Here is a 57,671-nt window from a genome sequence, read left to right as displayed (position 1 = left end):
TAAAACGCGGTTTGCAGCAATTACCCCAATCAAAATTGCCGGGAGTGCAGGCGTTAATTCAAATGTCTGGAGTGCAGGCGCGGCAAGGAGAAGGGGAGAGGAGGAGAGGGGGAGAGGGGGAGAGAGGAAGAAATTCCCAGTCCCCTGTACCCAATCCCCTGTACCCAGTCCCCAATTCAAAAACTTTGAAGCCGGAGGATATTGGCTTTCGCTTGGGACCACGCATTAATGCTATTGGTAGAATTGGCGATCCTCAAATTGTGATTGAACTACTAACTACGGATGATATGGGGATAGCGCTGGAAAGAGCTATGCGGTGCGAAGCAATTAATTTGCATCGTCAACAGATGTGCGAGCAAATTGAACAAGAAGCGATCGCATTAGTTGAAACAGAATATGTGGCATCTCTACATCAAAATCGTGTTTTGGTGGTAGTTCAACCCAACTGGCACCACGGCGTAATTGGTATTGTTGCTTCCCGGTTGGTAGAACGCTACGGTGTCCCCGTGTTTATTGGCACCTACGAAGATGACAATCATATTCGCGGTTCGGCGCGAGGCATACCAGAGTTTCATGTATTTGCAGCTTTGGAATATTGCCAAGACTTACTCGGTAAATTTGGCGGGCATAAAGCGGCTGGCGGATTTTCTTTACCAGCAGAAAATTTAGCAGCACTGCGATCACGTTTAGGAGAATTCGCCAACCAATGTCTGGAACTTCAGCATCTCAAACCACTACTCAAAATTGACGTTCAAGCCAACCTCAATCAAATTGATCAACAACTCTATCAACAACTGCACGCTCTAGAACCCTGCGGAATTGACAACCCAGATCCAGTTTTTTGGACTCCTAATGTCCAAGTTATCGAACAGCAAACCGTTGGTAAAGGACATCTCAAACTGACAGTTGCTCAAACTATCAATAATCTGCAATTTCAAATTAAAGCGATCGCTTGGCGATGGCGTGACTATTTTCCTCTGCCAAAAAGAGTAGATATTGCTTATAAATTGCGAGAAAACAACTTTAATGGCAATACAACTATTGAATTAGAATTACTTGGCGTTAGACTACCAGAGCGATCGCAGCTATTGTTTGCCTCTACTGCTACTCCCATCAAAACTAGTTTTGAACATAACCAGCGTCAATATACCTGTGGCATTTATCAAAATGGTTCTTTACCAGAATTAAGAATTAAAAATCCTGAAGGCAAAGTCTTAGCTGTTTCGCAAGGACATAATATTGGTTTATTGGGAACTAATCGTGAGAACGCACAAGAGATTGATGTTACTCAACCCCAGTATGACAGCATTATTCAGGCTGCTCTTGAGGCTTTAGGTAAGTTGGCAGAAAAGTTACGCGATTAGAAACTGGTATTTGAGTTTATTGAGAAAGAGGATATTAGCTCATCCAGTGCAGCGAGGTTATTATGCGGCGATCGCCTTGCTCACTAGCACTTAAGGTTTTCAATCGGGCGATCGCTTCCTAGACAGTTTTCCCTTACTCTTTGGGCAGAAGTTAGTATTTATATGTGAGCGATCGTGTATTGGGGTGATCGTAAACTGTAGCCTAGTTTTGGTAAACTTTCAGTAACGTTCCCGTTCACCCTTCGCAGACAACATCGAACAATCATAGACAACTTTTCCGCGTCGGGTACATTGGGGTTATTATGCCGCCTGCTGCACTGAGACAATTGAGCTAAACCATAAAATAAAGAACAGCCGAGTTGAGAGGTTAGCATGGTTCAAGCGACAGAATATCTTTATGTTGTTCGGGATGATGAGATTCTACATGGAGAACCCATTATCCGAGGAACTCGTACACCCGTCAGAGCAATTGTCGAAACTTGGCGAATGGGCATAGCACCAGAGGAAATTCCCAAAGGAATGCCACATCTGACTTTGGGGCAAGTCTTCGGAGCATTAACCTACTATAGCGACCACCAAGACGAAATTAATCAATATATTGAAAAAAATCGCATTTCTGACGAATTGATCGATCCATTGGTGAGAGATTTGTGAGTAGTATATTCATTTGTCTGTATTTGGATGAGGATGTCAATGTATTGGTAGCCGACTTGCTTGAAGCAAGAGGTTTTGATGTCATTACTGCACGAGATGCAGGGCAACTTCACGCAACTGATGTAGAACAACTTGCCTTTGCTGTAAGTCAAGCAAGAACTCTTGTTACTCACAACAGAAATGATTTTGAGGAACTTGTACAGAATTAATTTAATTGGGAACAGACGCACTACGGAGTAATTTTTGCTGTTCGTCGTTCTCCTCAAGGGATTGCACAAAGATTACTCGCTATTCTCAATCAAGTTACCTCAGACGAGATGCAAAATCAGGTTTGATACATCTAGTGGCGATCGCGCATCAGTCGGGTGCAGATCGCATTCTTCTCACTAGTGCTTGGGATTTTCAATCGGGCGATCGCTTCCTAGACAGTTTTCCCCTTGCTCTTGGAGCAGAAACTGGTATTGGTATGTGAGCGATCGCACTTCACTTGCTGCTATCTCTACGAGCATGACCTTCCAGTGTATCTCAGCACGTGATTCTAAATCATGGAGAGTCAATATCCAAATACAAGCCCAGAGTGTGTTTAACAGTTTATGTTTCCCTCAGGGGTGATCGCATCTACACAGTTTTATGCACTTCGACTTGGAAGTCACCGACATTTTGGTGGAGGCAAAGTACCTATAAATTGTCCCTCATCCCATAAGGACGCTCCAAGCCAACCAGCTTCTTCAGCATCCCCCCTAATAACTCTCCTGCGAATAAGAGTGTATTAATAAACCGCTCAACTGGGATACCCCATCTTAATCGAATTATCAGTGGAGAAATTCCCCCACGTCCATTGACTGAGGAGCAAGTAGAGAAGTTGCTGAATTTGACTGAGAAGGAAATAGAAGAAGGACAAAAGTCTGCTGAGTTATGGAAGAGGGAATAGAAGAATCGCTGAATTCTGATGTCTCTCCTCTAGATTAGGCGGTATAACGACCAAGATAAGCGGCGGCAGACAAGTTCGAACTCATTACCATCAGCTTTCAACCGTCCGCTGCATTTGAATTGTTGTGTTGCGTTTTTACCGATACCACAATGATCGCTCCCAGATTTTCTCAAGAACGATCGCTGCTTGTCTATTCAACCGTGCATCTTTTAGCAGCGAGTCCATTTATAGGCTGACAGAATCTTGCTAATGACATGGCAGCCGGAAAACTCATACCGTCACTACAATTTTGCCAGCCGCATGATTGGATGCCATCACACGCATTGCTTCAGGTAGCGATTCAATGCCTTGAAATTTGCGATCGATGACGACTGGCAGGGAGCCATCACTTAACCCACCAGCAATAAACTGTTTAGCGCGGGCAAGCGCTTCCTCATTTCCAAGCGACCCCAAGTTGCGATTTCCAGTAAAATCAAACACTTTGTAAACCCCGTGAAATTGAACGCTGCGGATTGCCATTGGCAACCACGGAAAAAGTCCCAAATTCTCAGTATCCAGTAGACCATAAACAATCCAGTGACCCCGAATTTTTGTTGCCTGTACTAATCTTTCACTCAGTCCACCTGCTACAGCATCATAAACAACATCTGCCCCCTGATTCTCCGTAATGTTCATCACACGGGCAACCAAATCTTCTTCTTCGGTAGCGATCGCATCATCAGCACCTGCCCTCAGCAATACATTACGTTTCTTGCTGGTTCGTGTTGTGGTAATCACCTTTGCACCCATTTTCTTAGCAATGGCGATCGCCGCCAAGCCAGTCGTACTGGTTCCTGCTGTAATTAACACCGTTTGGTAGGGTTGCAGATGTGCCAATTCGACCAGTGCAAAGTATCCGGTGAAGTAGGCAAACGCAAAACTAGCGCCTTGTACTGGCGTAAAGTTCTCCGGGGTTTTGATCAAACCGCGCACAGGTAGAATTGCCGTTTCACCAAAGTTGGCGTAGTCGCGGATGGAAAAGGTAGGAATGGAACTGACGCGATCGCCCACCTGAAATTCGGTCACATTTGCTCCGACGGCTTCTACGACACCTGCAATTTCATAACCGACACGCGCAGGTAATGTTGGTGCTTCAACATAGTTGTTTGCCATCCACAACAGATCGGCTCGATTCAAACTCATCGCTTGAACTCTGACCCGTACTTCACCTGCACTAGGCTCCAACAGAGGTAGACTCTCTAGTTGTAGAACGTCAGGATTACCATACTGATGGAAACGGTAAATTCGTGTTGTATTCATCATGAAGCTCCTTGTGAATAGATTTAACCAACTTGGAGGTAAAACTCGATAACGCTAGCGTTCAATCCCCTGCACGATCGGCTCAGGACGAATATTGTGTGCCATCGAATAGCCCCGCCCCCACAAGTAAATTGCGAGATCAAGGGTGTTATCAGCAACTCCGAAGCGAGTCACTTGACCGTTCTGGATAGTCAGAATAAACGTTTCAATTGATGTTCCTTCTCGACCTGTTGGTTTGAGATCGAAAAAGGGTTCAACGTGCTTCCAGTTTAGATTCACCGTCAAAAAGGCGCGATCGCCACCATCAAATTCATCAACTAAGTCAATCCGAGGTTTGAGCGCCTTTACAAACTCAGCACCAAAAGCTTTTAACGCATCCAGTCCTTGACCACCCCAGTAAGCAGGGCTATAAATTTCTACATCTTGAGCAATCACCGCATCCCAACGCTCGAACTCTCCTCTTTGGAATCCTTCATAGATTTCACGAATAATCGACATTTGCCAAACCTCTAGAGTTGTTGTGTGGTGTATCGTGCTGGCTCAAACTTCATACTTCTATGTTCAGGGATGCGATATGATTTGTCCAATCGATTAATAATATGAGTTTCATTCATCAGGTGAATCATGGAGTCGATTCAGCATTTCTCATTGGCAGGGATTGACCTCAACCTCTTGGTCGTATTCGATGCCTTGATGACTGAGCAGCACCTCACTCGTGCAGCAGAGAAAATTGGATTGAGCCAACCTGCAACCAGTAATGCCTTGGCTCGACTCCGCAAGCTATTCAAAGATGATCTGTTTATCAAAACTTCTAAAGGAATTACGCCCACACCGAGAGCGATTGCGCTGGCTGTTCCGATCCGTGAAGCGCTCACCCAAATCCAATCAGTGGTCAGTAGCCAGCCAGAGTTTGATCCAAAAACGAGCGATCGCGTTTTCCGAATCGGGATGGATGACTATACCGAAATTGTATTTTTATCTAAGCTTCTACAAGAACTTAGTCACATAGCTCCAAATGTGCGGGTTCAAGTCCGTTCTAGCACCTGGCAAAAAGCACCAAAATTACTGGATGCAGACGAAATTGATTTAGCATTAGGATATTTTCCAGAGTTTTCATCCTGGCATCAAAAGCAGACGCTTTACTTAGAAACATTCATTTGTGTTGCTAGTGCTGAACGTTTCAAAAAGCGTAAACGATTGACGATAGAGGAATACGCTAGTGCATCGCATTTACTGGTTTCACCTAAAGAAGACATGGTAGGGATGGTCGATGAATTGCTAGCACAGCAGGGTCTGAGCCGAATCGTTGCTGTATCTGTCCCCAACTTCTTGATTGTACCTTTTGTTCTCGTCAGTACAGAGCTAGTTGCTACTATACCGTCCCAGATTGTGGCAACCTTAACTCAAACTTGGAATCTCTATGCTTTCCCCTTGCCGTTTGAGATGCCAGGGTTTTCAGTCGATATGCTGTGGCATAGTAAGAGCGATCGCGATCCTGGACACACATGGTTACGCGAACTGATTACACGGTTATGCCCAGAGTAACTTATGCCTGCTACCAACAAGTAAGCTTCAGACTACTGACCTCACCATGACTTAAGCAGCCCAACGGTTGTGTTCAGCGGCGATGAGTAACCTTTGCATTACCACCGAGACTTCCAAATCGTCCGCTGCAACACGGTTGTTAGCCCGTGATAGTTATGGAGGACTGCTCACGTGCCAAGTCAAATAGCTGAAGATTACCATCTGTCCAAGAAACATGAATCTTACATCCATAGATTTTCCAGTTCTTCTGAATTTTCATAAGTTGGTAATCATACCGCCCTCCGACTGCCCATAAATTGCCGCCACGCTCATTTGGTAGAAAATGCTGGGCTGCAAAGTTGGCTGTACAAGTTGCTTTATCTCCGTCAACTGTAACAATGTGATTAGCCGTAAGGTGTTGAATGGCCCGAAACCCCGCATGGTTTTTGCGAACATTCTCAACCAATTCATCGGCAGATGAAGGCATAACCGCACCAAAAAGTGCTGAGTAATCAAAATTAATCTCATCGGTCAAGCAGTCTCGCATTGCTGCGTAGTCACGACTATCAATGCTTAATACAAAACGATTGAGAGTTTGGATAATATCTGCCTGATCAATAAGCTTTTGAATGACTGAATCTTTCACTGTATTGTTATCAACCATGCGATCTCCTAACAAATATAAGGTTAACGCTGAAAAACGGGTGACTGTGATAGACCAGTCTACCCGCGCTTAAATTTGTTCTACTTAGGACACTCCAGCACCCGCTGATTGAATCAAGACGTTGGGATAATATCCTTTTGGCTTCAAGCCGACAGGCTTACCTCCATGCAGCATTCCTTGAATTTCTGGCTCGAAGAAGCTGTAGGGGAATTGAGGTTCAGGGTGACTGATTGCTTCAAGGCGATCGTTCAATTCGGTGGGAATCTCAAAATCTAATGCTTTGAGATTGTCCTCTAATTGCGATAGCTTCGTCGCCCCTACAATTACTGAGCCAACACCTGGTCGATTCGCTGTCCAATTAACTGCAACTTGAGCCATACTTCGATCCAGTTCTTTTGCCACATTTTCCAGTTCCGCCACAATTTTCCAGTTTCGCTCTGTAAATTTTTGAAAGGCTGGATTTTGGCTGTCTTTGAGGGCTTCCAATCGCCCCTCTCCAGTGAATGAACCCTCACTTGGTTTATATTTGCCGCTTAAAAGCCCGCTCGCTAAAGGACTCCAGACCATTACTCCCATCCCAAGTTCCAACCCAAGTGGGACAAACTCGCGTTCAATGCTTCGTTCAACGAGAGAATATTCCAGTTGCAGAGTACTAAGCGGCTCGTAACCACGCCACTCGGTAAGCGTTTGCGCTCTTGCAGCATACCAAGCAGGTGTGTCACTCAATCCTATATGCCGCACTTTGCCAGATTGAACCAGATCATCAAGAGTTCGCATGACTTCAGCCGCAGGTGTGATTTGATCCCACGTGTGAAGAATGTAGAGGTCAATATAGTCGGTTCCTAGTCGTTTCAGTGAACCTTCCACAGCCCGCAGAATATTTTTGCGTCCATTTCCACCTGCATTTGGATTCCCCGGTTCAGCATTGTAGCTAAACTTGGTTGCAATGACGACGCGATCGCGTAATCCACGTTCTGCAACAAATTTGCCAATCCAAGACTCGCTTGTTCCGTTTGTGTACAAATCTGCTGTGTCAATGAAATTACCACCTGCATCAACATAGGTATTAAATAATTGACGCGCCATGTCTTCATCGGCTCCCCAACCCCATTCGGTTCCAAAGGTCATCGCACCTAATGCCAGCCGACTGACTCGTAACCCAGAACGTCCTAATGTGTAATATGCGTTGAGAGACATGAATGTTGCTCCGTTAACCTCGTTTTTGTAGAACCTGCATCAACGGTTCACATTCATCAGAATAAGTTGAGACAGTTATCGAAGACTTGAACGATCCGAGCAGGTTTTTGAACAAAATGACCATTGTTCAGCTTGCAAAAATTGTCTTCGGCGTAACTCCAAAAATTCGCTTGAAATGACGATGCAGATGGCTCTGATCAGCAAAACCGACTTCAGCCGCAACTTCATTGACAGAAAAGCCACCAGAGAGCAAAAGTTCTTTTGCCCGATTGATTCGTAAGTTGATCAAGTACTGATGAGGAGCCATTCCTGTTGCTTGCTTAAACAGGCGACGCAAATGGGATGGGCTAAGATTAACAGACTGAGCTAGCACCTCTAACGAAATGTCCTGGTCGAGGTGAGCGTGCATGTAATCGATCGTACGAGAAACTTGCTCCTGGGTTAGGCGCTTAGGCGATCGCGCTTCGCGAAACTGAGTCGTGTAGGTTCTCAGCAAGTGAACAGCTAATACATTAAGCAGCGAGTCAATGTAAAGCTGACCACCAGATCCACCATTCTTTTGTTCGTCTAGAAGCCATTGACTGATTTGAAGAATTTTCGCATCGTCAGTATGAGCGATATTGATCAATTCATGGGAGCAATGGGACTTTGTGTCTACCTGCTCTGCAACTTGTTCAATTAATTGAGGTGATATATCAAGTCGAATAAAGGAAATGGCTTCGCTCCATCGGCAAGAAGCCATGCTGCCTGCTGAGTGAATGTTAATACTGCCTGCTTGAGCAAGTCCTTTGAATCGAAGGCTGTCAGCCCGCTCCACTACTTCGACTGGCTGTGGAGTCGTGTGGATAACAATTAGGTGGTTAAACAATGATTCAACCACAAGTTCTTGGGGGGCAACGTTGTGAGCTTGAAAAATTGCTAAATCTTGCCGATGAGTCTGGGTAAGATTCAACACTGGTTTGTCATCGTTTGCCTGATCTGACTGCATCTCCCCTCCTAATGACCTGTGGTGTACAAGACCTAGAACTAAGATTGTACTAGGTCAACACTAAGGTTCTTAAAAGAGCAGTCTGCTTGTCAACACTCATAGAGATAGAGTCTGACAAATCGTTCTTTACCAGCACATTTGGTAGTTTGTCTGTCTCTTGAGCATATCGCTTCTTCAGGGTTTCTACTGAAGCAAGATAAGTGCGAAGGCTCTTTTCCCATTCGTTAGTAGCGTAGGTTCGTAATAGTTCGAGTGCGCTCTCCTCGATCTGGCACACTGTTTTAAGACTATTGATAGGACGGCTCGGATTATCTGGATTCGCAACTATTAAAGCTGCATCCAAAAATTGATCCACCGTCTGACGGCGAATTGTTTCTCGTGTGTTAGGCTTGTAAGTTTTGCCATAATGTTGAGCCATAAGGTCCATCATTGGTGTAATTCCCATTAAAGGGGAAGTAGCCGATCGCCAAGGTTCATTTGGCTTCAAGTCAAGTAGTGCAAGCAGCGTTAAGGCAGATCGTTCGTTCAACTGTGCTCGTGGAAAACCCAACTCCAATAAGATTTGTAGCGCTCTAGGAACATCTTTCGGAAGTTACGGAAATATGTTCCATTACAAAAAGTTCGCGGGGTAATTGCTACAAATTCCCCTCCTGATTTTAGGAGTTTTGCCGTAGCAGCCATAAAACCAGTATAAAGATTGCTAGTTTCCAAACCTATGGCACGCAACAATTTACGAACCTGAGAGTGAGCATTAATTTTTAAATAAGGTGGGTTGAGGATAGCATGGGTAAATTCTGCTTTGTTTGCTCCATTCAACAAACTAGGCTGAAGCAGACTGACTGCATCTGCAATAAAATCAGTCTCACGAATTTCATAGTTGAAGGAAATGCCGACATTTTGACATACCCTCTCACATAACTCTAAAGTCTGATGTAAATATCCGATTAGGAAGGGTCAATTTCGTAGGCGACAACACGTAACTTCGAGGTGTACTTTTGATGTTGGCATACCCTTGCCACAAAAGCGGCTGATAATGAACCAATTCCCGCTCCTGCATCAAGCAAGGTTATTTCAGAATCCAGTTTATCAAACATCCCAGCCATTAATTCCGCTACTGGAGCGGGAGTCAAAAATTGACCCATTGAACTCTTTTTGTCCTTTGTTAGCTTTAAATTTGCTACTGTTCGACGGAAATCGACTTCTGCAAGTAAGTTCTTACTCGATAGTTTCGCCAAGGTGTGGAACTCTAAACTACTGGCATGGCTGATGGGATGTTCACTGTTTGTCTTCACGAGCTTGAAATGAACGGATGTCTTGATAAAACTGCTTTAAGTAGTTTGCATCTACACCAATTCCCCACAAAATTCCGATATAAACGTAAATTGTGATCGCTTTTAGTGTACCCAGCATACCACGCGACGATCTGAACCATGAACGGAAACCACTACCCGCATTGATATCTAAAATTGCATGATGGCGCTGCACTTGCGCAAAAGTGAATATGTGATCGCGGATGCATCTGCGCTGCAAGTGGCGCTTCTGTTTCTGTTAGTTGAGTAAGACGTTGGTCGAATAAGTCCATACTTAATGAATAGCACTCAGTTCAGGTAAAACCCATACTATTTCATCACATCTTCCCTCCTGCCTCCTGCCATCTACCCTATCTTTTCTCCAAAGTTTCGATAGTCAACATTTGAGGAGGAGTAGCATCGGGTGGGTAAAGAAAATCCACTTTTACCAATCGTCGTTCGCCAGGAGCCATTTTTAATTGGGTAAGTGGCTCTCCCATCTGCCCTCGTTGCTGAACTAAATGCCAATATTTAGTTCTGGGTAAGCCTTTATCGTCATTGTAGCGAATACGTACAGTACCTCGAAAAAAGACTCGTGGTTCGGGTGGTGACAAGAAGCGCAGTCCTGGTTTGCTTAATTCGTCTTCTTTAAGAGGTGTTTGAAACAGCACATTTACTGTCTGAGTAGCATCCGTATTATTGATTAACGGTAAAGAGATATTGTATTCAATGCCGTAGTTGCCGTGAGCTTCGTAAGCAGTGCCGGGATAACGCACTAAAAGTTTGGCACTTTGGTTTTGTCCGGTACCCATTTTACCTGCAAGGAGGGTACTCAAACCGTAGGAAAAAGCTTGTCCGGCTTGGGGAATCGCTAAGTATAGGCTATTGGCATCGGTAACTTGTGATCGCCAGCGAGAACCAAGGGCGACGGCTGCTACCCGACCGTAGATTTCCGGCCCTGTTAGGTTATCGGGAGGGCTGGGGGCTGGTTCGCGCGGCCCGGCGAAATCCCCATTTTCCAATAGATTCTGCCATTCTTCTAAAGAAGGCGATCGCTCACTGCCATCTTGATTTTGTTTGGCAAACATGGCAAGATTAGCCATATATACTGGCCCGTTACTGCTTAAACGCAAGAGAGTAGAGCGTCCGTTTAATGGTGGCGTCAGAGGGCGTACTGGAATGGGATGATTCATCAGCATCCGGCTCTGTTTTGGCGGAATTACCAATTGATCTGCCCATCCTTGCTGGCGTCTTCCCCGCAGCACTTCATTCATGACGCGATCGCCCGGCCCGGCGTAAATATTTCCCAAGGTATTATCTAGCATGGGAGGAAGTTTGATAAAAGGCGCATCGGGCTGACTCACATAACTGGCTGCTTGTAATATGTTTACAGTTACAGGGCGATCGCTTGGATTATAAACAATCACCCCCAAGTGAAGAGTGCGCAAATCGTCGGGAGTTTCAATTGCTCTGGCAATATGGTGAGAAAATAAATCAAACCGTCCCTGAAATGGAAAGTTGAGGTGAGCGGCTGGCACTTTTTTGCCTTGTGGGGGAAATGTGGAGAGTAAAATGCCTTCAGTCTTAACCACTTCTGGGTTATTACTATTAAACACGGGTACTGAGTCGAGTTGACCGGGTAAAGGACGTGTTTGTTGGGGGTAAAAAATTTCCTGTTGTAGTATTGCGGAAGATGGAGCTGCTTGAGCTAAAGGCAAATAGGGAATAAAGTTGAACATTAATTTAGATACTTTACTTAGATGCTTTTACAATTTCTTGAACTAGTAAAACTGATTTTACAGGTCGCTTAATCGGATTGCCTTGCCGATCTACTTTTCCATAAAAAAACTTACCTTGATAATAAAGAGAAGAGGAACTTCCCCCATCTAAATTCATTGCTTTTTCAGCACCCAAACTTTTCATCAAATTAGCCACTGCTGGTAAAGACATCCCTGAGTTAGTGGGAGAATCTGACTTTTGGGCAACCATCACCAAAATAATAGTGCGATCGCTCTTAATCCCCACAGCCGTTCTAGCATTGGGTTGGTTGCTACCAATTGCATCTCTTTTGTTGATTGGATCTACAAAGCCTTCTGGCTCTAATGTTAATTGTGGCAATAACTGGGGGCCAGCACCCAAGGCATCTATTAATTGGCAACCGGGCAGTGATTTTTCACTACGCAATACGATATCATAGCGAATATTTTGTCCGCACTGATATCGGCGGAATTCTGTACGATTAAAAATTTTATCAAGGTAAGGTTTGAGATTAGGATTATTTATGAGGCGCTCATTATTTCTAGGATTGGCTACCAGTTGCTTTTGCAGTACAACAGTTGATGTAGTTTTTTGATTTACTGGATCGAAAAAACCACCGTTTAAGATAGCTAAAGCTTTATATTGTGTTGTAAATTCTTCTAAGTGAATTAGTTTTGTTGATAATGCAGGAACGATTAAATATTTGCTATTGGGAGGAATTAAGAGAATGTGAACAATACTTTGCGGTAATATGCGCTGCTCGTACCGGATATTTTTGAGTTGTGAAGAATTTTGTATTGGTACTACCTCACTTCTGAGTCCAAACTGTTGTGATGAATTCCATGCCAACAACAGCATCATCGAAGTAATTAATTTTCCTCCCAACAAGTAGATTTTTTTCACTTACCTAACCTAAAATTTTAATATTTTTATCAATAACACGAAAAGCCAGTATTTTTAGCCTGTATAGGCAGGCTTTGCTTGTATAGCCTCACCCTTATAGGGTGTAGGCGCAAGATATGATAAATGAAGAATTTATTCTGGCTTCTGAATTCTTATTGCGATCGCTGCCGAGAGTTAATGCTCCCACGGCTGAGGCACAAGGGTTTGCACAGATATGGCGATCGCTAACTGGTCAATCGTATAAATTGAAGATGGCAACGCGTGCGTTTCAACTAGAAAGCGATCGGTTATCAACCTGTAGGTGATTGGAATAATTACAGCTTTGTGGAAAAGGCGTAATGTGGCATGAACGCAATCAGCAAAATCCTGCCCATAACTGGTTGCGTTCACTGCTGATTGAGGTATGTGAAAGTGTTTAAAAACATGGGTGAAACAGCACCGTTGTTAGGAAAAAATTAGGCAGCTAGAGTTACCAATTTAGCAGTTCCATACTTCAAGTTATGCTTAACTTAGCGCCATTCGGTCTTAGTACTATGTTATTAATCTAACTCATCAGGATTAACACCCAACTGACGCAAGCGTTCAGCTAATTGTTCATTTGTAAGTATTTGTTGATATGTAAAAATAGGAGAACAATTGTTGTTAGAACAGCAACTGTATCACATAGCATCATTAATAATTTTGTAATAGTGATTGAGTGTGGTTTTTCTCTATGCAACTGGAAGATTATTTCACAGTACTTGCACCTTATGATATCCGGCTCAAAGGAACCCGCATTGGCATTGAGACTATTTTGTACGATTACATCTATCGCGCGCGCACGGCTGAAGAAATTGCTCAAACTTATTCTTCATTGACGTTGGAACAGATTTACGCCACGATTCTTTACTATTTGCATAATCGCAAAGCAGTAGATCAGTACATGACAGATTGGATTGAGCATGGAGAAAAGATGCGGACACAACAGCGTCAGAATCCATCGCCTGCCAGATTGAGATTGCAACAGTTGAAGGCACATCAATCAGCGGTTTCCTCCTTTAATGCCCCTTAAGTATCTATTCGATGAAAATGTTGATCCTGAGTATGTGCGCCAATTGAGGCGGCAAAACCCAAATTTGGTGGTGCGAATGGTAGGAGAACCTGCAACGCCAACCAAAGGAATCCTTGATCCAGAAATTTTGGTTTGGTGTGAAGCAACAGGGTTTGTTTTGGTAACGAATAATCGGCGATCAATGCCTGTCCATTTGATGGAACATATTGCTCAATGTCGGCACATACCAGGTATTTTTATTTTAAATCCGAATTTAAGCATGGGTGAGACTCTAGAAGACTTGATATTGGTAGCTGAGGCTGCATTAGATGATGAGTACCAAGATAGAATTGAGTATTTACCCCTGACCTGGTAGTTTTATGAAACTTATGTAGCGATGTAAAAGGCCTATGTTACTTCATCAGGATTCATGCCCAACTGACGCAAGCGTTCAGCTAATTGTTCTGCACGTCGTTTCGCTTGCTCAGTTTCTTGTTTTGCTTGCTCAACTTCTTGTCGTGCAGCCACTACTTCCTCTTCCGGGATAGGAATCAATTCCCCGTCTAAGGTACACCACCGCAACCACCACCGCTCAATGTTACGAAAAGAACCTTGCCATAATCTCAAACTCAAGCCTAATTCTGGCATTAGCAATCTCTCTTCGGTAATAGTCATGGGTTCATAGTGACCGCCAACTAAGTGAAATCCCTGAAGTTCATTCGTATAGCGACTAAAAACTACATAGTAGGGAACCCGGAGAATCTGCTCATACACTTCCCATTTTGTAGGAGGTTGCCCTACTTCAGTGTTTGTTTCGCCTAAATCTTCGGCTTCTGTACCTGGAGATAACAATTCAACGACAACAAAGGGATTTACACCTTCTTGCCAAGTTACATAGCTCAAACGTAAATCTGTCCCTGCATATAATTTTGGCACTCCCACTACACCAAACCAATCGGGACGTTTGTACCGCAAGGGATGGCGAACATCGTAGTAGAGATTGAGATCGGCGGCGCTGTAAACTAGTTCGGGATTCCAATTTACAGGTAAAAAGGTTAAAAACAGTAGTAACGGTTGTAAAAAGTGAAAATCGTCTGGCAAGCCGGGTTCCTCAGGGTTCTCGCTTGGTAAATCATACATTGTCGGCAGAGTTTGCTGAGGAGGAAGCGGGGGAATAGATTGGGAAGTCATAGGCGTAAATCGGCATCTCACCCATGATGCTACATTCAATTCAGTTTAAACTGTTACTTCATCATAGTCAGATATAGTTTTTCCAAATTTCGGAGTGAAGATACACGAAACCCTATTAAACCAATCAAAAACATACATATTGCACAGATCACATATAACATTGCTATTCCCGCACCAGTGCCAGTCCCAAATATTCCTCCTAAAATACCAACAAGGCTACCTCCTTCACTAAATGCAGGTACAAACACATTATCTGCTAATGGCCCTGCAATCAAAACTGAGGCAGCTGAAGCTAATTGTAAAAGAAGCGATCGCGCTGCAAAAACCCGTCTTTGCACATTAGGAGCAACTTTTGCTAACCAAATCGCATTATCCGAACTACCACTGAGGGTAAAATCGGTTAGTTAATGCTTATATGGCACTGTTAGTGGTAATCGAGTGATGCACAGAGTGTTTAATTGATTAAGTAAATTTTCAGGAAAATAGAAATTTCATACACTTTCTAGCAAATATTTAGGAAGCTCATCTAATAATTTATTTACTCCCAAAGGGCCATATACCCACCATAAATATGGATCTACTATGTACGCTCGCTTATTTTTAACTGCGTTTAGTGAAGATAAAATACCATTAAAATGAGATGATAACTTTTCTTTGTTGCCATTTACACTCACAAAAAATAGAATGTCAGCATCATATTTATCAATAACTTCTATATTAAATAAGACAGAATCATCAGGATTTATAGGTCTATGTGGCATATCTAAACCAATGTCACTGAAAATCTGAAAGTATATGATGTCGCTTCTTTGCAATTCAAAAGTATTACCTCCCAAATATTCAATAATAGAAACTTTCGATTGAGCTAGATTATTATTCACTAATATTTTCTGTAATTCTTTAATTCGCTCTTGATATTGAAGGAGAATTTTTTCTGCTTTTTCTTCTCGACCTACTAGTTGAGCAATGAATCGAAGGTTATCCTTAAAAGAATGTCTGACTCTGTTAAATTCTATTGGTACTGTAGGGGCAATTTGTGATAACAGTGTGTAATTGTTACTATCAAAGGGGTCGTTGAATGATAAAATTAAATCCGGTTTGAGCTTAAGAATTTTCTCTAGAGAAGGTTGACCTCCATTTCCAACTATCTCAATTCCTGCAAGCTCATCAGCAGACAACCCACGAAAATTTACATTTACTTGTTTGGCAAAGGTTACTGTACCCACTGGTTTGATACCAAGAGCTAACAAGGGATCTACGATCCAGGCGTCCTCTAATGCAATAATGCGTTGCGGTTTCAAGGGAATACAAGTTTCACCTAATTTGTGTTGAATTACTCGACACTCAGAAGTGGCTAATTGTTTTTTTGAAATATCAGGTTTCTGAGTAATTGAGCTATAACAAGCTGTAATTAAAAGGAAGGAAAAAGCTACTAAAAGAAATAACTTTTTCAATCTATGCGTTGGGTTTCTCATCAAGCTCGTTTTGAGGTAGTTCACAAAATTGAACTGTGTTATGGTGTGTCATTGAATTAAAGATTAACCACAAAGCCAGTTAAAACTCCCAACTGATAGAACCAATGATTGTAAAGGGTTCGGTTCTTTGAACATACGTCCTGCTGAAGGCAAATGCGGCAGCGTCTATATCAAAGACATTACGCACATTAATCGCTGCATTAAAACCATCTCTCCGGTAATAAAGCGCTGCATCGGTACGGAAGTAATCGTCTAATTCAAAGGAATTATCCAAATCTCCTTGCCGCGCACCCACATAAAATAGCCCTAAACCAAATCCCAAACCTTTCAAATCACCCTTCTGAATCTCATAGGTTGTCCAAAGACTGACTTGATTCTCTGGCACGTTTGGCAATCGATTACCTACCGGAAAAGTTTCATCTTCAGTGATTTCTGCATTGGTATAGGCATAGGCAGCAGTGACTTTCCATCCAGGCAAAATCTCACCTGTAATATCTAACTCAATTCCTCGGCTGCGTTGCTCCCCGGTTTGAATCGAACGTACAGGATTAGTTGGATCGTCTGTGACAACAGTTGTGAGAACATTTGTCTTGGTGAGTTGGTAGGCTGCTAAGGTTGCTGAAACCCTGCCGTCTAGAAAATCGGTTTTAACACCGACTTCATACTGAGTTCCCCTCGTCGGATCAAATTTGACATCCGGATTCACATTATCAAATCCAGAGATAGGGTAAAAAGACTTAGTGTAGCTAGCATAGAGAGAAACTTCTTCGCTGGGCTGATACACTAAACCGACACGGGGGCTGAAGGCACCATCATTCTGTGTTGGAAAAACAACTACGTCTCCCCCTATATTAACATCTGCTTCAAAGTCAGTTGAAACCCAATCATAGCGACCGCCGATTAAGAATTTCAAATTATCACTGAAAGCGATCTGATCCTGGAGGTATACACCGTAGGATCGCCTCACGAAATCAAAGTCAGAGAATGTACTACGTGTCGAAAATGTAGGTGTTGGAATATTGTAATTTGGATTGCGGATATCTAAAGGAGGTAGAGGTGTATCGGCATTAATACGATCGCCAATATTACTAAAGCGGTTGAAATCAAAACCCGCTAAAATCTGATGGGAAATCGATCCGGTATTAAACTTCCCAAGCAAATCGATCTGTCCAAAATAGTTGTTTCTCTGAAATTGAGCTCTGGAAACATCGAACCCTTCCAAAAAGCGATCATCTGTGAGTGTAAAACCCGTAGCTCCATCTTCTGCAAAACTAGTCAGACTGACAGCAACATTATTCCGAATCTGCCAGCGATCGCTAAACTTGTGGTTGAGGATGTAGCCAAATTTTTGAGAGGTGGCATCGACCGACTGTAAACTAGGATAGTATGTGGCAAAGTTGCGGGGTGTTAAACTGCCATCGCTTAGAAACACAGCAGTAGAAAGACCAGCAGCAGGATCGGCAAAAAAGTGAGTGTACTCATAGTAAAGATCTAGATTTGTCCGATCTCCCAATTTAAAAGTGATTGAGGGTGCGATCGTCGTCAGTCTTGTATCGGAAAAACCTTGAAAATCACTTGAACCTTGATAGCTGGCAATAAACCGATAAAGTACCTTTTTGTCAGTATCTAAAGGCCCTGATAAATCGATGCTGGGCTGATAAAATCCGTAATTTCCTGCCTCAAACCCAAGCCTGTAATAGGGTTCACTCAGGGGCTGTTTAGTGATTGTGTTGACAATCCCACCCGGCTCCCCAGATCCAAACAAAACTGAGGCGGGGCCTTTAAGAACTTCCACTCGTTCGATCGTCCCAATGGGTGTCAGGGTGTAGAAATCACCATCTGGCAAACCATTTCGGAAATTTACAGTCCCCGAACCCGCCTGGTCAAATCCTCTGATAATTTTGAATGTAATCGGCGCACCACCATAGATTCTAGCACCACTAGCTACACCACTGACTGTTTCCAGCGCCTCAGTTACAGTTCTGACGTTGCGATCTTCTAGCACTTGTCGCGGCACTACCTGAATCGATTGAGGAATATCACGAATCGGCGTGTCAGTTCTGGTGGCAGTTGACGCATCTAACACGTTATACCCATCTTGCTCTCCGGTTACCACCAACTCAATCGGCTCATCTGGCTGTGCTGCTGGTTGTTCTGACCCCTCCCCTTCCCCTCCCCTTGGTAAGGGGAGGGGTGCCGCAGGCGGGGTGGGGTTTTGTGCCACTTCCGCAGATGTTACCTCAAAAACCAGCCCTACATTATCATCAAATAACTCAACCGTTGGCAATGCCTTCTCACCTACCACTGTCACTCGTACAGTATTGTCATCAATATTATTAACAACTATCTCAGTGATTCCCGTAATTGGTTTAGAGGAACGAAATATAAAAGCCTCTCCCGACGGTAAACGCAACTGCGCACCAGATACATCGGCAATAAAATTGTTACCACTACTGCGATTTGTGACTTGCAGTTGAGTTCCTTGAGTTGTCTCTAAAATTATTTCCACATCTTTGTTGGTAGGATTAGCTTTCACCCCTGTGATTTGTACAACACCCCCCTTCCGTCCCCCCTTGGTAAGGGGGGAAACAGGGGGGTTAGTTGGCGTGGGTGACTGTACTAGTAATCGTTGAGCACTAGTGATAGGAATTTCCAACTTACTCAGTTGGGGAATTTTAGAATCTCTCTGCTGTTGTGGAGTTGGAGAGGTGACATATGTAGATTTAGATTTATTTTCTTCATTCCCTGATTTTTCCGCCAATCCAGGCTGAATAGAAACAATACCTAAAAATCCTGAGAGACTAACTACCAACCACAAACGAATACCGACAGACAACTGCCAACCCTTCATAACAGCTCCTGAAAATAACTCCCCACGCTTGAAGCAAAATACAAAAATCCCTCAACCTGCTGAAAAAGCTGACTCAGAAAGATTTGTGTACCTGGGATTATTGAAAATAGTTTTTGTTTACTTGGTAAAGCTGAGTATATAAAAGAGCTAGCAATGGAATCTACTCACAAAGGGTATCTAATTTACTCACAAAGGGCATCACGCTATTTTATTACCTGTTAAACACTGCCTTGGTGTGATGCAGAACCGACGTTTAAAGGCAGCAGCAAAGTGTCCTGGGTTAGAATAACCAACTTGATTGGCTACTTCTGTAACGGTAATGTTTCCTTGTCGTAGTAACTTTTCTGCATACTCCATGCGTTTATCGGTTAGGTAGCCAAATACTGTTGTGCCAAAAAGTTCCGGAAATCCGCGTTTGAGGGTGCGAGGACTTACCCCTACCATCGTGGCTAATTCTAATACTGATGGGGGATTTTCTAAACGGGAGAGTAGAATTTCCCTTGCGTGATGAAGTCGGGAGATAGTTTTTGGCTTGAGGCGTGGTGGCGGCAGCCTTTTATCATCTGCAATCAGTGGAGCTAACTGTAATGCCATCCATTCCAACACCTTTCCTTGCAAATATACCTGTTTGGTGATGCCAGAAAAGGGACAGTTGATAATCTGTTGCGCGATTCCCTGAAGGGCTGGAGTCGTTTTCAGATAAAGTATCTCCTGCCAATCATTATCCCGTGCAAGCATTTTTAACTGAGGAAGTATTTCTCCATCTTCTCCAAAGAAAAAATTTGCCAACATTGAGGGTGGCATCAAAATTTGAACGCCTAAAATATGTTGAAATTTCTCAGTCTCCTCAGTCATTTGAGGTTGAATCCCACCACCAGAAATGAGTGTGTATCCTTCCCCAAATGTTCCGTAGTCGCTTTTCCTTTTTCCTGAAAGTAGAACATTAAAATGTAAGGGATGTTCGGCAACAGGTACTTGACAACGGACATCATCGTGATATTGCCAATCATCAATTGAAAGCCAGAGATTTGGATATACCTCAATCTCTCTGACACAGCCTTTGCCTAATTGTCTAGATATTTGAGAAATAGTTTCAAATTTTTCTACATTTTGCAAGCTTTGACGTTCAGCTTCTTCGTGTAGCTCATCTTGTTCTTTCAGTGTTAAAGTAATGGTCATTGCTTGTGTTACGTCACTTTGGTATCTTAAATAGATGATAAAATTTTTCAATTAAAAAGGGAATACTCATACGCGATCGCCTAGCGCACCTTCCCATGCAAATACATCCGCCTTGTGGTTTCGGGATAAACTAATGTCTGCAATTTAATTCAGCAACGCCGATTCTCAATGTTAAAGCCTAACTCTGTTACTTTCGCCGACATCGAAACTGCTGGCAAGCGTCTTGCTAGTGTTGCTCACCGTACCCCGGTTCTCACCTCAACAACCGTTAACCAACGTACCAATAGCCTAGTCTTTTTCAAGTGCGAAAATTTTCAACGCACGGGTTCTTTTAAATTTCGGGGCGCATACAATGCGCTTTTTCAACTACCAGAAGAACAAAAACAAAAAGGCGTTGTGACTTTTTCATCGGGTAATCATGCCCAAGCGATCGCCCTTTCTGGAAAATTGTTAAATATTCCCACCACCATCGTCATGCCAGATGATGCCCCCGCAGTCAAGCAAGCGGCTACTCGTGGTTACGGAGCTGAAGTCATTTTGTATAACCGTGAAAAAACAAACAGGGAAGAATTAGCCCAAACTTTAGCACAGGAAAGGGGTTTAATTATGATTCCTCCCTACGACCATCCTCATATAGTAGCGGGACAAGGTACAGCAGCCAAAGAACTAATTGAGGAAGTCGGTGAATTAGACTTACTGTTAGTGTGTTGTGGGGGTGGTGGGTTGCTTTCCGGTAGTGCGATCGCCACCAAAGCCCTATTGCCCAATTGTAAAGTGATAGGAGTAGAACCGGAATGCGCCGACGATGCTACTCGTTCCTTTCACAGCAAAACTCTGCACACTGTAAATAATCCAGATACGATCGCTGATGGTGTGCGTACTCCCAGTTTGGGTAAAATTACTTTTCCTTTGGTATTGCAATACGTAGATGATATGGTGACAGTATCTGAGGAGGCAATTATTCGCACCATGTTCTTTTTGTGGGAACGCCTAAAAATAGTTGTGGAACCGACTGGAGTCTTAGCTGTAGCGGCTTTACTAGAAGATGTGGTTAAGGCACCAAGTGCGAGAATTGGTGTGATTATTAGTGGTGGGAATGTGGATTTAATACAAGCCAGTAAATTGTTTTTCTTATGATTTACAACGGGAGGTAGCAAACTGTACCCAAATATTGGAATGGAAAGTTCTCGCTTAGTCAAAATTAGTAAATATCTCAGCAAACACCTGCGTCACCAACCCCATCGCCTTGGGATTAAACTTGCTCCTGGTGGTTGGGTTGCGGTTGATGAATTATTAGCAGCTTGTCAAGAACATCAGTTTTCTATCACTCGCGCAGAACTAAATGAAGTTGTTGCCAACAATGATAAAAAACGCTTTTCTTTTGACTCCACAGGCACTTTAATTCGTGCTAATCAAGGACATAGTATTGAAGTTGATTTGCAACTAGAACCAGTTGTTCCTCCCGATGTACTTTATCACGGCACAGGACACAAAGCTGTTGAGTCAATTCTGCAAACAGGACTTTGCAAAATGTCGCGCCATCACGTCCATTTATCAGCAGATCTGGCGACAGCAAAAATTGTGGGTGCAAGACACGGAAAACCTGTGGTGTTTGTGGTAAATGCAACAGCAATGCATGAGGCAGGTTATATTTTTTACTGTTCTGAGAATGGAGTTTGGTTGGTGGATTACGTGCCACCGGAGTATTTACAACAAATTGGCTAGTGGATGAAAAAGAGACTGTTTTCATAACACTAGCATGATCTAAAGTTAATGCAACCATAGACAGATGACAGAAGAACTAATGTGTAATTTGTTATGGTTACTCTGGTTGTAGAAAATAGTATGGTCAAAATACTTTTGAGCAATATTGCTTATTGACAAATATTGCATTATATCAATCATTGATGATATATAAAATACCCTTTACTGATATGAGTTTTTATCAAAAAAATTTAGATGATTTGCAGTAGAAGCTTTTTATTTTTAAGCAATTTTTTGGTATAGTAAACAGTTAGTAACACTCTTTAATAAATTTCTTTTTTTACGGTCACTATTTACTTGACAGAAAGTGACAATGTTCTGCTTTGAAATTTTAAAAGCGTGCATATATAATTGAGTCATCTTAGTTTTTACGACAGGCTTGACTCAGATCTACTAGAATCTCATAGCAATCAGTTGATTGCTACTGTCTGCAAACACTCTTAGTTACTTACTTTTAGCCACATCCATTGTTTTAAGTTTCAAACATAGTTGCTAATCAAGGTTTTCAGTCTACTGAATATTTAGTAGATGGACTAACGACTGTTCTTATCCAGCTTCAAGGTTCAAGAGTAATGTGCAAGCCATTAAATCCTAACTTAAACGTCAATCTCGGTTGTAATCTGAAGTGGAAGCCGGGAGATGGGCAAGAGGAATATTTCTTTACCCCTGAAAATCTTAGAAGTAGAAGCCGACAATAAGTTCTGTCAGTAAAATTTTCTCGACGCAAAAAATTTCATTTCTCATATTTCATTCTCATACTCTGAGAAGACAAGCCATCTATTTGTATTTCTTATAATGGTTTTATTCTTGGCAGAGTAAAGATTAGGGTTTTGTCTTTTATTGATAAAACCTTAATTGATGCTGCTTGTGGTTAAATTTAATTACTTCTTCATCTGTCTAAAGAATGAAATTTAAATATGGCATTACCTACCAAATATTGCTGAAATTTTTGGTACACATTTGGTAAATTAATGTTATGTTTAGAAATGTAAAATTCAGGATACGCGTTGAGCAATTTAGTTAATTGCTCTAGGTTTTTGTGATCAATTCCCAATTTCGATAAAACCCTATGTCCGCAATTTTGTCTGGGAAACAGGACTCTCTCATCGAGGAACAGTATGAAGTATCCGTGCTATTGAGAAGCGAAATAAGTTTTGAATTTCAGTCAATACTTATGTAATTACTGTTGGGCTGTATAGAATACAAAGTGCGCTCTGACTAAAAGTGTGGATTTGGATAGTCAACACGCTAGTTTCTCAATAAAATAGATAGTCCTGGTTGCCCTAGCAATGAACTTCTTTGTAAGAGCAAAGAAACTGTAGATTGAGGTTGGGAATTGCAAGTAAGTAATTTGTAACAGTAGAGATATTAGTCTCTGTAAACCCCAATTCATAACTTGGATGGGAATAAATTATTCGGTTTTCAATCACTAAGGATCAAAAAATCATGAGTATAGTTCAGGCAAAGCTAGAAGCTACTGAATCTGCTTTTCATGTTGAAGGTTACGAGAAGATTGAATATAGCCTCGTTTATGTGGATGGAGTTTTCAATCTCCAAAATCCAGAATTGGCTGAATGTTACAAAAGCTTTGGACGCTGCTTGGCTGTTGTAGATGCCAATGTTTATAAATTCTATAGCAGCAAAATGCAGGAGTATTTTCAGTATCACGGCATTGATCTGACGGTTTTTCCGATTACTATTACCGAACCAAACAAGACTATTCAATCTTTCGAGAAAATTATAGATGCTTTTGCAGAGTTCAGGCTGGTTCGCAAAGAGCCTGTACTTGTGATTGGTGGTGGACTAACTACAGATGTCGCTGGTTTTGCTTGTTCAGCTTACCGTCGCAGTTCCAATTACATTCGCATTCCTACAACTCTCATCGGTTTGATTGATGCCAGTGTGGCTATCAAGGTTGCAGTTAACCACAAGAAGCTCAAAAACCGTTTAGGTGCATATCATGCTTCTAAAAAAGTAATACTTGACTTTTCCTTCCTGCGTACCTTACCCACAGATCAAGTACGTAATGGGATGGCAGAACTAGTAAAAATTGCTGTGGTTGCAAACAAAGAAGTTTTTGAGTTATTAGAGGAGCATGGCAAAGATTTGCTGGATACCCACTTTGGGCATCTGGACGCAACAGAAGACATCAAGGAAGTAGCTCATAAACTTACCTACGAAGCAATCAAAACCATGTTGGAGTTGGAAGTTCCCAACTTGCATGAATTAGATCTTGATCGGGTGATTGCTTACGGTCATACTTGGAGTCCAACCTTAGAACTTGCACCCCGCGTACCTATCTTCCACGGTCATGCAGTCAATATAGATATGGCTTTATCTGCTACGATCGCTGCCAAAAGAGATTATATCACAATCCAAGAACGCGATCGCATCCTGGGATTGATGAGCCGTCTAGGACTTGCTCTCGATCATCCCCTCCTAGATGAAGAATTGCTGTGGCGTGCTACCCAATCCATTACCTTAACAAGAGATGGCAAGCAACGTGCTGCTATGCCCAAACCGATTGGTTCTTGCTTCTTTGTCAATGACTTGACTCGTGAAGAATTAGCCATAGCTTTGGCTGAACACAGACAACTGTGTGCAACCTATCCCCGTGGTGGTGATGGTATAGATGTATATCCAGTTAACTATCAGCCAGAGCCAGAACTTGTGGGAAGTGAAAAATAATGACTAATGTTGTAGAAAAACCTACCGCCAGACCTGTAACACCTGTAGGAATTCTGGCACAGCAGTTAGAAAGCATAGTCAAGAAACTCGATCAACTTCCAGACTTGCCTGCTGATCTCAAAGAAAACCTCAATCAGGCATGGCTTTTGGCAGCAGGCTTAGATCCATACTTAGAAAAATATACCACCGATGAATCACCTGCTCTGGCTGCCTTAGCAAAGAAAACTGCCCATGAAGCCTGGACGCAACGCTTCAGCGAAGGAGCAACAGTACGTCCGCTAGAACAGGAAATGCTCTCTGGACATGTGGAAGGGCAAACCCTAAAAATGTTTCTTCACATGACGAAAGCTAAAAGAGTGCTAGAAATCGGTATGTTTACTGGTTATTCTGCACTAGCGATGGCAGAAGCACTACCAAGCGATGGAGAACTGGTAGCTTGTGAGGTTGATCCGTATACAGCAGAGTTTGCTCAAGCAGCCTTTAGTCAATCTTCCCACGGGAGTAAAATCCGTGTAGAATTGGGTGCAGCACTGGAAACTTTAAATAGATTGGCTGCGGCTGGAGAGACATTTGACTTTGTGTTCATAGACGCTGATAAGCGGGAATACGTGGAGTATTTTCATAGCTTGTTGGATAAGAATTTGTTAGCTCCAGAAGGATTTATCTGCGTAGACAACACTCTTCTGCAAGGACAGGTATATCTTCCTGCAACAGAACATACTCCTAACGGTGCAGCAATTGCCGAATTTAACCGCGTTGTTGCTGCTGACTCTCGTGTCGAACAAGTGCTATTGCCTTTGCGTGATGGCTTAACGATTATTCGGCGCTTAAGAGCCTAGTCCATAAACTTGCTTTCAGCCTCACACGCCTATGGCACAATCGATTTCTTTTACCGAATCTCAATCCACAGTCCAACCTTTAGCGGTAGAGGGCAAAATCAATGTCCTTCTCAAGAATCTTGGCACCTTGACATTGCTCTTACTGGCATTGCCAATCAACGCTACCATCGTTCTGGTATCTTTACTGTGGAATACGCTGACTAGTTTGTTCCAAAAAGAACGAATAATTACTACCGATAGCAAGAATATCCTGATTAGTGGTGCCAAGATGACCAAAGCATTACAACTCGCCAGGTTATTCCATGCGGCTGGACATCGAGTTGTACTCCTAGAAACCCACAAGTACTGGTTATCAGGTCATCGTTTTTCCAAAGCTGTGGACAATTTTTATACCACTTCTGTACCACAGCAAGATCCCCAAGCCTATACTCAGGCTTTGATAGACATCATTGAGAAAGAAAATATTGATGTCTACATTCCAGTCACAAGTCCAATTGCCAGTTACTACGACTCACTGGCTAAACCAGCATTATCCCAATACTGCGAAGTTTTCCACTTCGATGCAGCCGTTACCCAAATGCTGGATGATAAATTTGCCTTCAGCGAGAAAGCGCGATCGCTTGGGTTATCGGTTCCCAAATCTTTCAAAATTACCTCTCCTGAACAAGTCCTAAATTTCGACTTTTCCCAGGAAGCTCGTAAATACATCCTCAAGAGTATTCCTTACGACTCGGTGAGACGTTTAGATTTAACCAAACTTCCCTGCGACACACCTGAAGAGACAGAGGCATTCGTCAGAAGTTTGCCAATCAGTGCCGAGAAGCCTTGGATTATGCAAGAGTTTATTCCTGGCAAAGAATTTTGCACTCATAGCACAGTTCGGGATGGAGAAATTAGATTGCACTGTTGTTGTGAATCTTCAGCTTTTCAAGTCAATTACGAACACATAGATCACCCCCAAATTAGTGAATGGATTGCACGATTTGTCAAAGGGTTGGGAATTACCGGACAAATCTCCTTTGACTTCATCCAAGCGGAAGACGGTAGTGTTTACGCGATTGAATGTAATCCCCGCACTCATTCTGCAATTACCACATTTCACGATCACCCAGGAGTTGCAGAAGCCTATCTTGGCAAAGAAGTAATGACAGAACCCTTGCAACCACTGTTAAGTAGTAAACCGACTTACTGGCTGTATCACGAAGTTTGGCGATTGACTGGTATTCGTTCCTTAGCACAATTACAAACTTGGATTCGGAATATATTGCGAGGTACTGATGCTATCTACAAACTGGACGATCCATTGCCATTTTTGATGTTGCATCACTGGCAAATTCCCTTGTTATTAATTAACAATTTGTGGCGGCTGAAGGGCTGGACGAGGATAGATTTCAACATTGGTAAACTTGTGGAATTAGGAGGAGATTAAACATAGGTTTGTAGTCAGCGCTTAAGCGCTACTACGAACTATATATTGATTTGTGTTTTATTAAAGTCTTTGTGGTTATTAAAAAACCGCAAAGACACATTAGACTGACTTGCGACTTTGTACAGACTAGAAATAAAAGCTTTTGCGTATGCAGACTACAGAAATAAATTTAGTATCTTCTACAGATTCAATCAAAGAATTTCCCCTTTCTGAAACACAGCGCAAAGCTTGGTTTTTGTATAAGTTAGAACCACAAAGTTGTATAGATAAAATAACTTTTGCAATTCATTGGCGGCAGCAGGTAGATGTTGAGTGTCTCCAGCAGGCATTTGAAAAACTTATTGAGCGTCATCCGTCTTTGCATACTGCTTATATAGATAAGCAAGGTGAATTAGTACAACAGGTACTTGCTACCACAACCGCCGAGATAAATTTTGTTGATGCTTCAAACTGGGGTGAAGATAAATTAGAAGAAAAAATATTAGAGTCTAGCCAACATCCTTTTGATTTAGCAGTCGGTTCGGTTATGCGAATGAGTTTATTTCGTCGCACGCCGACAAATCACGTCCTATTGCTGGTAGTACATTGTATTGCCTGTGATCAATGGGGATTATTATTACTTTTAGATGAACTTTTCACTTTATATCATCAACTAAAAAGCAATATAGCTATCAGCTTGTCATCCCTGAGCAGTTCCTATCAAGATTATGTACAGCAAGAAATCAATCTGCTTAATAGTTCCGAAGGCAAGCACCTTTGGCATTACTGGCAACAACGTTTGACAGGAGAATTACCTACTCTTGAACTGCCAAGTGCGCGATCGCGATCGCCGATCAGAAGTTATAAAGGTGCGTGCTATAAATTTAGTATTTCTCCAGAAATTACTGACAAACTAAAGTATTTTGCCACTACAGAAGACGTTGATTTATCAACTGTTGTGCTGGTTGCATTTCAGATAATACTACATCGTTATACGGCGACGGAAGATATCCTGGTAGGTTTATTAACCCAAAGATATCAATCTGAATTTAAAAATGTAGTTGGTAATTTTGCTAATTCAGCAGTTGTAAGGACGCATATTTCAGGTGATGTGAGTTTCCAACAATATCTTAGCCAAGTACAATTTACCGTAGCAGAAACTATTTCTCATCAACCATATCCATTTCCTCTTTTAGTTAGGCAACTCCAACTTAATTCTCAATTAAGTCATCCTCCCATTTGTCAGGTGGGATTTGCTTATCACAATTTGCATGAATTGAAAATTATTTCTAAGTTATTTGATGAAAATAATAGAGAATTAGAGTATTTTGAAATTCCTCAGCAAAGAACAGAATTCGATTTAAGTTTAGAAATACTAGAATCTCAAAAATCGCTGATTTGTTTCCTGCACTACAATACTGACTTGCTAGATGTAGATACTATTGCCCGCGCTGGCGAACACTTACAAAATTTATTAGTAGCAATCATAGCTAATCCTCAAGAGTCGGTTGCTCGACTGCCATTATTAAGCGATCGCGAAAAACATCAATTACTCGTAGAGTGGAATTCCACAGTTAGAGATTACGATTTGTCGCGATGTCTGCATGAATTATTTGAGGCTCAAGTAGAAAAAACTCCAGAGGCGATTGCTGTTACTTTTGAAGAAGAGCAACTTACATACCAGGAACTAAATGCTAGAGCAAACCAACTAGCACATTACTTGCAAAATCTCGGAGTCAAACCAGAGGTACTGGTAGGTATTTGTGTGGAACGCTCTGTAGAGATGGTAGTCGGGCTTTTAGGTATTCTCAAAGCAGGTGGAGCCTATGTACCAATAGATCCAGAGTATCCTCCAGAGCGTCTGGCTTATATATTGGCTGATTCTCAAGTAAGTGTATTGTTAACTCAACAGAAATTACTGGCTCTACTACCTAACCATCAAGCACAAATTGTCTGTTTAAATCAAGACAGAGAGAAAACTTCTCGGAAACAAAATACCAACCCAATCAGTGATGTCAAACCTGATAACTTAGCATATGTAATTTACACTTCTGGCTCTACTGGCAAACCCAAGGGTGCAATGAATACCCATCGGGGAATTTGCAATCGTTTGTTGTGGATGCAACAAGCATATCAACTAGCTTCTACAGACACAATACTGCAAAAAACTCCATTTAGTTTTGACGTTTCCGTTTGGGAGTTCTTTTGGACTTTGTTAAATGGCGCACGTTTAGTAGTTGCAAAACCAGGAGGGCATCGAGATAGCACTTACTTGGTTAAGCTGATTATTCAAGAGCAAATTACCACCGTCCATTTTGTCCCTTCAATGTTGCAGGTGTTTCTAGACAGCCGTGATGTGAAACAATGCAGCAGCCTCAAACGAGTTATATGTAGCGGTGAAGCCTTGCCATTGGATTTGCAAGCAAGATTTTTCCAGTGTTTGCAATGTAAATTATATAATCTTTACGGCCCTACAGAGGCAGCGATCGATGTTACTGCTTGGCAGTGTCAAAAAGAGAGTAATCTAAAAACTGTACCTATTGGTCGTTCTATTGCCAATACGCAGATTTACATTCTCGATTCTCATTTCCAACCAGCACCTATTGGTGTTGTTGGCGAATTGCACATTGGGGGGGTTCAAGTTGCAAGAGGTTACCTCAATCGTCCAGATTTAACTCAGGAAAAATTTATTGCCAATCCATTTGACAAGGTAAAAGAGAGTCGTTTGTATAAAACAGGAGACTTGGCTCGTTACTTAAGCGATGGCAACATAGAATATATTGGCAGAACTGACTATCAAGTAAAAATTCGTGGTTTACGAATAGAACTAGGGGAAATTGAAAACGCTTTATCCCAGCATTGCCAAGTACGGGCAGCAGTAGTAATTGTTCGATGCGATCGCCCAGGTGATCAACAACTTGTAGCTTATATCACGACTGAACAAGAAAAACCTACTCCTAAAAGCCTGCGTGAATTCCTCAAACAGAAGCTACCAGACTACATGGTGCCAGTGGCTTTTGTCATTCTCGAAGCGTTGCCCTTGACTCCTAGTGGCAAACTAGATCGTCGTGCCTTGCCAAAACCAAATCTTTTCAGCTCTAGCCAAAATCAAGATTCTGTACTGCCATGTAATGATACTGAAAGGGAACTAGCAAAAATTTGGTTAGATATTGTAGGTGTTCAATCAGTAGGTGTTCGAGATAATTTCTTTGAAATTGGTGGTACTTCTCTATCAGCTATTTATTTAATAGCTGCTATTGAGCAGCAATTTGGTAAAGAATTGTCCTTATCTACGCTTTTGACTAATCCGACAATAGAGGAATTAGCCAAGGTTCTACATTTGAGTTCCGAGCAAACTGATAACTCGCCCCTAATTCCCATCCAGCCAAAAGGAAATAAACAACCATTCTTCTGTGTGCATCCTGCGGGTGGACACGTTCTGTGTTATTTCAATCTGGCACGTTATTTAGGTACAGATCAACCCTTTTACGGGTTGCAAGCTCAAGGTTTCAATGAGAATGAAGAATCTTTGACGCGAGTCGAGGATATGGCAAGTCTTTATGTAGAAGCCATCCGTAAATTTCAACCTTATGGCCCTTATCAAATTGGTGGTTGGTCATTTGGGGGCATTGTAGCATACGAAATTGCCCAGCAGTTGCATAAACAAGGACAGGAAGTATCTTTGTTAGCAATACTAGATTCTTATGTACCGATTATTCTCGATCCAAACAAAAAGATTGACAACAAGTACTTGGTAGGAGTACTTTCCAGAGTATTTGGTGGAATGTTTGGGCAAGATAATCTTGTTACACCTCAAGAAATACAACATTTGAGTGTTGATGAACGACTGGATTACATTGTTGAAAAAGCAAGAAAAGCCAAGATATTTCCACCAGGAGTTGAACGCAGTAAAAATCGCCGGATTCTTGATGTATTGGTTGGTACTCTCAAAGCTACTTATTCCTATGTACGACAGCCGTACCCAGGAAAAGTTACTGTCTTCCGTGCGAGTGAGAAACATATCATGGCTCCCGATCCAACTTTAGTGTGGGTGGAATTATTATCGGTAATGGCAGCAAAGGATATTAAAGTTGTCAACGTTCCGGGAAACCATTACACATTTATATTGGAGCCTCATGTCAAAGCTCTTGCAGAACGTTTGAAAAGTTACCTAAGTAGTTCTTCCCAAAACCTTGAAAGTGATTCGGTTTTCCTTTGACGCCATTTTCAGGTGATACTATTTCATCAAAAAATCCGATGCAAATACAGACTGTGTAGAGACGCCATATATCCCGTCTCTACACTTGAACTCGTAAACCAAAGTAAGTAAGAACAAGTTCGCTTGCACCATTATTAATTACTTCGTGCATTTCTCCTGGTTCTACAGCTATGCAGTTTCCTGGATGGAGGGGATATTCTTTACCGTCAATGCGAATTATTCCCGAACCAGCTTCGACAAAAAATACTTCATGCATATTGTCATGCGCGTGTGCTGGGGCAATTTGTCCGGGTGCAAAACGCGCTTGCGAAAAGTTAGTCAAACCAGGTAAGTCTCCAAACCGTAGCATCACCTTTTTCTTGATTGCTGGGTTATGGGAAACTGGCTCTTCTAGAATCTCGTGAACAGAAGTAAATTTCATTCTGGTTTTAAATCGTTAGAAATTTCCACAATACCCATAGTTCCATCGATTCTTACTTTTTGATCATCCTGTAATATATATGTAGCATTATGTACATCCATAACCGCAGGAATACCATATTCCCGTGCTAAGATGGCTCCATGAGAAAGCCTTCCTCCAGCCTCCGCAATCAATCCTTTAGCTCTGACAAGTAAAGGCGCCCAACCAGAGTCTGTGTAAGGCACGACTAAAATAGTTTCCCGATCAATTTCTGGTAGAGCTTGGAAATTACGCAACACTTTTACCCGTCCTACTGTTCTTCCGGGGCTGGCGGGAATGCCTCGCAATGTCTGATCGCTAGATAAAGAGATTTGGGAAGGTAAAGCCGGGGGAGTATTGCCATAAACTAAAAGAGGTACTGGATTAATTTGGCTATATTGCGCAAAGAGCGATCGCCTAGTTGCGATGATCTCTGGTAAAAGTTCAATTAATTTGGTATCAGAACCTTCAACCAAACGCCGTACTTCTTCAAACTCTAGAAAAAAAATATCGCCACTTTCTTGAAGGATGCCAGAGCGTAACCAAACCTTCTCTAAGGCTACAAACGCCCAACGCAAATGAGCTAATAGCTTAGAATAAACCTCCGTCACTCGTCCTTTTAAATCGACGCGTTGCTGGAGAAAATCTCTTGTTCTTTTAGGTTGGCTTGTTTGCAATCTTGGTGGATCGTCTCCCTGCATTAACTGTACGAATAACTGTTTTACAGCTTTGGGTTCTTCCTTCCAAGTCGGAACGGCAATATCTGTTCCCACTTCGCTCAAATAACCGTAACGCTGTAATAATTTGTCATACTCGATCAGAATTGTTTGTCCTTCTGGGGAACGAGCCATCTCCTCAAACACATGATCGGGATTTAAATTCGGAAATTTGTGTTTGGCTGTAGCAGCTAATTCATGTAGCGATCGCAAAGCAGTGACTTCTGGTGTGAGGCTATTATCAATCTCAGCGTCCTTAACTTTAAAAATAGCCTGACGCACAGCTGCACTTAATGGAGCCATGATGCTGTAATACGTTGCATTCTGCAATAGTTCCAAAATATAATCGATTCTGGCTAGCAGCTGCGAAGGCTCCAACTCCTCTGATGATTCTTGAGATAACTGAGATAAACCAGGAGCAAGCCGCTTGCGGAAATCGCGCTTAAAGTCTCTTTCTAGAAATAACTCCCGCATCAGCAACTTTGTAAGTCCAGGCAAATTCTGTAATGTGGTAGTAAATGGCGGTTTGCTTAACTTTGCTCCTCTGGTTAAAAATTCTAGACTTTCTGGTGGTAAACCCATGCGTCGAAAAATTTGTCCTAAAAGCGTCGCATTGAAGTAAGCACGAGCATAATGTAGTGTTGCTGTTTCATTAAAATCCAATCCCAAGGCACGCTCACCCAACACCAAAGCGAAAATTCCTCCCCAAACTCCACAAGTTAAAGGACGGTTTATCGACCAAGTTAGGGGGCGAATTAGTCCGGGAATTACTTCTGCGGCTATTTTACGCGTCCAAATCGGCAGCAGGGTACTAATAGGACGAGTTTGTAGTACCCAAAGCGTTTGTCCGTCGTAACTCCATTCGATATCTTGGGGAATGCCGTAATAACGATCTTCTAAACGTCGAGCTAAGTATGCAACTTGCTTGATTAATATTTGGGGTACGCGTCCTTTTCCCTCTAGTTGAATCAAGGCTAAATTTTCTGTATCAACAACAAAAGCGCGATATTGCTCTGGTGTAAATTTTCCCGATACTACTTGGGCAGCGCTTCCCGGCAAAGCTTCAATTACCACTACATCTTGTTCTTGAGTTATGGGATCGCGGCTGAATGCTACTCCAGAAAACACACTTTGAACTTGTTGCTGAATTAGCACTGCCATTGCTGCTTCTTTGAGATTGCGATCGCGTCGATATTGTACTGCCCCAGAACGATCATAAGAAGACCGAACTTGAGCGATCGCTTGTTGTAAGCCTTCTTTTGTCGTCACATTTAAAACAGTTTCGTATTGCCCTGCGCCCGATGCTTGTTCCGAATCTTCTCCAATGGCAGAAGAACGAACCACCAAAGGGCTTAATTCTGATGGTTGCAAAAAGTCAATCAACACTTCGGGATCATCATAGGGAAGAAGCATCCACCCTTTAGGAACAGGATAGCCCCACCGTTGAAGTTGAGATAATCTTGCTGCTTTATATCCCACCACAGCAGCATCTAAATCATCGTCTAGAGAAAGAATATCTCGGTTGCCACGAAAAAACTGGAATGCTTTTTGTGACTCTGGTTGTGCCTGTTGAACTGGCAGATCTAAATCATCGGGGATTTGTTTATAAATCCAGCCGAGTAAAGCTGCAAGAGCAATAGCTGCAAAAATTCGGAATGGATCTTCTACGTGCAAAATTCCCACAATAATCGGAAACAGAATCAAAATTCCATATTTTGCAAGTAGTCGGTTACGCAAAATCGTAAAGCTGATGCCTGCTACCAACATCACAAATGCTGCTGTAAGGGGATCGTGTACCAAAAATCCCCAAACTACGTTTGTGGTGCCTGCTCCTCTACCCATCAAGTATCGTCCCATGACAAGGGCAATTAAGGCTATTAACTCCCAAGCCGATCCATCTGGGAAAAAAACACGAGCGATTAAAACTGCGGCAATTCCCTTTAGCGCTTCTGACAAGACTGCCAAAATTCCTAGCAGCGTGCCACCGTGGTAGAAAGCAGACGAGACTCCGATATTACCAGTACCAACCTGTGCTAATTGTAGCCCTTTAAGGGCTTGGATTATCCAAGCAATTAGCGGTAATGCACCCAAGAGGGGGCAGACAATTAAGATAACAAAGACACCCCAAAGTTCAGACATTTTGAATCTTGGATTTTTTAGATATATTTTTCTATAACTGTCTTGATGTTACCTGTGATTTGACGATGTAATGTTGCTTTTATCCAAGCCATTTTAGGGTAATACAGTTTATCTACTGTAATTTCTGTATATTGCGATACTAGATAGAGTATTTATCGCTCTTTGATGTCAATCAGCTCAAGTCTGCATTATGGGCAAAAAGTTTTTTAATCGCTTGGATCAGTTCAAAATTGTGGGTAAGAGAACTAACTATCAGGTTTTTTGAGCTAGGGATGCTATTTTGAGGCTAAAAATTCTTTTATTTAAAATTGCACTCATACTAAATTGCCATGAAAGTATTGTTTCAAAGCTCTGGAATAGCCTATTAATCGTGGTTTAAATCCAAAATCCGTCTTGAAAAGTTTTGAGCCTCCTTGTGGAGGAGCAACGCTTTCGGAGGAAACCTCCCTCCGGGTACTCTAACGAGAACCCGCTTCGCGTGTACGCAGTCGCCACAAGTCGGGGAACCCTTACTTTCGCTTATCCACTACTCTGCGAGAAGCCGGACTACGTCCGTCTACGTGTCTACGCCAGTCGCCTGTGGAGGAGGACAGTCCGTTGCGGAGGTTCGCCCCGTTGTAGGAACTGTCCGTTGGAAACCCTACCAAGAGCGCTGGTTCACCACCGCAGTGGCTCCAAAATCCACACATTGGTATCAGAGATAGCTTTGCGGTTCCTCATAACATTAGTAAGGGCGCTTTTAGTATATTGCGCCCACACTCAAACTAATTCTAAATTTTTGCCCTTTCTAGGTGATACACAAAACTATAAGTAGGTGGACATGAATGAAATGTAAAATGCCGATTTTAGACAATGGTGAGCACCTCTTTGCGTCTACTGCCATATGCCTTCTACTTATTGTTTCTCCACCCCAATAGAGGCTTCTGTTTAATTTACTGCATAAGCTGCTTGCAGCGCCCAGATAATTAAAGCCGTAATTGCTCCCAACAGCACTACCGTGGAAATAGTGACTGCTTTTGGGGTATCTGCGCCCTCAAACTTCATGATTCCTCGGTTTAAGTCAGACATAGCTTTGTAATCCTCCTTTGTTACAGTCCTAGTCTGTCCGTTTCGATTTTAGTCCTTTCATTCGCAACTAAGCGAAATTTTCACTATCATTTTCTTTAAGCTTTGCAAAGTTGGCTAGGAACTAGGGGCGCTTGAACAGGAGGGGGGAAATCTTTCAAAAGCTCCCACTCTCCCCAATTCCCCTTACGCTGGAGAAGTATTCACTTCCAGCCAGTAGTCTACAAATGCCTGAACAATCTTGCGAAGCTCTTGAGCATCCATTGGCTTGATGAGATAGCCATTTGCACCTTTTTCATAGCAGAATTCCACATCTTTGGGATTAGAAGATGTAGTAAAGACAACAATGGGGATTTCCTTAAAACTAGTATCTTGCTTTAACCTCTCTAAAACATTACGTCCATCAATTCCCGGCAAATTCAGATCGAGTAGAATTACAGAAGGTCGTGGTGCTAAATCAGGGTTTTGATAATTACCCTCTTGATAAAGGAAGTCGAAAACTTCGTCTCCACTACTGCAACGATAAATTGGGTTTTGAACAGCCATCCGCCGCATCAAGCGTTGCAGCATCTTAAAATCCTCATTGCTGTCCTCAACAACAAGCAGTGATTCTTTAAGTTTTGTTGCCATTAGTTGTCTTCAGTTTTAAATTTTGGTAATTAAAAAGGTTTTTGTTATGTATATTAAACTATTCCAGCGTAAAGTAAAATGTCGAGCCTTCACCTAGTGTAGATTCAACCCAGATTCGACCACCATGACGCTCTATAATCTTCTTGCCAATGGCTAACCCCGCACCAGTGCCACCACCGTACTTTTCTTGAGAATGGAGCCGCTTGAAGAGTTTGAAAATAGTTTCTAGGTGATGCTGTTGAATTCCAATGCCGTTATCCTTGATGTAGAAAGTAATTGGGGATTGGGGATCGGGGATTAGGTATTGGGTATTGGGTAGAGAAGCTATTAATCGCGTCTGTACAATTTCTCCCCTGCTCCCCTGCTTTTTCCCAGTCTCCAGTACCCAATCGCCAGTCCCTTCTTCATCCACGTAGCCAATCTCAACCCATTTTTCTGTCCTATCATTGTATTTAAATGCATTGCCGATTAAGTTGCTAAAAACTTCGCTAACAAGAACTGGATCGCATTTAACTGTTGGCAAAGGTCGAGGAATACGAATATCAAAATTAGCTTGCTGCTGACTAGCATAAAAAACATTGATAACTTCGTTGAGTAATTGAGTCAGGTTAGTCGCTTGCAAATGTAGTTCCGCTTTTCCTAACTGCGACAACCGCAGCAAAGTATTAATGAGAGCTTCCATCCGCACTGATAAGGATACAATAGTCTGTATATACTCAATTCCCTCTTCATCTAACACACAGGCGTAATCTTCTAGTAGAATTGTTGAGTAATTATAGATACCCCGTAATGGTTCCTTGAGATCGTGGGAAGAAGCATAAGCAAAGGAGGCTAGTTCTTGGTTGCTCCGCTCTAATTCCAGATTGAGCTTGGCTAACTCTTCTGCCTTTTTGAGAACAATACCAACAATTGCATTCCTTAAAGCAAAGGCACTATCAATTTCAGATGATTTCCAAGGTTCTGAAGTGAATATAACTGTTTGCTGCCATTTTTCAAAAGATTGGCGAGGACAAAGGGTTATACTGCCATCTGCTTCAAGTTTGATGGATTCGTTTGGATTTCCTGCCCAGTTTACTGTACGTAGAACTTCGGGACGAAACCAAAGAATATAATACTGCTTGAGTTGAGAAATTTGCAGTAGCAGCAAGCCACTGGCTGTATCTTTGAATGTTTTAGCCTTAGGGTAAAGCTTTGGCAGAGAATCGGTGTAATATATGTTCTCCCTAACTTGGGTGTTTGCCCAATTAATTAGCTCCCAAACATCCTTCACCTCAGGTGTGGAACCAACCAGTGTAATTTCGCCATCCAGGCAAATTGCTGCTCCTTTTGCACCAACCAGATCGAGTAAGCGAGGTTCAGGCTGAACTAGTGCATCTATGAAGTCGTCTGCTTGGGAGATTGATTCTATGACTTCAGAGCGCAGTGATTCAAGTTTGGCTTGATAATCCACTTCTTCTTGAATCACTTTATTGGCTAACTCTGACGATATGAACTGTCCCAAAAATTCGCAAGCACTCCGCACCTCACTTGTAATCTTTTTTGGTGTTTGATGATGGCAAGAAATTAATCCCCACAGCTTTTCATTTTTGATGAGTGAAATCACGATAATGGCTGCTGTACCCATATTCTGATGGAACTCGACACAGCAGGGATGAACACTTCTAAGTACAGATAAACTTAAATCAAGTGTAAGAGGATGATTTTTGTTGTTCTCAATCGAAACTAACTCGATCGCTTGAGCTTTTAAATTGGGAACTACCCTGACTAAGCTGCGTTTGTATAACTCCCTTGCCTGTTCTGGAATATCTGTTGCAGGATAGTGGAGTCCCAAATAGGCTGATAACTCCTCTTGTTTGGCTTCGGCAATTACCTCTCCTGCTCCATGCTGATCGAATTGATAAACCATTACTCGATCAAAGGTAGTAATTTTCTTGATATTTTGTGCCGATAGCTGTAAAAATTCTTTCAGATTTGATGTTCGTTTGAGTTTAGCGATCGCCTCTCTGACTAAGTTATGGACATTTTCAAAACTCAGTGCCACAGAAGACTCTGTGAATTCTAACTCCAAAATGACGCTATTTTTGGTTCGATGTATAAATCCGTCAAAACATTGCTCGCCTCCATTCCTGTGGATGAACAATTTTAGGTAATTGACACCACCAATATCTTCCAGCAAATGCTGTCTGATCGCTTCAAGTTGTGTAGTATCAAACAGAACGCTCAAAGGTTGAGCTAGTAAATCCTGAGGTTTTCTACCTAAATGAATTTGGGTATTATTGCTAACTTGCAGGATTTGCAGTTCCGGCTCGCTGAGTGCCAGTAACACGCCATGAGACTGGATCGAGCCTGGGGTATAAAGTGATTTGTAATCGTGATCGGTTGTAAACAACTCCAAAAATTAGACTTTCAAAATTTTCAAAAAAGTTTATTTTATGTTGGATTTCTAAATTTGTTTGTTAGCAAAAGCCATAAACCAAAGCAAATTTTTCTATATTTTAAAATTTTTTAATACTTTTTTGCTCGTGATCGCTTATACAATTTTGATTTTAGATTGGAAATCGCCTTGGTGTATCCGAGTTGGGTGAATTTATCTGCCCTTAATCATTTTTTAAATTGGTATTAATTCAATATTCACCAGTACATAGGGAATTTGGGAATTTTACCCAGTATACAGGTGCGAGTGTAGGGCGATCGCACCTGCAAATCAGGTGATTCATACCAAATTGCGAGCGGGAGTCTTGTTTCAAAATTCTGGACTAGCCTATTTGTGTACCCGAAATAGAAAATTTACTCCAAACACAATTGCTCATAGCGTTTACCAGCAATATCCCAAGTAAACTCAGCTTCTACCAACTGTCTGCCATTGCGAGATAATTCTTCTCGTAGCTGTGCGTTAGTAAATAAGTGGTTAATGGCATTAACATACTCCGTTGGATAATTTGCTCGTAAGGCTGTAAGTAATACATTTGCACCATCTACAGCTAATCCTTCTAAGCCGCGATCGCTTGCTACTATTGGCACACCAGCTGCCATTGCCTCTAAAGTTTTATTTTTAATCCCAAATCCTGTCCGCATCGGTACAACGCAAACAGTTGCTTTGTGCAAGTACTCTGCGATGAAAGGAACTTTACCGGTGACAATCACTCCTGGTTTTTCTTGTAGTGCTAAAACTTCTGGTGCTGGGCGAGAACCAACAATCTCGAAAGTTGCATCTGGATAACGTGCTTGAATTTTTGGCAAAACTTCATTGCAAAAAAAGCACACAGCATCAATATTTGCCAAATTATCCATTGCACCGATAAAAATTAAGCGATGTCCCCCCGGATCGTTGCTGCGATAGGGAAATGACTCTAAATCTACCCCATTGGGAATGACTGCAATTTCCTTGTTGGGGTTGAGTTCTTGCAGTTGAATTTTGTCCTCTTGTGTTGTCACGGCGATCGCCGAAAATTTTGAGCAGTAATTTTGCTCGTAGCGTCGCAGAAGCGGCAAATTAACTTTATCCCTGACAGGGTTAGTGGAAGTGCCTGTTTCTAGTTGATTGCGACAGGTGCAGTAGATAGAACTATGCACATTAACTAATGTTCGCACTTGTTTTTGGAAATGGGGTCTAACATAAATTTCATTAACGCTGTGCTCGCAAGTAATGACATCACATTTTCCTGCCTCTACAAAATTATCAATCCAGTTCTGCATCTCGGCTGAGTAACGATTTAAGACATTAGGCGGCACCCCATCTTGCAAAAATAAATTGAAACGCTGGAGTTTTTGGAGCATTCCTTTCTGACTTCCCAAATCTGGAGGGCGCTCAAAAATAACTAGACGATCTACCCTATTTTGTAACTCAGCTATTTCTGTGTCTGTGACATGAGCTTCCCGTTGAGTTACAAGCGTGATTGCATGGCGCTGACTAAGATATTTGAGTAAATTAAAAGTTCGCACTTGAGTTCCCCCTTGTGTGGGCGGATAGGGGAAGGTAGAAGACAGCATCAAAATGTTCATAAACGCAATTATTTGGGAATAATCTTAATAAGTACAGCAATGTATATAGAATGACTTTTGCTACAGTATATGCCAGCAACCGTCTATCTAGTAAGAATTGAAATATTTATAATCGCATATTCAACGGTTTTTTAATATTTACACCATTTTTTTAAATTATTTATATGCCAAAAATTAGTATTTGCATTCCTACTTTTAATCGAATTAAACTGCTTTCTGAAGCTATTCAAAGTGTATTGCAACAGTCTTATCAGGATTTTGAAATCATTGTTTGTGATGATGGTTCGCAGGATGGTACACCTAAATTAATCTCGCAATATACAGATAAACGTATTAGATATATTCGTCATTCGCAACATATTGGTAAAAGTAATAATATGCGCTCTGGCTTTAAAGCAGCAACAAGCGAATATTTTGTTAAATTTGATGACGACGACAGGTTAACCCCAAATTTTCTTGAGCGTACTGCCATTGTTCTAGAGCGTGACTCTAAAGTTGATTTTGTCAGTACCGATCACTGGATTATAGATATTAACAGTGTTCGAGATGATGCCAAAACTCAAGAAAATTCTCGACGTTGGGGTAGAGTTAATTTACCAGAAGGTGTGGTGAAGAACTTATTAGAAGTTGTATTTATTCAACAAAGTTTCCAAATAGGCGCAACTTTATTTCGTCGCAGCAGCCTTGAAGAAGTAGGGTTTATGCGTTCTAATTGGCAAAATTGTGAAGATAATGATTTATTTGTGCGGCTAGCTTTGGCGGGTAAAAATGGTTATTATTTACCAGAATTATTAATGGAATATCGCGTACATTCAGAACAAAAAGGACTGGATCGAGCAATTGCTTATTTAACTGATAAGTTGCGGTATTTGGATAGTTATAACTTTGAGTCTGAAAAATTGGAGTGTATCAGGCGAAAGCGGCTTGCAGAAACGCGGTTATTATTGGGGTTGCGCTTGCTGGAAAAGGGAGAAACACACAAAGGAAGGGAGTTTATTTTGGCAGGTAAGTCTTTTGCTCCGATGAAAGCGTGGACTGGATTAGGGTTATCTTTGTTGCCAACAGGGGTAAGGGGTAAGGCGTTTGAGTTGGCGAAGATGGTGCAGAGGTAGGATTGGGTAAACGAAAAATATAACTAGCGATTTTGAGGAAGAGGAGTAGGTTGATACGTTGGCTTTAGAGTCAATTGATTTATAGCGAACAATGCACCAAGAGCTAAAGAAACGGATATGGCTACTATTGCTAAGATAATATTTTTTCGAGTACTTAGTTTTCCTTGCCGATAAGCAGAGTGAGCTATACTAGCTTCTCTTTTAGACTGCTCCAAAATTGATTGAAGAGCGTTTATCTCATTATCATCTAGTTTGCTAAATGACTCTTGTCTAAAAGCATTCTTTAAAATTTCTACTTTCTCCTCTGGTGAGGCTTGAGCAAGTTCTCTTTTGATAACTTCATATGGATTACTTTGCTTGATAGGTTGTGATGATTGAGTTTGAGGTGATGGCTGTTGAATTTGACTATTTTGTTGAATCTCTTGTTTAGTAAAACTATACGTGTTAGCTTGCCTTACAGATTGTGAGGATTCGGTTTGACGAGTTGGTGCTTGAGTAGAGGGATGAGGAATATTATTGATTTTAGTTGTTTTTAATGACCATCTGTAATCACTGTCTTGGCTAACTAGATGTTTCAATGAAGAGTAGAGGTAGTGGTTTACTTCTTGCCTTTCTACATCAAGGTTTTTCGCAATGTCTTTTGCTCTTAGCGGAGTGCCTCGTTTTAAAATTTCAATGATTTTTGATTCCAAATCATTCATTTTAGCTCCCAAGTATTATTCTGCATAACCCAATTTAAACACATATTCTACAGGTTATAATTTGTTAGTTTATACCATAATTTATTAGTTTATTTATTAATTAGTTACTACTTTCAGAAAAATTATCAATTATTTTAAGTATTGTTTTATCGCCTAACCCTTTAACACGTTCAACTACATTGCTAAAAGATATAAATTTACCTTTCTTCCGTTCACTGACTATTGCTTCAATTATTTTACTATTGATATTCACACGTTTTAGTTTAGAAGTCAGATCAGCTAAACTTAGAGTATTAAGTGCCTCCAATGGTTCAATAAGTTTAGGTATTTTGCTGTCAATCTCATTCAATCTTTCATTAATTTTTTGAATTTCATACCTAAAATCAGCTTGTAATTCATTTGTCCGATTTTCAAAACGAGATTCTAAATTCGTCATGCGAGTTTCTGAATTGATAAGTCGTGATTCAATTCCGTTATTAGGACTAGCAGGCTTAGATTTTCTAAGTAGTTGGATTTGGTTTGTAATGTTGTCCTCATTTTCAGGCTCAATTATAAATACTCCTATCATCTCACCTTTACGAGGATCTATTTCTCTAGCTCTAGCAGCAGCATAATACTCAAAGTCTCCATCTACTACCTCGTATGATTGAAGACTAGTTCGGCGAACCACTATAGGGTTAATAACTCCTTCAGATTCTAGTATTAACTTAGCTGCTTGTTCTAGTTCATCATCAGCAAAATTTGAACGAGGCTTGGTTGAAGCTATTTTTTTTACGGCAACCAGCGATGTAGAGAGTTTCATTACGCCATTCCTATTTTTTGTAAAATTTCTTTTGCTAGTAATTGAAATTCTTGTGCTGAAGTTGAATCTGGTTTAAAATCTAATACTGATACGGGTTCGGCTATCTCCATATTTCCAATTAATTGAATTTTTTCAGCACATTTAGCCAAATCATCTCTTTCATAAATAACCGTATCAATTACGTCAAGACTATATCTTTTTGGAATTGTCTCTAGTCGTTTAGGCAGAGTATGTTTTACAAATTGGTTATTAGTCGATATTTTACAAGCAAGAACACCTAGTATTTCAATAGGCGCTTTTCTTATTTGTTTTCTAAAAGCATTAACGCCTTTTATAAACTCTTTAACATTGACAAGACCTTGATTGGCAAAAGGCTTGAGATCCGAAGGGATAATAAGATAATCGGCAGCTATTAATGCAATTCTTGCATACAAATTTAAAGAAGGTGGAGTATCAATCAGTACAACATCATATTTATCTTGTACTTGTTCCAATTTTTCAATTAAAATTAGCCTACTATTATCAATTTCATTAAGTTCTTTTTCATATTTCATTAAATCAATATGGGAAGGAACAACATCTATTTCTGGATTAGAAAAATTAGATTTTCTGGCGACTTCCGAAATATAATCAAAATCTATTGATTTTATCACGTGTAGAATATTAGAGTCTTTGATATCATCAAATTCTTCATCATCAAATTTTACTAATCCTGTGGCAAATGTGGTATTAGCCTGACTATCTAAGTCAATCACTAAAACTTTTTTCCCTTTTTTCCTGATAGCAGCTGCCAGGTTAACTACAGTTGTTGTTTTACCAACGCCGCCTTTATTATGATAAACAGCAATTACTTTCATTGAATGTTGCCTCTTAGTTTCAGAACTAGGATCAGAAATTGTTTGAGGATTTGGTTTATTGTTCTCAGTAGTTTGAGTCTCTGAATTGTCTGTGGATTTTTTCTCTTTTAAGCTATCCCTGCCAATTAAAGCTTTCATTTCTTCTATTCTGTGGTCTAATTCTTTGCCAGCACATTGAAATACTAGCTGAATATCATCTTGAGATTTTTGATAAATTCTAATTTCTTTGCCATTTGTAAGCAACCCATATTCTACATTTAAGCTGATTAAATAATTCTTGAGTCGATGAACATGATTATTTAGATTCTGCTTGGGATTTTTTGCTTCCATTACCAAACTCAAAGGTGAGTTAGCATCCAAGACAAAGGGGATAGCTTGCGCGGCAAAAGCCAAAAAGTCTAGGCGAATCTTACCAAATGTAATCTCTTGATGCCAGGTATCAGGAGTATAACCCAGTTGTGGTAGCAAGTATTGGACGATTAGTTTACTTTCAACTTCGCTTTCGTTACGGCAAAGTTCAGGATTAAAAGACAATCTCGTTCTACCTCTAAAAAATAGGAACCATTAGTAAGTACTGATAACTGAATGCTTCTCGGTTATTTAATGTTTTTCTTGGACTCCCTATCTCTGATTAAATTCTAGAGACAGTAAATTCTCCTATGTTTTAGTTAAGTAAGGGTAAGGTTAAGCTTTGATTTAAGTGTGTTATTTAATACATTATATCTTATAGTATAAAAACGATTTTGTGTAGTATAAATTACTTTTAAAAAAGTAAAAAAATGATAGATAGCTAAATATTTTTCGACAACTTATATAGATATTGCTTAAAGTACAGTCATGTTCAATATTTGCTGGCTAGATCTGTAAAATGTAAATTACGAGCTTTCATTTTATGAGAACAAAAACATCCCTTGCCTGGTATAATCTGACTGCTTAACCAAGGCACTACCACCGACACTAAATTTTTGAGTGTCGAAAATGTTAAATTTACCAAAAATTTTCGTGAGATAACAGGACGTGTAAGCTACCTAGATGGGATGCGTCATCAGAGGAATTAAGCAATGGGATATGTAATTGCAACTGCAAATATGAAGGGTGGTGTCGGCAAAACGACTCTCAGCGTCAATCTAGCCACCTGTTTAGCGAAAGAGCATGGCAAGCGGGTGTTAGTCCTCGATTTAGATACTCAAATTAGTGCAACACTCAGTTTAATGTCGCCTGTAGACTTTGCCAGACGCCGTAAGCAACGAAAGACATTTAGATATCTGATAGATCAAATTATTAATCCGGAGCCTCAACCTAAACATGCAGTTTCGGAAGTAATTGAATCACAGGTTTGTAAGCTCGAAGGACTGGATTTGTTACCAGGAGATATTGACTTATACGATGAATTTGTGATTTCAGAAATGCTGCATAGACAAGCAGTTAATTTGGCAGCAAAAGACTTTGAAACAATTTGGAATCGTTTTGAAAGAGTCTTGTTGGCTAAAATCATAGAACCAGTACGTCAAGAATATGATTTTATTATCCTAGACTGTGCTCCAGGCTATAATCTGCTGACTCGTAGTGCTTTAGCAACTAGTAATTTTTATATACTTCCCGCTAAACCAGAACCTCTTTCTGTAGTGGGGATTCAGTTGTTGGAAAGACGTATTGCTCAATTAAAAGATAGCCATGAGCAAGAAGCAAAAATTGATATACAAATGCTGGGAATTGTCTTTACAATGTCTAATGCCAATTTGTTAACTGGCAGATATTACAAACAAGTGATGCAGCGTGTTCATCAAGATTTTGATCAAGAGAAAATTTGTCAAACACAAATTCCAGTAGATGTAAATGTTGCTAAGGCGGTTGATAGCTTTGTACCGGCTGTGTTAAATGCTCCTCAATCAGCAGGATCAAAAGCGTTCTCTCAGTTAACTCAAGAGTTGATGAAAAAGCTGAGAATGCATGCTGCTGTGAATTGATGAGCGGCAACATCTGACATTGCAATCGCCAGTCAGAAGTCAAAGGTAAGAAGAAATTGGTGTCACATCAGTTGCCTACAAAGCAAACTCACGCACGGCAGCAAGAAGGAGCAACTGTACTGTCTGAAGCATGATTTGACTGTAGAAGTTTTTCCAGCTTGTGGCGAGTGGCGTTTAATGTCGGAAACCCAACACACTATAAATGTTGGGTTTCATCTGTTCAACTCAACTGACAAAATTTACTACAACAAATGAGCTGATCGCGCTAGTGGATGCTTCTTGCTTTGAGGACTAGCAATAATTTTTCATTGCAAACACTGGCTGGGTATGTTTTATAAATTACTTAGATATATAAATTAAGATTTTGCGCGATCGCTTTCTTGAAATTTGTAGCATGAGGATACTTGACTTAATAGCAGCGATCACCGAGAATCCAAAAGCAGATACAAGTAAAGTACTAATTCCAAAAGTACTGTGTATCAAGTGTTCATTAAGTCTTTGGTAATTTTCCTTTCTTTAAAAATTCGTCATCATCGTCAGACTGTTTGGCGCAGAACAAGATGGATTGTGTGGTCAATCACACATTAAATTGAGAATTTTGTTTACATTTCATCATTACAATACTTTATTTTAAGTTTTATGTGAAATTTAAAATATTTTTTATAATCAATAAAGCAATCTTTGTATCCCCCAAAGGTTCTTATTTATCCTTAATAAGTAGTAATAAATTTTTAATAATGCCGAGGATTCTAGTCATAGACGATGACCCAGCAATTTCAGAGTTAGTTGCCGTCAATTTGGAAATGGCTGGTTACGATGTCAGCCAAGCCGAAGATGGCATCAAAGGTCAAGCACTGGCTCTCCAACTACAGCCAGATTTAATCATGCTCGATCTAATGTTGCCTAGAGTAGACGGATTTACTATTTGTCAACGCTTGCGACGTGATGAACGCACTGCTGAAATTCCTGTGTTGATGTTAACCGCTCTGAGTCAAACTCAGGATAAGGTAGAAGGCTTTAACGCGGGCGCGGATGACTACCTCACCAAGCCGTTTGAAGTTGAGGAGATGCTGGCACGGGTGAGAGCGCTGTTGCGGCGTACTGACAGGATTCCTCAAGCAGCCAAGCACAGTGAAATCCTTAATTACGGGCCATTAACTCTCGTTCCTGAAAGGTTTGAAGCTATATGGTTTGCTCAAACAGTAAAGCTGACTCATTTGGAATTTGAGCTACTCCACTGTTTACTACAACGTCACGGTCAGACCGTCTCTCCAAGTGAAATTCTTAGAGAAGTCTGGGGTTACGATCCAGATGATGATATTGAGACCATTCGAGTTCACATTCGCCACTTGCGAACTAAGCTAGAACCAGATCCTCGTCATCCCCGTTATATCAAAACGGTGTATGGTGCGGGCTACTGTTTAGAGTTGCCTAGCGCACCCCAATCTGCTGAGAGCGTTTCCACATCACGAGTTGAGTAATATAATTGGCACTCTATACAGCGATCGCTCATGGGAGTGCCAATTATATTTTAGATATAATCAATATTACTAACTATATATACATAATTTTTTCTAACTAATTTGGCAATATTTTTAATACTTTGACTAGCTGGACGCATTTAGGATATGTTTATTTTATGATGGGAAATTCCGTGGATTTTTAAATTAAAAGGTTTCATCAACAATTTTCTTGCATCATCAATTGAAATTAGTTTGAGACAAAGCGCAAAGATGTAGTAATTTTCAAAGCATCTTTGCGTATTAGCTGTAGTTTAGCTCTCCTTAACCAAATTATCCAATTCTTGCTGCATTTTGCTACGGACAAGCTCATAGCAGGCATGGACATATTCACGATCAGACGCGGCTTGACGACCGTAGCGTTCAAATACGATCGGCGGACAAACGCGTGTATGAATAGGCGTTGGTAATGGAATGTTGGGCAAAGGGCCTAATGCTAATCCCCAAGGTAGTCCCAAATAAATAGGGAAGACTTCTGGATCGATTCCAAATAGCCAGGGCATTCCCCAGTTATGGAGTTGCCGGACAATTTTATAGCACTCAGTAAGCACAATTAACGTATCGTGAGCGCCAGTAGAAATTACTGGTACTATTGGCACTTCTTCTCGTAGTGCTAGCTTAATAAATCCGTGACGATTAGCAAAGTAAATTTTGTTTCGCAAAGAATGCGGACGGAAAACATCTTGCGCCCCACCTGGATATACAAGTACGCTAGCTCCAGAACGCAAGGCAGCGATCGCCATTTTTGGATGCGCCACAACCGCTCCTACCTTAGCAGCCGCTTCCGCTACTAGGGGAACTACTTGCCACATTGTCGGATGCATCAAACCATAGACTGGTTGTTCCACACCATAGCGTCGAAACCAGTCGTACATGATCATAAACATATCAGGAGCAGCGAGTCCACCATTATGGGAACCGACGAATAAAACTTTTTTGTTAGATGGGATATGCTCCCAGCCACTAGTTTGGACATGAAAATAGTGGTAGTAAAGCCATTCCCAAATCGGCATTAAAGATTGGATAAATTTCGGATCTCGCTGATCCAAACACCATCCTAGTTGTTTTTTTAACGGTTTTTGCTTGTCAGTGTATGCTGGCATTTCGCCTTCTAGTTCATTTCCCTCTCAGAGGTAATCGTACATTGGAGGGTGGTACGTAATTTTTTATCCTAGATTTTTTACGTGTAGTCAAGATTGCAGGAAGAAAGGCAGAGGCAGAGAGAAGTTTGTAGGCGCGGAGCGACTTCCCGTAAGGGTGCGGTGAGCAGCGCCTTGGTGAGCCAGCGCTCTTGGTAGGGTTTCCAACGGACAGTTCCTACAACGGAGCGTCTCCGGCTCCGCTCCGTTGTAGCACGTGGCGTGAGCACAGGAGTAGTAAACAAATAACCACTAACTACTAACAAATGACCAATGACTAATGACTAACAAAATCAAACAAATAGTGAGCTAGCTGCAATTTGCTGCAAGATGGTATCTTGAGGTGACGACCTTTTTGATCTAAAAATACCGCTTGATTGTTGTCACTACCAAAACCACTATCCGGCTGATCTACCGGATTCGCAACAATTGCGTCTAAATTCTTTCTCTGTAACTTTTCCAACGCCGGGGTTACAATATCTCCTGTCTGGGCAGCAAACCCGATTAATGTTTGATGTGGTTGCTTGTGCTTGGCTAATTCTGTAATGATGTCTGGCACAGGTTCTAAAGCTAAAGCCTCTGGAAGCGATCGCTTTGGTAATTTTTCGTGAGCATACTCCCGTGGCTTCACATCTGCTACAGCTGCCGACATAATTATCACATCAGAACTATGTAAATTTTGCAGCATTGCCGCTTGCATTTCCTTGGCACTGACAACAGCAATAGCTTCTATTTCCAATGGTATATCCAAATTGGACGGGCCATGCACTAGCGTTACCTTTGCTCCTCGGTGCAGTGCTGCCTGTGCTAAAGCTAACCCCATTTTTCCCGTGGAGGGATTACCAATAAATCTGACTGGATCAAAATGCTCTCGTGTTCCCCCAGCACTGATTAACACTCGCTTACCAACTAAATCTCGTTTACCTGCGGTATGTAGCAATGATTGGATGTATGCCAAAATTTCCGGCGGTTCTACCATTCTGCCAGCACCAACGCGATCGCAAGCCAATAATCCTGATGCTGTTTGTAAACTATGAAATCGGCTATTTGTTGCTAACTGCTGCCAATTTCGCTGTACTACTTGCTGTTCCCACATATCGGTATTCATTGCTGGTGCTAACAATACCGGACAAGTGGAAGCTAACACTGTATTGGTAAGCAAATTATCAGCTATGCCAAAGGCTAACTTGGCTAACGTATTCGCTGTTAAAGGGGCGATCGCAAAAACTTCTGCCCATTCACCCAATTCTATATGCAAAGGGCGAGAATAAATTGGTTGCCAGAAATTGTCATCTGTGTAGGCAGGATGACGAGATAAAGTGGCAAGAGTTAAGGGCGTGATAAATTTTTGTGCAGAGTGAGTCAAAAGTGTTCGCACTTCTACACCATTTTTAAAGAGTGTAGAAACTACTTCACAAACTTTGTAAGCAGCAATTCCGCCACCAATACCAATTAAAACCCGTCTTGGTTGTGGAGTTAACATAATTTTATTGCTAATAGCTAATAGCTAACAGCTAATTGTTTTCTTACCATTAGCCATTAACCATTAGCCATTAGCTCTATTTACGCTTCATCGTAAGGTTCTAAATCTAAGAGGTAGATATAAGGTTCAACTAGCTCTGGGCGCTGAAATGCGATCGCACGCAATAGGTGCCAATCATTCAAACCTTCAAAAGCATTACTGTAATTATCTTGCTCCAAACGTGTAGCCAAATCTTCCACATCTTGTGGAGTCATGGTAGCGATGTCTGTTTTAGAAATGCTTAGAGTTTTCATTTTGCTCGCCTCTCCCGTTAGCAGCACTTGCAACCAGCATGGGTTTCGTTGCGCTCCACGCAGCCACCCAATATATCTTACTCATTCGAGGACGCCAATTTCATAAATTTTTTCCGGATTTATACCGGAATTTGTAAAACTTTTTTAACCAAACCTAGTAAATATATTGAAAAGAGCAGCCTGGTGATTTTTTAAATATTAATCACAAAATTCCGTATTAACTCCAACATATCTGGACGAATTTCATGACCTATGTCAAATTCATGATACTGCACTCTAGTTCCTAACAATTCTAGAGTATCTTTTGCTCTTACTGCTGCTTGTAAAGGCACAACTTGATCATATTTGCCATGCATAATTAAAACTGGAGGCAAAGCTGTTGAATTTCGAGTTTCTACATCTGCGATCGCGCCGGGGTGTAGATATCCGCTCATGATAACTAAACCTGCTAGAGGTAACTTTGAGCCTACATCCAAAGTCATTGCACCACCTTGGGAAAAGCCACTCAAAATCGTCCGCGATAAAGGCACACTGGTGATGCTTTCTAAAGATTGCAACCAATCGATGAGCAGTTGGCGACTTTGTGATAATCCTTCATACATATTTTCCATACTCAAGTCATACCAAGCCCTACCACCAGGAGAATAAGGATAAGGATAAGGTGCATTGGGAAACACAAATTGGTAATTAGGTAAGTTTAAAAACGGTGCAAAAGATGCCACATCTTCGGCATTTGCGCCCCAGCCATGCAGAGTTACGATTAATCCCTCAGGTGCTTCCCCTGTTCTTGGAGGAATCTCAATGAATTGTAGAGACAGAAACTTTCTCCTGTGATCAAACTTTCTTTATTTATCATTATGCAAGCTGAATTGTACTCTAGCTTATCATCTGTGCATATTACTCATTTATAGTGATGATGTCGGTGTCTAAAATTGCTTGATATTAAATTGATATGAAATATATTTTAACTAAAAATATCTATCATTCCGGAATGCTCATTATTTTTTATGTGAAAGAAAACATGGGTTTGAGTAAAATGAAATACTAATGAGTAATATTGGTGTGCTGATGACGGGCGCATTGACAGCAGGACAACCTTATTTGCCCAATTTCTCGGAAAAGTCACCACCTCAGCTAGACAATGATGTTAAACAGTCAAAACAAAGTCATTTAATAGAAATAGTTCCCACAACTCAAATCACGCCGCCTGAATTTATATTGGCAGATGGGATAGCTTCTGTTGTGCCGTTTGCGATCGCCCAAAATTCAACAGATGGAGTGAGAAAAAAGCTTCATTCCCAGAGTTTTTCTAATTCTGTGAAGAAATTAAAAGCTCTAAACAAAGATACAATTGACACAAGTTCTCACTCTCGTCAACAAAAATATATTGTGGCAAGTGATCTGCCACAGCAGCGCTTCAAAAATAAGCCCATCAGAGAAAAGACTCAGGTGGCAAGACTTTCAAGTTCTACTAGTAAACATTTACCGACTTTGCATTTTGGTAGCACAGGTAATGGTGTGAGAGTACTGCAAAAGCTATTAGCATCTCATGGTTATGCTATCCAAGTTGACGGAATTTTTGGTGCATTGACAGAAACAGCTGTCAAAGCTTTTCAAAATCGACGAAATTTAGCCGTAGATGGCATAGTTGGTCAAAGAACCTGGAATCATTTAACAAAGTAAAAGGCAGAGGAGGCAGCGCGGTGAAGCAGCCCCCGTCTTGGCGGTTCCCGTCACGATTGCGAACCCCCGAACCTGTTCGTCGAAGACGTTCCCGAAGGGTAGGGGGACTGCTGTACGCCCTTGGCGTTCCCTCCGGGTACCCGGAGGGGGTGGACGGGTTTCCCGGCATAAAGCGACTGCCGTGGCAGTAGGAAAAACAACACAAGTGTTTCTTTTATTATGATGTCCGCCAAATCACCCATAATAATACAGTTTGTAGTAAGGACTTCAGTCCTGGCTTGAGGACTAAAGTCCTCACTATGAGCAAACATTTTTATTTTGTTTGATTAACCGGAAATGATATTAGAGGCTTATATCTCACATCTGTGCTCTTGTTTGCCAAGAAATAAATTTCGAGGGCTAAAAGCTCAAGTCTGCTTAAGCAGACTAAATAAGATTTTTAGTCAGTTTTAACTGACTTGGGCTATGAGCCTGGAACTAGAAGTTCCAGGCATTTTATGAGCTGCAAGATGTGAATAACTAACTACCGATACTGATGCTGTTCTAATAATTGTTGCGCTCTTGGCTTATAAATTAAATAGAACAAAGCCTCAATATAACGCAACAAATCCTCTCGATTTTCTTTGGAGGTAAAGTTCCAGAAGCCGTAAATCCTTGCTAAGGATAGCAGTTTATTCGTATGAATTTTCCAGGTATAAGTGCTGTAAACTCGGTCAATAGCTCGCCCAGAAATTTCATACCAGTAATCTGGTTTCTGTTCGCATTTTTGGACAAAATCTAGAATTTTTGCGCCTGTCTCTTCTAAGTTGGTAGGATTGATGTAAAACCCGTTGATTCTATCCTGAATAATTTCTAAAGGTCCACCAAACTGTGTAGCAAAAGTAGGTAATCCGGAAATCATTGCCTCTAAAATAGTTAAACCAAACGCTTCAAATAAAGCAGGTTGTACAAAAATACCTTGATGCTCGGCAATAACGCGGTAAATTTCTCCAGAGTCTATTTTTGACAAACGTACACCCAACCAGCGAATTTTGCCTTGAAGATTATACTCTTCAATAGTCCGATAGAGTTTGACTATTTCTTCGCGTTCTTCATTATCTCCTGATTCTTCGACGCGTAATTTACCTGCCACTAAAATTAAGTTGCAATGCTCTTGCAATTCTTTATTTTGACCAAAGCATTCAGCTAAACCTGTGAGATTTTTGATGCGATCAAGACGCGCCATTGAGAAGAGAGGACGTTTGTTGGGATCGTCAAGCTTACCAAATACTTGAGTCGGATCTTCTAATGTAAACAGCATTTCTTCAATGCGTTGGCGATCGCTCTCGACTCGATCTTGAGTACGCGTGTAGGGAAAAAAGTAATTTTCGTTTACTCCTGGTGGAACAACATTGAACTTAGGACTAAATAGTTCAATCCCATTTACCACATGATACAAATCCGGCATAGTGAAGCATTTATAGGATTCGTACTGTCCTACACTATCCGGCGTCCCGACAATTTCTTGATATGTACTGCTGATGATGAAATTAGCAGCATTCATCGCCAATAAATCAGCAGTAAACTGTAATGAAAAATGATATTTATCCTCCAAATCGTTCCAGTAGAGGTTACTGAACAAATATTTAGTCTTTTCAAAAGCGTGGGCAATGTTGCACTGCGTTACGCCCAAGCGACGTGACAACAAAAATGCCACCAAATTCCCATCAGAATAGTTACCAACAATTAAATCTGGTCTACCCTGAAATTCTGCCATTAATTCTTTTTCTGCATCAATGGCATAAGTTTCTAAATAAGGCCAAATTTCAAACCGCGAGATCCAATTTTGAGTCATGTTAGGATTAAACTCCCGCAATGGCACGCGCAAAATCCAAGCATTTTCTGTGCCGTAGACTTTTTCCAAACGTTGATTGCAGAGAGTGCCATCACTATTGGGGATCAAGCGGGTGAGAATAATCACCTTTGGTTCAACATTCAGCCCTTCTAAACCTGCTTGGATGGCGTCTTCTTGCAGCTGCTTTTCTAAGCTCTTTGCCTGATCAAGCAGATAAACAACTTGCCCACCAGTATCGGGACGTCCTAAAACTCCCTCTTGCCCAAACCAACCGTGGGGAGATACCAAGACGATTCTAAAAATGATCGGAATGCGGGAAATAAATGCTTCTAAGGTTTGATGATCGGGAGAGTCGATTAATTGATCGAGCATTTCTAGGGTTTCTTGCACGCGGGCGGCGGTATTACCCCAACCAGGTTCAAACCCCATTGTTTGCAATTGGAAGCGTAATTCTTCGTAGGGTTCATCACTAGGACGATTGCTCACGAAAGCGATCGCACTTTTAACTTGTTCGGAAAGTTGCTTTTGGGATTTAATGCGATTGTTGATTAAAAGCTGAACGCCATTATATTGATGCAAGCTTAAGAATACAAACAAGCTTTCTAGCCATTGCTTCGGATCTTGGAGGAGTTTGCTAGAAAGGTAACGGTTGAGAAACTGTACTCCCTTACCAATGTTTTTTGGATCGCGAATCATTGGGGAGTAGTCGTAGAATGGGCCAAAATCCAATTCCAACAAATCGCCTTCATTGGGATGGAATCTATTGACGAAGCGATCGCGTAGATCTAAAAGTTCTTGCACCGTCATTGCTTCTACACTCAAATCTTCCGTGAGCCGATAAACTTCTTGACTAGCAATTTTGGGGCGGATAATCAAACAGAAACTAGACTCATCTTGAATAATTTCTTGGGTGTAGTAAAGTAATTTACCCAAATGCGATGAAGCGTAAAATTGCTCTGGTTTTTGGTAGTGAGAGCAATAATCGCGGTATACATTTTGAAGGTCATTCCGTAGCAAATATTTTTTTTCTTGATGGCGTAAATCGCTCAGAAATGAACGTAAATCAAGTTTTTCTTCACTATTGAGGACTGCTTGAATTAATTCAGACATGGAAATCTACCAAAAGATATTGGAGCTTTGATGTTGAATTTACCTTAGAACGAGAAGAGATTTACGAGTTTTGGCATAACAAAGTTCTTAATTTCTAGCGTTTTTCAAATTTCACATCTTGCACTACTAACGACAGCCTAGAGGTGGCAACCCACAAATCCTCGTTACCAGGTTCAACCTGGTAACAAGAACAGAGTCTCTGGCTCTTCCTGAGAGAAATGGAACAAGTGCAGGTGAACGCAATTGAAGAACTCAGAACTCAAGACGTATGAGTCAGAATATTGATTATTTCTGGCTTCTGTACGCCGAATTTAAACCAAAAAACATAAATTTATTCTCATTTCTCTTAATATCATTTCCTTTCTAGGCCTATCTTAATTTCTAAACCTTTGTACTCTAACTAAAGGTATACGTTAACTGGGTACTAGGTATCAGTTATTCAGTTATCAGTTATCAGTTATCCTTCACTGTTCCCTGTCCCCTGTTCCCTTCAGTAAACTGACAATCGCTTCAATCAACACCTTTGGCTCCACAGGTTTAGCAATATGCATCTGAAATCCGGCGGCGATCGCTCGTTGCTGATTATACTCTCCAGCGTAAGCAGTCAGGGCAATTGCAGGTATTTGCCTTGCCTGTTGTGATGGCAAAGCCCGCACCTGATGCATCAACATATAACCATCTATTTTTGGCATCGCAATATCAGCAAGCAGAATATCGGGTAGTTGTTGCTGTAAAGCTGCAAGCGCTTCAGTTGCTGATGGTGTGGCAGTGACATCAGCTCCTACATCCTTTAACATCCGGGCTAGCAATTCCCGCATATCTACTTCATCATCTACAACTAAAATGTGTACCCCACTCAAATTCATCTGGGCTTGAGTTTGCTCTTTGTCGCCGGTTTCTTCACACTCAGTCATCGAAAATGGCAAACAGACTGTAAACGTTGTCCCTAAATTTTCTCCAGGGCTTTCTGCTTTGACTGAACCACCGTGTAGCTGTGTCAAATAATGAACTATAGATAATCCTAATCCTAGTCCGCCATACTTTCTGGTTGTAGAGTTACTCTCTTGAGAGAAGCGTTTAAAAACATGAGGGAGAAAGTCAGGATTGATGCCTTTGCCTGTATCGCTAACTTGAATTTGGGCGTAAGAATCAAAATACTCTAGTTTGACTGTAATTGTTCCTTCTTCTGGGGTGAATTTTACCGCATTAGAAAGCAAATTCCAAACTATCTGTTGTAAACGGCTAATGTCTCCTTTCATTGGGTGAGGAGTATAGTCCAAAAAGGTTTGAATTTGAATTGCTTTGGCTTGTGCTGTGGAACGAATTGTTTCTAGTGCGCCTTGAATTACGTAAACTAAATTGACCGTTCTAATATTCAACGTCATTTTGCCCTGGATAATACAAGATACATCCAGTAAATCGTCAACTAACTGAGTTTGTAACTTAGCGTTGCGCTCAATCGTTTCTAGAGCATATTCGGTTGTTGTAGCATCAAAATTCTTTAATCGCAAAATTTGCGCCCAGGCAAGTATTGGTGTAAGGGGAGAACGGAGTTCATGGGAGAGAATAGCCAAAAATTCGTCTTTAATTCGACTAGCTGCTTCTGCTGCTTCTTTTGCTTGTTGTAATTCCAATTCTGCTTGTCTGCGACTGGTAATATCCCGGCAAACAGCGAGAACTGTTTTAACGGAACCATCCTCAGCAAATTCAGGTACAAGACGACTCGACCAATATTTTATTCCTGTAATGGAGGGAAACTCCGAATCACAAATTAGTTCTTGTTTAGTTGCAAAAACTTTTTGCAGTGCTTCATGCCAAGGATTAGTAATTGCTTCGGCATAACCGAGTTCTAATAGTGTTTTACCAATCCACTCAGGTACTGGAATACCCGTCTCTAACTCTACGCGAGGATTGACATATCGAAGACAAAAGTTTCGATCAAATCGACAAATCAGATCAGGAGAATTTTCTGCCAAGGCTCGGAATTCTTGTTCTCGCTGGCGAAGAGCTTCTTCTGCACGCTTAATATGTGTGATGTCATGAGTCAAGCCGAGAATTTGCTGAATCTTTCCTTGGCTGTCGAGTAGGGGTACATATTTGACAATAAAAGTGATTGGCTCGCATTTCTGGCATTCAAAGAAGGTGAGGGTACATTCTCCAGTCTGCAATTGCCCGGTTTCGACAGTTTTTAGCAGCAGGGGTAAATAGGGATTGGTAACTTCAGCAGGAAAAACATCTTCATCCCGACGCCCAATCAATTGTTCTAGAGTTCTCCCGCTTAGTTGTAATACTTTGGTATTGACAAACTGAAAACGACGTTGAGCATCATAGAGCATGAACAGTTCTGGAAGATTTTCCATTGCTAGTCGAAATCGTGCTTCAGAAAGGCGTAATGCTTCTTCTGCCTGCTTGCGATCGCTAATGTCCTTGTTAAAGCACCGACTGTAAATGAACCGATTATCTTCCCACAATACATTAGAGTTGATTAAAACATATTTAATCGAGCCGTCTTTACACCTGAAGCTAGCTTCATAGTCAATTAAAGTTTCCTTTGCTGTTAGTCTCTGGAGGATATCTTCTATCACGTTTTGATCGGCGTAGAATTTGGCAATGTGCTGCCCTATATACTCTTGGGGAGAGTAACCAAGCAAGTCTAATTCAGCTTGATTTGCCCACAGGATGGTTCCATCTGATGCTACACAATGTATGCCAATGGGTGCATTTGCAATAAAACCGGCAAGCTCCTGCTCTCGACGACGTAATTCTTCTTCCAGGTGCTTGCGATCGCTGATATCAAATGATGTTCCAATCAGTTTAACTACTTGCCCTTGCTCGTTAAACACAGGCTCTCCACGAGAATCGAGATATCGAATTGAACCATCCGGTAGCACTATTCGCATATCGAAACCATAGGGAATTCCTTGGGCGATCGCACGCTCCACAAATTGTTGCAAAATTTCTCGA

General features: G+C 41.3%; 51 protein-coding genes (2 of these 51 cut by a window edge). 18 read left to right on the top strand and 33 right to left on the bottom strand.

Going from position 1 to position 57,671, the window contains the following annotated elements; translation table 11 throughout:
- From QUB80_RS04065 to QUB80_RS04050, 4 genes are all read left to right on the top strand, one after another.
- Window positions 1-1,364: the 3' portion of a single-stranded-DNA-specific exonuclease RecJ gene (locus tag QUB80_RS04065; protein ID WP_289788223.1), read on the top strand. 784 nt of this gene lie to the left of the window's left edge; the window shows 1,364 of its 2,148 coding nt (coding positions 785-2,148); its start codon lies off the left edge, out of view; its stop codon occupies window positions 1,362-1,364.
- Window positions 1,365-1,736: 372 nt separating this feature from the next.
- Complete coding sequence (locus QUB80_RS04060; protein ID WP_289788222.1) at window positions 1,737-2,018, top strand: DUF433 domain-containing protein; 282 nt, start codon at window positions 1,737-1,739, stop codon at window positions 2,016-2,018.
- The gene (locus tag QUB80_RS04055; RefSeq protein ID WP_289788221.1) at window positions 2,015-2,227 is read left to right on the top strand and encodes a DUF5615 family PIN-like protein; all 213 of its coding nucleotides are present in this window, start codon (window positions 2,015-2,017) and stop codon (window positions 2,225-2,227) included. The genes QUB80_RS04060 and QUB80_RS04055 overlap by 4 nt, the downstream gene beginning before the upstream one ends.
- Window positions 2,228-2,349: 122 nt before the next feature.
- The gene (locus QUB80_RS04050) at window positions 2,350-2,490 is read left to right on the top strand and encodes a hypothetical protein (protein WP_289788220.1); all 141 of its coding nucleotides are present in this window, start codon (window positions 2,350-2,352) and stop codon (window positions 2,488-2,490) included.
- A 729-nt stretch (window positions 2,491-3,219) separates the two neighbouring features.
- On the opposite strand, the gene QUB80_RS04045 is transcribed toward QUB80_RS04050, so the two are convergent.
- Both QUB80_RS04045 and QUB80_RS04040 read right to left on the bottom strand, forming a co-directional pair.
- A complete protein-coding gene (locus QUB80_RS04045; protein ID WP_289788219.1) occupies window positions 3,220-4,251 on the bottom strand; it encodes a zinc-dependent alcohol dehydrogenase family protein in 1,032 nt (343 codons plus the stop codon).
- 51 nt (window positions 4,252-4,302) lie between these two features.
- Window positions 4,303-4,746, bottom strand: a complete 444-nt coding sequence (locus QUB80_RS04040) for a nuclear transport factor 2 family protein (protein WP_289788218.1) — start codon at window positions 4,744-4,746, stop codon at window positions 4,303-4,305.
- 126 nt (window positions 4,747-4,872) lie between these two features.
- Here QUB80_RS04040 and QUB80_RS04035 point away from each other — a divergent pair, with 126 nt between their 5' ends.
- Window positions 4,873-5,793 carry a LysR family transcriptional regulator gene (locus QUB80_RS04035; protein ID WP_289788217.1) on the top strand — a complete coding sequence of 307 codons (921 nt, stop codon included), beginning with the start codon at window positions 4,873-4,875 and terminating at the stop codon, window positions 5,791-5,793.
- 139 nt (window positions 5,794-5,932) lie between these two features.
- On the opposite strand, the gene QUB80_RS04030 is transcribed toward QUB80_RS04035, so the two are convergent.
- The 9 genes from QUB80_RS04030 to QUB80_RS03990 all read right to left on the bottom strand — a co-directional run bounded on the left by QUB80_RS04030 (window position 5,933) and on the right by QUB80_RS03990 (window position 12,571).
- Window positions 5,933-6,436 (bottom strand): nuclear transport factor 2 family protein, encoded by a 504-nt coding sequence (locus QUB80_RS04030; protein ID WP_289788216.1) that lies wholly within the window; start codon window positions 6,434-6,436, stop codon window positions 5,933-5,935.
- 84 nt (window positions 6,437-6,520) lie between these two features.
- On the bottom strand, window positions 6,521-7,633 hold the full coding sequence (locus QUB80_RS04025) for an aldo/keto reductase (protein ID WP_289788215.1): 1,113 nt from the start codon (window positions 7,631-7,633) through the stop codon (window positions 6,521-6,523).
- A 127-nt stretch (window positions 7,634-7,760) separates the two neighbouring features.
- Window positions 7,761-8,621 carry a helix-turn-helix domain-containing protein gene (locus tag QUB80_RS04020; protein WP_289788214.1) on the bottom strand — a complete coding sequence of 287 codons (861 nt, stop codon included), beginning with the start codon at window positions 8,619-8,621 and terminating at the stop codon, window positions 7,761-7,763.
- A 49-nt stretch (window positions 8,622-8,670) separates the two neighbouring features.
- Window positions 8,671-9,150 (bottom strand): hypothetical protein, encoded by a 480-nt coding sequence (locus QUB80_RS04015; RefSeq protein WP_289788213.1) that lies wholly within the window; start codon window positions 9,148-9,150, stop codon window positions 8,671-8,673.
- Complete coding sequence (locus QUB80_RS04010; RefSeq protein ID WP_289788212.1) at window positions 9,147-9,437, bottom strand: Eco57I restriction-modification methylase domain-containing protein; 291 nt, start codon at window positions 9,435-9,437, stop codon at window positions 9,147-9,149. The genes QUB80_RS04015 and QUB80_RS04010 overlap by 4 nt, the downstream gene beginning before the upstream one ends.
- A 128-nt stretch (window positions 9,438-9,565) precedes the next feature.
- On the bottom strand, window positions 9,566-9,913 hold the full coding sequence (locus QUB80_RS04005) for an N-6 DNA methylase (RefSeq protein ID WP_289788211.1): 348 nt from the start codon (window positions 9,911-9,913) through the stop codon (window positions 9,566-9,568).
- The gene (locus tag QUB80_RS04000; RefSeq protein WP_289788210.1) at window positions 9,897-10,151 is read right to left on the bottom strand and encodes a hypothetical protein; all 255 of its coding nucleotides are present in this window, start codon (window positions 10,149-10,151) and stop codon (window positions 9,897-9,899) included. Before QUB80_RS04000 ends, QUB80_RS04005 begins: the two co-directional genes overlap by 17 nt.
- Window positions 10,152-10,281: 130 nt before the next feature.
- Window positions 10,282-11,649, bottom strand: a complete 1,368-nt coding sequence (locus QUB80_RS03995) for a DUF3370 domain-containing protein (protein WP_289788209.1) — start codon at window positions 11,647-11,649, stop codon at window positions 10,282-10,284.
- A gap of 13 nt (window positions 11,650-11,662) precedes the next feature.
- A complete protein-coding gene (locus QUB80_RS03990; RefSeq protein ID WP_289788208.1) occupies window positions 11,663-12,571 on the bottom strand; it encodes a phosphodiester glycosidase family protein in 909 nt (302 codons plus the stop codon).
- Window positions 12,572-12,687: 116 nt separating this feature from the next.
- Between QUB80_RS03990 and QUB80_RS03985 the strand changes: the two genes are divergently transcribed.
- The 3 genes from QUB80_RS03985 (at window position 12,688) to QUB80_RS03975 (ending at window position 13,977) form a co-directional block, all read left to right on the top strand.
- Window positions 12,688-12,876 carry a hypothetical protein gene (locus QUB80_RS03985; protein ID WP_289788207.1) on the top strand — a complete coding sequence of 63 codons (189 nt, stop codon included), beginning with the start codon at window positions 12,688-12,690 and terminating at the stop codon, window positions 12,874-12,876.
- 407 nt (window positions 12,877-13,283) lie between these two features.
- Window positions 13,284-13,622 carry a DUF433 domain-containing protein gene (locus QUB80_RS03980; RefSeq protein ID WP_289788206.1) on the top strand — a complete coding sequence of 113 codons (339 nt, stop codon included), beginning with the start codon at window positions 13,284-13,286 and terminating at the stop codon, window positions 13,620-13,622.
- The gene (locus tag QUB80_RS03975) at window positions 13,612-13,977 is read left to right on the top strand and encodes a DUF5615 family PIN-like protein (RefSeq protein ID WP_289788205.1); all 366 of its coding nucleotides are present in this window, start codon (window positions 13,612-13,614) and stop codon (window positions 13,975-13,977) included. Before QUB80_RS03980 ends, QUB80_RS03975 begins: the two co-directional genes overlap by 11 nt.
- A gap of 32 nt (window positions 13,978-14,009) precedes the next feature.
- Here QUB80_RS03975 and QUB80_RS03970 read toward each other — a convergent pair whose 3' ends face one another.
- The 5 genes from QUB80_RS03970 to QUB80_RS03950 all read right to left on the bottom strand — a co-directional run bounded on the left by QUB80_RS03970 (window position 14,010) and on the right by QUB80_RS03950 (window position 20,297).
- Entirely contained in the window at window positions 14,010-14,792 is a 783-nt protein-coding gene (locus QUB80_RS03970; protein ID WP_289788204.1) for a Uma2 family endonuclease, read from the bottom strand.
- Window positions 14,793-14,845: 53 nt separating this feature from the next.
- On the bottom strand, window positions 14,846-15,130 hold the full coding sequence (locus QUB80_RS03965) for a hypothetical protein (protein WP_289788203.1): 285 nt from the start codon (window positions 15,128-15,130) through the stop codon (window positions 14,846-14,848).
- 153 nt (window positions 15,131-15,283) lie between these two features.
- Complete coding sequence (locus tag QUB80_RS03960) at window positions 15,284-16,291, bottom strand: iron-siderophore ABC transporter substrate-binding protein (RefSeq protein ID WP_289788202.1); 1,008 nt, start codon at window positions 16,289-16,291, stop codon at window positions 15,284-15,286.
- A 55-nt stretch (window positions 16,292-16,346) separates the two neighbouring features.
- Window positions 16,347-19,118, bottom strand: coding sequence for a TonB-dependent siderophore receptor (locus QUB80_RS03955; RefSeq protein ID WP_289788201.1), 2,772 nt, complete (start codon window positions 19,116-19,118; stop codon window positions 16,347-16,349).
- Window positions 19,119-19,316: 198 nt separating this feature from the next.
- Entirely contained in the window at window positions 19,317-20,297 is a 981-nt protein-coding gene (locus tag QUB80_RS03950; RefSeq protein ID WP_289788200.1) for a helix-turn-helix transcriptional regulator, read from the bottom strand.
- Window positions 20,298-20,465: 168 nt separating this feature from the next.
- Here QUB80_RS03950 and QUB80_RS03945 point away from each other — a divergent pair, with 168 nt between their 5' ends.
- The 6 genes from QUB80_RS03945 to QUB80_RS03920 all read left to right on the top strand — a co-directional run bounded on the left by QUB80_RS03945 (window position 20,466) and on the right by QUB80_RS03920 (window position 31,215).
- Window positions 20,466-21,434 carry a threo-3-hydroxy-L-aspartate ammonia-lyase gene (locus QUB80_RS03945; RefSeq protein ID WP_289788199.1) on the top strand — a complete coding sequence of 323 codons (969 nt, stop codon included), beginning with the start codon at window positions 20,466-20,468 and terminating at the stop codon, window positions 21,432-21,434.
- A gap of 39 nt (window positions 21,435-21,473) precedes the next feature.
- On the top strand, window positions 21,474-22,022 hold the full coding sequence (locus QUB80_RS03940; RefSeq protein ID WP_289788198.1) for an RNA 2'-phosphotransferase: 549 nt from the start codon (window positions 21,474-21,476) through the stop codon (window positions 22,020-22,022).
- A 1,485-nt stretch (window positions 22,023-23,507) separates the two neighbouring features.
- Window positions 23,508-24,749, top strand: a complete 1,242-nt coding sequence (locus QUB80_RS03935; RefSeq protein ID WP_289788197.1) for a sedoheptulose 7-phosphate cyclase — start codon at window positions 23,508-23,510, stop codon at window positions 24,747-24,749.
- Entirely contained in the window at window positions 24,749-25,588 is an 840-nt protein-coding gene (locus QUB80_RS03930) for an O-methyltransferase (protein WP_289788196.1), read from the top strand. Before QUB80_RS03935 ends, QUB80_RS03930 begins: the two co-directional genes overlap by 1 nt.
- Window positions 25,589-25,619: 31 nt before the next feature.
- Window positions 25,620-27,017, top strand: a complete 1,398-nt coding sequence (locus QUB80_RS03925; protein WP_289788195.1) for an ATP-grasp domain-containing protein — start codon at window positions 25,620-25,622, stop codon at window positions 27,015-27,017.
- 148 nt (window positions 27,018-27,165) lie between these two features.
- Window positions 27,166-31,215 (top strand): non-ribosomal peptide synthetase, encoded by a 4,050-nt coding sequence (locus QUB80_RS03920; protein WP_289788194.1) that lies wholly within the window; start codon window positions 27,166-27,168, stop codon window positions 31,213-31,215.
- A gap of 79 nt (window positions 31,216-31,294) precedes the next feature.
- On the opposite strand, the gene QUB80_RS03915 is transcribed toward QUB80_RS03920, so the two are convergent.
- The 7 genes from QUB80_RS03915 to QUB80_RS03885 all read right to left on the bottom strand — a co-directional run bounded on the left by QUB80_RS03915 (window position 31,295) and on the right by QUB80_RS03885 (window position 40,206).
- On the bottom strand, window positions 31,295-31,636 hold the full coding sequence (locus QUB80_RS03915) for a cupin domain-containing protein (RefSeq protein ID WP_289788193.1): 342 nt from the start codon (window positions 31,634-31,636) through the stop codon (window positions 31,295-31,297).
- Window positions 31,633-34,509, bottom strand: coding sequence for a glycerol-3-phosphate acyltransferase (locus QUB80_RS03910; protein ID WP_289788192.1), 2,877 nt, complete (start codon window positions 34,507-34,509; stop codon window positions 31,633-31,635). Before QUB80_RS03910 ends, QUB80_RS03915 begins: the two co-directional genes overlap by 4 nt.
- Window positions 34,510-35,018: 509 nt before the next feature.
- Window positions 35,019-35,198 (bottom strand): hypothetical protein, encoded by a 180-nt coding sequence (locus QUB80_RS03905; protein ID WP_289788191.1) that lies wholly within the window; start codon window positions 35,196-35,198, stop codon window positions 35,019-35,021.
- Window positions 35,199-35,436: 238 nt separating this feature from the next.
- Window positions 35,437-35,577: a hypothetical protein gene (locus tag QUB80_RS03900; RefSeq protein WP_289788190.1), complete on the bottom strand. Its 141-nt coding sequence runs from the start codon at window positions 35,575-35,577 to the stop codon at window positions 35,437-35,439.
- Between the two features lie 183 nt (window positions 35,578-35,760).
- Window positions 35,761-36,204, bottom strand: a complete 444-nt coding sequence (locus QUB80_RS03895) for a response regulator (RefSeq protein ID WP_289788189.1) — start codon at window positions 36,202-36,204, stop codon at window positions 35,761-35,763.
- A 58-nt stretch (window positions 36,205-36,262) separates the two neighbouring features.
- Entirely contained in the window at window positions 36,263-38,599 is a 2,337-nt protein-coding gene (locus QUB80_RS03890; RefSeq protein WP_289788188.1) for an ATP-binding protein, read from the bottom strand.
- Window positions 38,600-38,991: 392 nt separating this feature from the next.
- Window positions 38,992-40,206, bottom strand: coding sequence for a glycosyltransferase family 4 protein (locus tag QUB80_RS03885; RefSeq protein ID WP_289788187.1), 1,215 nt, complete (start codon window positions 40,204-40,206; stop codon window positions 38,992-38,994).
- 164 nt (window positions 40,207-40,370) lie between these two features.
- Between QUB80_RS03885 and QUB80_RS03880 the strand changes: the two genes are divergently transcribed.
- Window positions 40,371-41,318 carry a glycosyltransferase family 2 protein gene (locus tag QUB80_RS03880; protein WP_289788186.1) on the top strand — a complete coding sequence of 316 codons (948 nt, stop codon included), beginning with the start codon at window positions 40,371-40,373 and terminating at the stop codon, window positions 41,316-41,318.
- Window positions 41,319-41,341: 23 nt separating this feature from the next.
- Here the strand turns inward: QUB80_RS03880 and QUB80_RS03875 are convergent, their stop codons facing one another.
- The 3 genes from QUB80_RS03875 to QUB80_RS03865 form a co-directional block, all read right to left on the bottom strand.
- Window positions 41,342-42,019 (bottom strand): hypothetical protein, encoded by a 678-nt coding sequence (locus QUB80_RS03875; RefSeq protein ID WP_289788185.1) that lies wholly within the window; start codon window positions 42,017-42,019, stop codon window positions 41,342-41,344.
- A 100-nt stretch (window positions 42,020-42,119) separates the two neighbouring features.
- Window positions 42,120-42,821: a ParB N-terminal domain-containing protein gene (locus QUB80_RS03870; RefSeq protein ID WP_289788184.1), complete on the bottom strand. Its 702-nt coding sequence runs from the start codon at window positions 42,819-42,821 to the stop codon at window positions 42,120-42,122.
- A complete protein-coding gene (locus QUB80_RS03865) occupies window positions 42,821-44,212 on the bottom strand; it encodes an AAA family ATPase (protein WP_289788183.1) in 1,392 nt (463 codons plus the stop codon). The genes QUB80_RS03870 and QUB80_RS03865 overlap by 1 nt, the downstream gene beginning before the upstream one ends.
- A 527-nt stretch (window positions 44,213-44,739) precedes the next feature.
- Between QUB80_RS03865 and QUB80_RS03860 the strand changes: the two genes are divergently transcribed.
- Window positions 44,740-45,645, top strand: coding sequence for a ParA family protein (locus tag QUB80_RS03860; RefSeq protein ID WP_289788182.1), 906 nt, complete (start codon window positions 44,740-44,742; stop codon window positions 45,643-45,645).
- Between the two features lie 737 nt (window positions 45,646-46,382).
- Window positions 46,383-47,126 carry a two component system response regulator RpaA gene (gene rpaA / locus QUB80_RS03855; RefSeq protein WP_289788181.1) on the top strand — a complete coding sequence of 248 codons (744 nt, stop codon included), beginning with the start codon at window positions 46,383-46,385 and terminating at the stop codon, window positions 47,124-47,126.
- 293 nt (window positions 47,127-47,419) lie between these two features.
- Here the strand turns inward: rpaA and QUB80_RS03850 are convergent, their stop codons facing one another.
- The 5 genes from QUB80_RS03850 to QUB80_RS03830 form a co-directional block, all read right to left on the bottom strand.
- Window positions 47,420-48,268: a 1-acyl-sn-glycerol-3-phosphate acyltransferase gene (locus QUB80_RS03850; protein ID WP_289788180.1), complete on the bottom strand. Its 849-nt coding sequence runs from the start codon at window positions 48,266-48,268 to the stop codon at window positions 47,420-47,422.
- Window positions 48,269-48,345: 77 nt separating this feature from the next.
- Entirely contained in the window at window positions 48,346-48,534 is a 189-nt protein-coding gene (locus QUB80_RS03845) for a hypothetical protein (RefSeq protein ID WP_289788179.1), read from the bottom strand.
- Between the two features lie 47 nt (window positions 48,535-48,581).
- Complete coding sequence (gene coaBC / locus QUB80_RS03840; RefSeq protein WP_289788178.1) at window positions 48,582-49,787, bottom strand: bifunctional phosphopantothenoylcysteine decarboxylase/phosphopantothenate--cysteine ligase CoaBC; 1,206 nt, start codon at window positions 49,785-49,787, stop codon at window positions 48,582-48,584.
- A gap of 80 nt (window positions 49,788-49,867) precedes the next feature.
- Complete coding sequence (gene isiD / locus QUB80_RS03835) at window positions 49,868-50,080, bottom strand: protein IsiD (RefSeq protein WP_289788177.1); 213 nt, start codon at window positions 50,078-50,080, stop codon at window positions 49,868-49,870.
- Window positions 50,081-50,271: 191 nt separating this feature from the next.
- Complete coding sequence (locus QUB80_RS03830) at window positions 50,272-50,883, bottom strand: alpha/beta hydrolase (protein WP_289788625.1); 612 nt, start codon at window positions 50,881-50,883, stop codon at window positions 50,272-50,274.
- Window positions 50,884-51,127: 244 nt separating this feature from the next.
- Here QUB80_RS03830 and QUB80_RS03825 point away from each other — a divergent pair, with 244 nt between their 5' ends.
- Window positions 51,128-51,763, top strand: coding sequence for a peptidoglycan-binding domain-containing protein (locus tag QUB80_RS03825; RefSeq protein WP_289788176.1), 636 nt, complete (start codon window positions 51,128-51,130; stop codon window positions 51,761-51,763).
- 523 nt (window positions 51,764-52,286) lie between these two features.
- Here QUB80_RS03825 and QUB80_RS03820 read toward each other — a convergent pair.
- Together QUB80_RS03820 and QUB80_RS03815 are read right to left on the bottom strand one after the other, a co-directional pair.
- On the bottom strand, window positions 52,287-54,707 hold the full coding sequence (locus QUB80_RS03820) for a sucrose synthase (protein WP_289788175.1): 2,421 nt from the start codon (window positions 54,705-54,707) through the stop codon (window positions 52,287-52,289).
- A 464-nt stretch (window positions 54,708-55,171) separates the two neighbouring features.
- Window positions 55,172-57,671, bottom strand: the 3' portion of a protein-coding gene (locus tag QUB80_RS03815; protein WP_289788174.1) for a PAS domain S-box protein. It continues 1,970 nt past the right edge of the window; 2,500 of the gene's 4,470 nt are visible here — the last part of the coding sequence; the start codon falls outside the window, past its right edge; its stop codon occupies window positions 55,172-55,174.

Source organism: Chlorogloeopsis sp. ULAP01 (genome assembly GCF_030381805.1).
Lineage (GTDB): Bacteria > Cyanobacteriota > Cyanobacteriia > Cyanobacteriales > Nostocaceae > Chlorogloeopsis.
This window is presented reverse-complemented; position numbering and strand designations above follow the sequence as displayed.

What these genes read in the sequence shown, in the direction of transcription:
- QUB80_RS03975 (WP_289788205.1), top strand. Translation starts at nt 13,612, where the DNA reads ATGCCCCTTAAGTATCTATTCGATGAAAATGTTGATCCTGAGTATGTG.
- QUB80_RS04020 (WP_289788214.1), bottom strand. Translation starts at nt 8,621, where the DNA reads ATGCAGTCAGATCAGGCAAACGATGACAAACCAGTGTTGAATCTTACC.
- QUB80_RS04030 (WP_289788216.1), bottom strand. Translation starts at nt 6,436, where the DNA reads ATGGTTGATAACAATACAGTGAAAGATTCAGTCATTCAAAAGCTTATT.
- QUB80_RS03875 (WP_289788185.1), bottom strand. Translation starts at nt 42,019, where the DNA reads ATGAATGATTTGGAATCAAAAATCATTGAAATTTTAAAACGAGGCACT.
- QUB80_RS03915 (WP_289788193.1), bottom strand. Translation starts at nt 31,636, where the DNA reads ATGAAATTTACTTCTGTTCACGAGATTCTAGAAGAGCCAGTTTCCCAT.
- QUB80_RS03925 (WP_289788195.1), top strand. Translation starts at nt 25,620, where the DNA reads ATGGCACAATCGATTTCTTTTACCGAATCTCAATCCACAGTCCAACCT.
- QUB80_RS03950 (WP_289788200.1), bottom strand. Translation starts at nt 20,297, where the DNA reads ATGACCATTACTTTAACACTGAAAGAACAAGATGAGCTACACGAAGAA.
- QUB80_RS03955 (WP_289788201.1), bottom strand. Translation starts at nt 19,118, where the DNA reads ATGAAGGGTTGGCAGTTGTCTGTCGGTATTCGTTTGTGGTTGGTAGTT.
- QUB80_RS03885 (WP_289788187.1), bottom strand. Translation starts at nt 40,206, where the DNA reads ATGAACATTTTGATGCTGTCTTCTACCTTCCCCTATCCGCCCACACAA.
- QUB80_RS03935 (WP_289788197.1), top strand. Translation starts at nt 23,508, where the DNA reads ATGAGTATAGTTCAGGCAAAGCTAGAAGCTACTGAATCTGCTTTTCAT.
- isiD (WP_289788177.1), bottom strand. Translation starts at nt 50,080, where the DNA reads ATGAAAACTCTAAGCATTTCTAAAACAGACATCGCTACCATGACTCCA.
- QUB80_RS03880 (WP_289788186.1), top strand. Translation starts at nt 40,371, where the DNA reads ATGCCAAAAATTAGTATTTGCATTCCTACTTTTAATCGAATTAAACTG.
- QUB80_RS03970 (WP_289788204.1), bottom strand. Translation starts at nt 14,792, where the DNA reads ATGACTTCCCAATCTATTCCCCCGCTTCCTCCTCAGCAAACTCTGCCG.
- QUB80_RS03985 (WP_289788207.1), top strand. Translation starts at nt 12,688, where the DNA reads ATGATAAATGAAGAATTTATTCTGGCTTCTGAATTCTTATTGCGATCG.
- QUB80_RS03900 (WP_289788190.1), bottom strand. Translation starts at nt 35,577, where the DNA reads ATGTCTGACTTAAACCGAGGAATCATGAAGTTTGAGGGCGCAGATACC.
- rpaA (WP_289788181.1), top strand. Translation starts at nt 46,383, where the DNA reads ATGCCGAGGATTCTAGTCATAGACGATGACCCAGCAATTTCAGAGTTA.
- QUB80_RS04025 (WP_289788215.1), bottom strand. Translation starts at nt 7,633, where the DNA reads ATGTCTCTCAACGCATATTACACATTAGGACGTTCTGGGTTACGAGTC.
- coaBC (WP_289788178.1), bottom strand. Translation starts at nt 49,787, where the DNA reads ATGTTAACTCCACAACCAAGACGGGTTTTAATTGGTATTGGTGGCGGA.
- QUB80_RS03820 (WP_289788175.1), bottom strand. Translation starts at nt 54,707, where the DNA reads ATGTCTGAATTAATTCAAGCAGTCCTCAATAGTGAAGAAAAACTTGAT.
- QUB80_RS03895 (WP_289788189.1), bottom strand. Translation starts at nt 36,204, where the DNA reads ATGGCAACAAAACTTAAAGAATCACTGCTTGTTGTTGAGGACAGCAAT.
- QUB80_RS03850 (WP_289788180.1), bottom strand. Translation starts at nt 48,268, where the DNA reads ATGCCAGCATACACTGACAAGCAAAAACCGTTAAAAAAACAACTAGGA.
- QUB80_RS03980 (WP_289788206.1), top strand. Translation starts at nt 13,284, where the DNA reads ATGCAACTGGAAGATTATTTCACAGTACTTGCACCTTATGATATCCGG.
- QUB80_RS03870 (WP_289788184.1), bottom strand. Translation starts at nt 42,821, where the DNA reads ATGAAACTCTCTACATCGCTGGTTGCCGTAAAAAAAATAGCTTCAACC.
- QUB80_RS03945 (WP_289788199.1), top strand. Translation starts at nt 20,466, where the DNA reads ATGTTAAAGCCTAACTCTGTTACTTTCGCCGACATCGAAACTGCTGGC.
- QUB80_RS03940 (WP_289788198.1), top strand. Translation starts at nt 21,474, where the DNA reads ATGGAAAGTTCTCGCTTAGTCAAAATTAGTAAATATCTCAGCAAACAC.
- QUB80_RS03930 (WP_289788196.1), top strand. Translation starts at nt 24,749, where the DNA reads ATGACTAATGTTGTAGAAAAACCTACCGCCAGACCTGTAACACCTGTA.
- QUB80_RS04060 (WP_289788222.1), top strand. Translation starts at nt 1,737, where the DNA reads ATGGTTCAAGCGACAGAATATCTTTATGTTGTTCGGGATGATGAGATT.
- QUB80_RS03860 (WP_289788182.1), top strand. Translation starts at nt 44,740, where the DNA reads ATGGGATATGTAATTGCAACTGCAAATATGAAGGGTGGTGTCGGCAAA.
- QUB80_RS03920 (WP_289788194.1), top strand. Translation starts at nt 27,166, where the DNA reads ATGCAGACTACAGAAATAAATTTAGTATCTTCTACAGATTCAATCAAA.
- QUB80_RS03910 (WP_289788192.1), bottom strand. Translation starts at nt 34,509, where the DNA reads ATGTCTGAACTTTGGGGTGTCTTTGTTATCTTAATTGTCTGCCCCCTC.
- QUB80_RS03825 (WP_289788176.1), top strand. Translation starts at nt 51,128, where the DNA reads ATGAGTAATATTGGTGTGCTGATGACGGGCGCATTGACAGCAGGACAA.
- QUB80_RS04040 (WP_289788218.1), bottom strand. Translation starts at nt 4,746, where the DNA reads ATGTCGATTATTCGTGAAATCTATGAAGGATTCCAAAGAGGAGAGTTC.
- QUB80_RS04045 (WP_289788219.1), bottom strand. Translation starts at nt 4,251, where the DNA reads ATGATGAATACAACACGAATTTACCGTTTCCATCAGTATGGTAATCCT.
- QUB80_RS04035 (WP_289788217.1), top strand. Translation starts at nt 4,873, where the DNA reads ATGGAGTCGATTCAGCATTTCTCATTGGCAGGGATTGACCTCAACCTC.
- QUB80_RS03905 (WP_289788191.1), bottom strand. Translation starts at nt 35,198, where the DNA reads ATGTGTGGATTTTGGAGCCACTGCGGTGGTGAACCAGCGCTCTTGGTA.
- QUB80_RS03995 (WP_289788209.1), bottom strand. Translation starts at nt 11,649, where the DNA reads ATGTTCAACTTTATTCCCTATTTGCCTTTAGCTCAAGCAGCTCCATCT.